Origin of the sequence: Massilia phyllosphaerae (assembly GCF_034659755.1) — a bacterium.
Lineage (GTDB): Bacteria > Pseudomonadota > Gammaproteobacteria > Burkholderiales > Burkholderiaceae_D > Telluria > Telluria phyllosphaerae.
Map to the genome: position 1 here is coordinate 228,303 of NZ_JAXSQX010000001.1, position 56,123 is coordinate 284,425.

At 65.0% G+C, this 56,123-nt stretch carries 53 protein-coding genes (1 of these 53 only partly in view); 29 read left to right on the plus strand and 24 right to left on the minus strand.

What is annotated here, in order from left to right; genetic code table 11:
• Positions 1–290, minus strand: the 5' end (the start) of a protein-coding gene (locus U1H99_RS00970) for a response regulator (protein ID WP_323139916.1). 430 nt of this gene lie to the left of the window's left edge; the window shows 290 of its 720 coding nt (coding positions 1–290); it begins with the start codon at positions 288–290; its stop codon lies beyond the left edge, outside the window.
• Between the two features lie 190 nt (positions 291–480).
• Between U1H99_RS00970 and recA the strand changes: the two genes are divergently transcribed.
• The gene (recA, locus tag U1H99_RS00975) at positions 481–1,560 is read left to right on the plus strand and encodes a recombinase RecA (RefSeq protein WP_323139917.1); all 1,080 of its coding nucleotides are present in this window, start codon (positions 481–483) and stop codon (positions 1,558–1,560) included.
• A 106-nt stretch (positions 1,561–1,666) separates the two neighbouring features.
• Positions 1,667–2,128, plus strand: a complete 462-nt coding sequence (gene recX / locus U1H99_RS00980) for a recombination regulator RecX (RefSeq protein ID WP_323139918.1) — start codon at positions 1,667–1,669, stop codon at positions 2,126–2,128.
• Positions 2,129–2,174: 46 nt separating this feature from the next.
• On the opposite strand, the gene U1H99_RS00985 is transcribed toward recX, so the two are convergent.
• The gene (locus tag U1H99_RS00985) at positions 2,175–2,321 is read right to left on the minus strand and encodes a hypothetical protein (protein ID WP_323139919.1); all 147 of its coding nucleotides are present in this window, start codon (positions 2,319–2,321) and stop codon (positions 2,175–2,177) included.
• Positions 2,322–2,509: 188 nt separating this feature from the next.
• Here U1H99_RS00985 and U1H99_RS00990 point away from each other — a divergent pair, with 188 nt between their 5' ends.
• From U1H99_RS00990 to U1H99_RS01010, 5 genes are all read left to right on the plus strand, one after another.
• Positions 2,510–3,067 carry a DUF2889 domain-containing protein gene (locus U1H99_RS00990; RefSeq protein WP_323139920.1) on the plus strand — a complete coding sequence of 186 codons (558 nt, stop codon included), beginning with the start codon at positions 2,510–2,512 and terminating at the stop codon, positions 3,065–3,067.
• 70 nt (positions 3,068–3,137) lie between these two features.
• Positions 3,138–4,307 carry an ADP-forming succinate--CoA ligase subunit beta gene (gene sucC / locus U1H99_RS00995; RefSeq protein ID WP_323139921.1) on the plus strand — a complete coding sequence of 390 codons (1,170 nt, stop codon included), beginning with the start codon at positions 3,138–3,140 and terminating at the stop codon, positions 4,305–4,307.
• Between the two features lie 17 nt (positions 4,308–4,324).
• On the plus strand, positions 4,325–5,206 hold the full coding sequence (sucD, locus tag U1H99_RS01000) for a succinate--CoA ligase subunit alpha (protein WP_141831448.1): 882 nt from the start codon (positions 4,325–4,327) through the stop codon (positions 5,204–5,206).
• 353 nt (positions 5,207–5,559) lie between these two features.
• Complete coding sequence (locus U1H99_RS01005; RefSeq protein ID WP_323139922.1) at positions 5,560–6,009, plus strand: pilin; 450 nt, start codon at positions 5,560–5,562, stop codon at positions 6,007–6,009.
• 85 nt (positions 6,010–6,094) lie between these two features.
• Entirely contained in the window at positions 6,095–7,585 is a 1,491-nt protein-coding gene (locus tag U1H99_RS01010) for an O-antigen ligase family protein (protein WP_323139923.1), read from the plus strand.
• A gap of 6 nt (positions 7,586–7,591) precedes the next feature.
• Here U1H99_RS01010 and U1H99_RS01015 read toward each other — a convergent pair whose 3' ends face one another.
• From U1H99_RS01015 to U1H99_RS01030, 4 genes are all read right to left on the minus strand, one after another.
• The gene (locus tag U1H99_RS01015; RefSeq protein ID WP_323139924.1) at positions 7,592–8,308 is read right to left on the minus strand and encodes a flagellar brake protein; all 717 of its coding nucleotides are present in this window, start codon (positions 8,306–8,308) and stop codon (positions 7,592–7,594) included.
• A gap of 140 nt (positions 8,309–8,448) precedes the next feature.
• Positions 8,449–10,518: a S9 family peptidase gene (locus U1H99_RS01020; RefSeq protein WP_323139925.1), complete on the minus strand. Its 2,070-nt coding sequence runs from the start codon at positions 10,516–10,518 to the stop codon at positions 8,449–8,451.
• Positions 10,519–10,677: 159 nt separating this feature from the next.
• Positions 10,678–12,435: a methyl-accepting chemotaxis protein gene (locus U1H99_RS01025; RefSeq protein ID WP_323139926.1), complete on the minus strand. Its 1,758-nt coding sequence runs from the start codon at positions 12,433–12,435 to the stop codon at positions 10,678–10,680.
• Positions 12,436–12,639: 204 nt separating this feature from the next.
• Positions 12,640–13,194: a hypothetical protein gene (locus tag U1H99_RS01030; RefSeq protein WP_323139927.1), complete on the minus strand. Its 555-nt coding sequence runs from the start codon at positions 13,192–13,194 to the stop codon at positions 12,640–12,642.
• Between the two features lie 147 nt (positions 13,195–13,341).
• Between U1H99_RS01030 and U1H99_RS01035 the strand changes: the two genes are divergently transcribed.
• Positions 13,342–13,683 carry a hypothetical protein gene (locus U1H99_RS01035; RefSeq protein ID WP_323139928.1) on the plus strand — a complete coding sequence of 114 codons (342 nt, stop codon included), beginning with the start codon at positions 13,342–13,344 and terminating at the stop codon, positions 13,681–13,683.
• Between the two features lie 72 nt (positions 13,684–13,755).
• On the opposite strand, the gene U1H99_RS01040 is transcribed toward U1H99_RS01035, so the two are convergent.
• Positions 13,756–13,974 carry a hypothetical protein gene (locus tag U1H99_RS01040; protein ID WP_323139929.1) on the minus strand — a complete coding sequence of 73 codons (219 nt, stop codon included), beginning with the start codon at positions 13,972–13,974 and terminating at the stop codon, positions 13,756–13,758.
• A gap of 121 nt (positions 13,975–14,095) precedes the next feature.
• On the opposite strand from U1H99_RS01040, the gene U1H99_RS01045 reads away from it, so the two are divergent.
• Complete coding sequence (locus U1H99_RS01045; RefSeq protein WP_323139930.1) at positions 14,096–15,181, plus strand: fumarylacetoacetate hydrolase family protein; 1,086 nt, start codon at positions 14,096–14,098, stop codon at positions 15,179–15,181.
• A 66-nt stretch (positions 15,182–15,247) separates the two neighbouring features.
• On the opposite strand, the gene moaC is transcribed toward U1H99_RS01045, so the two are convergent.
• A complete protein-coding gene (gene moaC / locus U1H99_RS01050; RefSeq protein ID WP_323139931.1) occupies positions 15,248–15,739 on the minus strand; it encodes a cyclic pyranopterin monophosphate synthase MoaC in 492 nt (163 codons plus the stop codon).
• Between the two features lie 104 nt (positions 15,740–15,843).
• Between moaC and U1H99_RS01055 the strand changes: the two genes are divergently transcribed.
• Positions 15,844–17,631 (plus strand): M48 family metalloprotease, encoded by a 1,788-nt coding sequence (locus U1H99_RS01055; RefSeq protein ID WP_323139932.1) that lies wholly within the window; start codon positions 15,844–15,846, stop codon positions 17,629–17,631.
• Positions 17,632–17,665: 34 nt separating this feature from the next.
• Here the strand turns inward: U1H99_RS01055 and U1H99_RS01060 are convergent, their stop codons facing one another.
• From U1H99_RS01060 to U1H99_RS01070, 3 genes are read right to left on the minus strand one after another with little or no spacing between them, the layout of a single operon-like run.
• A complete protein-coding gene (locus U1H99_RS01060) occupies positions 17,666–18,274 on the minus strand; it encodes a DUF2946 family protein (protein ID WP_323139933.1) in 609 nt (202 codons plus the stop codon).
• Positions 18,267–19,313: a YheT family hydrolase gene (locus U1H99_RS01065; RefSeq protein ID WP_323139934.1), complete on the minus strand. Its 1,047-nt coding sequence runs from the start codon at positions 19,311–19,313 to the stop codon at positions 18,267–18,269. Before U1H99_RS01065 ends, U1H99_RS01060 begins: the two co-directional genes overlap by 8 nt.
• 12 nt (positions 19,314–19,325) lie before the next feature.
• On the minus strand, positions 19,326–19,520 hold the full coding sequence (locus tag U1H99_RS01070) for a zinc-finger domain-containing protein (protein WP_323139935.1): 195 nt from the start codon (positions 19,518–19,520) through the stop codon (positions 19,326–19,328).
• Between the two features lie 193 nt (positions 19,521–19,713).
• On the opposite strand from U1H99_RS01070, the gene U1H99_RS01075 reads away from it, so the two are divergent.
• The 12 genes from U1H99_RS01075 to U1H99_RS01130 all read left to right on the plus strand — a co-directional run bounded on the left by U1H99_RS01075 (position 19,714) and on the right by U1H99_RS01130 (position 32,761).
• Positions 19,714–20,466, plus strand: coding sequence for an AzlC family ABC transporter permease (locus U1H99_RS01075; RefSeq protein WP_323139936.1), 753 nt, complete (start codon positions 19,714–19,716; stop codon positions 20,464–20,466).
• Positions 20,459–20,803 (plus strand): branched-chain amino acid transport AzlD family protein, encoded by a 345-nt coding sequence (locus U1H99_RS01080; protein WP_323139937.1) that lies wholly within the window; start codon positions 20,459–20,461, stop codon positions 20,801–20,803. The genes U1H99_RS01075 and U1H99_RS01080 overlap by 8 nt, the downstream gene beginning before the upstream one ends.
• Before the next feature lie 41 nt (positions 20,804–20,844).
• A complete protein-coding gene (locus tag U1H99_RS01085; RefSeq protein WP_323139938.1) occupies positions 20,845–22,047 on the plus strand; it encodes a phosphoglycerate kinase in 1,203 nt (400 codons plus the stop codon).
• 56 nt (positions 22,048–22,103) lie between these two features.
• Complete coding sequence (gene pyk / locus U1H99_RS01090; protein WP_323139939.1) at positions 22,104–23,573, plus strand: pyruvate kinase; 1,470 nt, start codon at positions 22,104–22,106, stop codon at positions 23,571–23,573.
• Positions 23,574–23,788: 215 nt separating this feature from the next.
• Positions 23,789–24,853: a class II fructose-bisphosphate aldolase gene (fba, locus tag U1H99_RS01095; protein WP_323139940.1), complete on the plus strand. Its 1,065-nt coding sequence runs from the start codon at positions 23,789–23,791 to the stop codon at positions 24,851–24,853.
• A gap of 193 nt (positions 24,854–25,046) precedes the next feature.
• Positions 25,047–25,943 (plus strand): phosphoribosylaminoimidazolesuccinocarboxamide synthase, encoded by an 897-nt coding sequence (locus U1H99_RS01100; protein ID WP_323139941.1) that lies wholly within the window; start codon positions 25,047–25,049, stop codon positions 25,941–25,943.
• A 3-nt stretch (positions 25,944–25,946) separates the two neighbouring features.
• The gene (gene purE, locus U1H99_RS01105) at positions 25,947–26,447 is read left to right on the plus strand and encodes a 5-(carboxyamino)imidazole ribonucleotide mutase (RefSeq protein ID WP_323139942.1); all 501 of its coding nucleotides are present in this window, start codon (positions 25,947–25,949) and stop codon (positions 26,445–26,447) included.
• Positions 26,447–27,634: a 5-(carboxyamino)imidazole ribonucleotide synthase gene (locus U1H99_RS01110; RefSeq protein ID WP_323141190.1), complete on the plus strand. Its 1,188-nt coding sequence runs from the start codon at positions 26,447–26,449 to the stop codon at positions 27,632–27,634. The genes purE and U1H99_RS01110 overlap by 1 nt, the downstream gene beginning before the upstream one ends.
• Before the next feature lie 17 nt (positions 27,635–27,651).
• Positions 27,652–28,668: an L-threonylcarbamoyladenylate synthase gene (locus U1H99_RS01115; RefSeq protein ID WP_323139943.1), complete on the plus strand. Its 1,017-nt coding sequence runs from the start codon at positions 27,652–27,654 to the stop codon at positions 28,666–28,668.
• A gap of 260 nt (positions 28,669–28,928) precedes the next feature.
• The gene (locus U1H99_RS01120) at positions 28,929–30,440 is read left to right on the plus strand and encodes an alpha/beta hydrolase family protein (protein WP_323139944.1); all 1,512 of its coding nucleotides are present in this window, start codon (positions 28,929–28,931) and stop codon (positions 30,438–30,440) included.
• Positions 30,441–30,653: 213 nt separating this feature from the next.
• Entirely contained in the window at positions 30,654–32,024 is a 1,371-nt protein-coding gene (locus U1H99_RS01125) for an SGNH/GDSL hydrolase family protein (RefSeq protein WP_323139945.1), read from the plus strand.
• Between the two features lie 56 nt (positions 32,025–32,080).
• Positions 32,081–32,761, plus strand: a complete 681-nt coding sequence (locus U1H99_RS01130; RefSeq protein ID WP_323139946.1) for an OmpW/AlkL family protein — start codon at positions 32,081–32,083, stop codon at positions 32,759–32,761.
• Between the two features lie 78 nt (positions 32,762–32,839).
• On the opposite strand, the gene U1H99_RS01135 is transcribed toward U1H99_RS01130, so the two are convergent.
• Both U1H99_RS01135 and U1H99_RS01140 read right to left on the minus strand, forming a co-directional pair.
• Positions 32,840–34,033, minus strand: coding sequence for an acyl-CoA dehydrogenase (locus U1H99_RS01135; RefSeq protein WP_323139947.1), 1,194 nt, complete (start codon positions 34,031–34,033; stop codon positions 32,840–32,842).
• A 186-nt stretch (positions 34,034–34,219) separates the two neighbouring features.
• Positions 34,220–34,720: a flavin reductase family protein gene (locus tag U1H99_RS01140; protein WP_323139948.1), complete on the minus strand. Its 501-nt coding sequence runs from the start codon at positions 34,718–34,720 to the stop codon at positions 34,220–34,222.
• Between the two features lie 129 nt (positions 34,721–34,849).
• Between U1H99_RS01140 and msrA the strand changes: the two genes are divergently transcribed.
• Positions 34,850–35,389, plus strand: coding sequence for a peptide-methionine (S)-S-oxide reductase MsrA (gene msrA, locus U1H99_RS01145; RefSeq protein ID WP_323139949.1), 540 nt, complete (start codon positions 34,850–34,852; stop codon positions 35,387–35,389).
• A gap of 69 nt (positions 35,390–35,458) precedes the next feature.
• Here msrA and U1H99_RS01150 read toward each other — a convergent pair whose 3' ends face one another.
• Both U1H99_RS01150 and pdxH read right to left on the minus strand, forming a co-directional pair.
• The gene (locus tag U1H99_RS01150; RefSeq protein WP_375341573.1) at positions 35,459–36,691 is read right to left on the minus strand and encodes a class I SAM-dependent methyltransferase; all 1,233 of its coding nucleotides are present in this window, start codon (positions 36,689–36,691) and stop codon (positions 35,459–35,461) included.
• A gap of 47 nt (positions 36,692–36,738) precedes the next feature.
• On the minus strand, positions 36,739–37,995 hold the full coding sequence (pdxH, locus tag U1H99_RS01155; RefSeq protein ID WP_323139950.1) for a pyridoxamine 5'-phosphate oxidase: 1,257 nt from the start codon (positions 37,993–37,995) through the stop codon (positions 36,739–36,741).
• Between the two features lie 99 nt (positions 37,996–38,094).
• On the opposite strand from pdxH, the gene tcdA reads away from it, so the two are divergent.
• Genes tcdA through cysK form a run of 3 tightly spaced genes read left to right on the plus strand, consistent with a single transcriptional unit; the run spans position 38,095 to position 40,541 of the window.
• Positions 38,095–39,021, plus strand: coding sequence for a tRNA cyclic N6-threonylcarbamoyladenosine(37) synthase TcdA (gene tcdA, locus U1H99_RS01160; RefSeq protein WP_323139951.1), 927 nt, complete (start codon positions 38,095–38,097; stop codon positions 39,019–39,021).
• Positions 39,022–39,055: 34 nt separating this feature from the next.
• Positions 39,056–39,565, plus strand: a complete 510-nt coding sequence (locus U1H99_RS01165; protein WP_323139952.1) for an FKBP-type peptidyl-prolyl cis-trans isomerase — start codon at positions 39,056–39,058, stop codon at positions 39,563–39,565.
• Between the two features lie 31 nt (positions 39,566–39,596).
• A complete protein-coding gene (gene cysK / locus U1H99_RS01170) occupies positions 39,597–40,541 on the plus strand; it encodes a cysteine synthase A (RefSeq protein ID WP_323139953.1) in 945 nt (314 codons plus the stop codon).
• 153 nt (positions 40,542–40,694) lie between these two features.
• On the opposite strand, the gene U1H99_RS01175 is transcribed toward cysK, so the two are convergent.
• From U1H99_RS01175 to U1H99_RS01200, 6 genes are all read right to left on the minus strand, one after another.
• A complete protein-coding gene (locus tag U1H99_RS01175; RefSeq protein WP_323139954.1) occupies positions 40,695–41,702 on the minus strand; it encodes a cation diffusion facilitator family transporter in 1,008 nt (335 codons plus the stop codon).
• Positions 41,699–42,013, minus strand: coding sequence for an ArsR/SmtB family transcription factor (locus tag U1H99_RS01180; protein WP_323139955.1), 315 nt, complete (start codon positions 42,011–42,013; stop codon positions 41,699–41,701). Before U1H99_RS01180 ends, U1H99_RS01175 begins: the two co-directional genes overlap by 4 nt.
• Positions 42,014–42,111: 98 nt before the next feature.
• Positions 42,112–42,645 carry a hypothetical protein gene (locus tag U1H99_RS01185; RefSeq protein ID WP_323139956.1) on the minus strand — a complete coding sequence of 178 codons (534 nt, stop codon included), beginning with the start codon at positions 42,643–42,645 and terminating at the stop codon, positions 42,112–42,114.
• Positions 42,646–42,665: 20 nt separating this feature from the next.
• Positions 42,666–45,485 (minus strand): M16 family metallopeptidase, encoded by a 2,820-nt coding sequence (locus tag U1H99_RS01190; protein ID WP_323139957.1) that lies wholly within the window; start codon positions 45,483–45,485, stop codon positions 42,666–42,668.
• Between the two features lie 45 nt (positions 45,486–45,530).
• Positions 45,531–46,385: a metallophosphoesterase family protein gene (locus tag U1H99_RS01195; protein ID WP_323139958.1), complete on the minus strand. Its 855-nt coding sequence runs from the start codon at positions 46,383–46,385 to the stop codon at positions 45,531–45,533.
• 3 nt (positions 46,386–46,388) lie between these two features.
• Entirely contained in the window at positions 46,389–46,871 is a 483-nt protein-coding gene (locus U1H99_RS01200; protein ID WP_255517423.1) for a CinA family protein, read from the minus strand.
• Between the two features lie 215 nt (positions 46,872–47,086).
• Between U1H99_RS01200 and U1H99_RS01205 the strand changes: the two genes are divergently transcribed.
• Both U1H99_RS01205 and U1H99_RS01210 read left to right on the plus strand, forming a co-directional pair.
• Positions 47,087–49,132 (plus strand): sensor histidine kinase, YfiR-like protein-associated, encoded by a 2,046-nt coding sequence (locus U1H99_RS01205; RefSeq protein ID WP_323139959.1) that lies wholly within the window; start codon positions 47,087–47,089, stop codon positions 49,130–49,132.
• Positions 49,129–51,705: an EAL domain-containing protein gene (locus tag U1H99_RS01210; RefSeq protein WP_323139960.1), complete on the plus strand. Its 2,577-nt coding sequence runs from the start codon at positions 49,129–49,131 to the stop codon at positions 51,703–51,705. Before U1H99_RS01205 ends, U1H99_RS01210 begins: the two co-directional genes overlap by 4 nt.
• A 40-nt stretch (positions 51,706–51,745) precedes the next feature.
• Here U1H99_RS01210 and thiL read toward each other — a convergent pair whose 3' ends face one another.
• The 3 genes from thiL to U1H99_RS01225 are packed head-to-tail and all read right to left on the minus strand — an operon-like array spanning position 51,746 to position 54,575.
• Entirely contained in the window at positions 51,746–52,720 is a 975-nt protein-coding gene (thiL, locus tag U1H99_RS01215; protein ID WP_323139961.1) for a thiamine-phosphate kinase, read from the minus strand.
• Positions 52,721–52,747: 27 nt separating this feature from the next.
• Positions 52,748–54,277: a mannitol dehydrogenase family protein gene (locus U1H99_RS01220; RefSeq protein WP_323139962.1), complete on the minus strand. Its 1,530-nt coding sequence runs from the start codon at positions 54,275–54,277 to the stop codon at positions 52,748–52,750.
• A complete protein-coding gene (locus U1H99_RS01225) occupies positions 54,270–54,575 on the minus strand; it encodes an SWEET family sugar transporter (protein ID WP_323139963.1) in 306 nt (101 codons plus the stop codon). The genes U1H99_RS01220 and U1H99_RS01225 overlap by 8 nt, the downstream gene beginning before the upstream one ends.
• Positions 54,576–54,839: 264 nt before the next feature.
• On the opposite strand from U1H99_RS01225, the gene U1H99_RS01230 reads away from it, so the two are divergent.
• Positions 54,840–56,000, plus strand: coding sequence for an ROK family transcriptional regulator (locus U1H99_RS01230; RefSeq protein ID WP_323139964.1), 1,161 nt, complete (start codon positions 54,840–54,842; stop codon positions 55,998–56,000).
• The last annotated feature ends 123 nt before the right edge of the window (positions 56,001–56,123 follow it).

Consider the following 56,123-nt stretch of genomic DNA (forward strand, 5'->3'; position numbering starts at 1 on the left):
TCGTCGGCGCCGGCGTCGAGCCCGCCCACGCGCTGCTCGATCGAATCGGCCGCGGTGAGGATCAGCACGGGCAGCAGCGAGCCACGCGCGCGCAGGCGCCGCAGCACGTCCATGCCGGACAGGCGCGGCAGGCCCAGGTCGAGGATCAGGAGGTCGAATTCCTGCGTCGACAGCGCGGTATCGGCGTCCTGGCCGTTCTTGACGCAGTCGATCGCGTAGCCGGACTGGCGCAGCGAACGCGTCAGCCCGTCCGCGAGCACGCTGTCATCTTCCGCTAGTAGAATACGCATGTCACACCCCCTGATTTCATCGTTAGACCCATCTCACGCACATATTGTGTGTGAAGTTTCGCAACATGTCGAATCGGTCAAGGCGAGGTAAATATCGCTTGCCAAAACCACTGGGATTTTATACAGTACTCGCTATTGAAAACGCGCGAGCGGCCCCTATCTTGGTTCACTCAAGGACAGAAAGAAAGTTATGGACGACAAAAAATCCGCAGTAAACGCAGCCGAGAAGGGCAAAGCACTGGCTGCTGCCCTCGCGCAGATTGAAAAGCAATTCGGCAAAGGCTCGGTCATGCGCATGGATGCCAATGCGCCGGTCGAGGAAGTGCAAACCGTGTCCACCGGCTCGCTGGGCCTGGACATCGCGCTCGGCGTCGGCGGACTGCCACGCGGCCGTATCGTCGAAATCTATGGTCCGGAATCGTCGGGTAAGACCACGCTGACCCTGCAAACCATCGCCCAGATGCAAAAACTGGGTGGTACCTGCGCCTTCATCGACGCCGAGCACGCGCTTGACGTCGGGTATGCGCAAAAGCTGGGCATCAAGCTGGACGAACTGCTGATCTCGCAGCCGGATACCGGCGAGCAAGCCCTGGAAATCACCGATGCGCTGGTGCGTTCGGGCAGCGTCGACCTGGTGGTCATCGACTCGGTGGCGGCACTGACCCCGCGCGCCGAGATCGAAGGCGACATGGGCGACTCGCTGCCGGGCCTGCAAGCCCGTCTGATGTCGCAGGCACTGCGCAAGCTGACCGGCTCGATCAACCGTACCAATACCCTGGTGATCTTCATTAACCAGATCCGTATGAAGATCGGCGTCATGTTCGGCAGCCCGGAAACCACGACCGGCGGTAACGCGCTGAAGTTCTACGCCTCGGTGCGCATGGACATCCGCCGTACCGGTTCGATCAAGTCGGGCGACGAGGTGATCGGTAACGAAACCAAGGTCAAGGTCGTCAAGAACAAGATCGCGCCGCCGTTCAAGGAAGCCCACTTCGACATCCTGTATGGCGAAGGCACGTCGCGCGAAGGCGAGATCATCGACCTGGGCGTGGACAACAAGATCGTCGAGAAGTCGGGTTCGTGGTACAGCTACGGCGGCGAACGTATCGGCCAGGGCAAGGACAATGCTCGTCAGTTCCTGAAGGATCGTCCGCAACTGGCACGCGAGATCGAAAACAAGGTCCGCGCTGCGCTGGGCGTGCGTGAACTGCCGCCTGCTGCCCCGGGCGATGCCGCCCCGGCGGTGGCTGCCGTCGGCGGCGACGAGTAATCGTCTAGATGGTGCGTCAACAGCCTGAAGATTGGTTCAAACCGGACGTGGCTAGGCGCGGCGACGAAGGCAGTGCATATGCACGACGAGGAGCTGCAACAACGCCATGGCCGGTTTGAAACAATCTTTAAGCCTGAAGGGCCGCGCATTGAAGTATCTTTCGATGCGCGAGCATAGCCGGCTCGAGCTGGGACGCAAGCTGGCCCGCTATGCCGAGGAAGGCGACGACGTCGAGGCGTTGCTCGACTTCCTCGAAAAGAACAATTGGCTGTCGCAGGAACGCTTTGCCGAATCGCTGGTGAACCGGCGTGCCGGCCGCTACGGCAACAGCCGGGTGATCTCCGAACTGCAGCAACATGGTGTCAAAGGAGACGACTTGGCTGAACTGAAATCCGAACTGGCGTCGACCGAACTGGCGCGCGCCAGAGAAGTGTGGCGCCGCAAATTCGGCACCGTCGCCGAAGATGCGGCCGCGCGCAGCAAGCAGATGCGTTTTCTGCTGCAGCGCGGTTTTTCCCAGAATGCCGTGCGCGCCGCCATGCAGGGTGGGGCGGACGAGGACGAGTAACTACAGTTCGCAGCCGGTATCGGCCATCCCATGCTCGGTTGTGCTGTTATTCTTCCAGCATATTACGATCATATCCTTCATGCATGACCGAGGCGCCAGCGTACAGCGCCATCCGTCGGCGTCCCGCCAGCAGGGGGAACGCCTCCTCAACGGCGGAATGACGCTGCACGCTGGCGCTTCCGTGCATCTGCATGCCTTCCTCTCTTATCTCCACTAAATTCCTTGCCCGCCTGTCAATCCAGTGCACATGCTGGCGCGCTGTGCTAAACTTTCATGGTTTAAGCAGCGCCGCAAGAGCGGTTGTTGCCGTAGAAGCTGCGGCAACGTGCATCAGGCACACCGGCTGCATACTTTTTATCGCCGCATTCCGGCATTGGTTTTATGCCCCTGTCTTCACCCGCTCCGCGTAAGCTCCGGCACACGCGCGCCATCACTGTCGAAGCGTTTGCGCGCGACGATGGCTTGTGGGACCTCGACGCCTGCATCCGCGACATCAAGGCGCACGACATCGTCTTGCCGTCCGGCGTCCGTCCGGGTGGCCTGCCTGTGCATGACCTCAAATTGCGCGTGACCATCGACCGCGACATGAATGTGATCGACGCCGAAGCCGCGTCCGACGCCGTTCCCTACCCCGGTTTTTGCGACACCATCGCTCCCGCCTACAAGAAGCTGATCGGCTTATCGCTGCTGAAACATTTTCGTTTGCATCTGAAGGATCGCCTGTCCGGGGTTCTCGGCTGTACCCACCTGACCGAACTCGCGCAAGTCCTGCCCACCGCGGCAATCCAGGCCTTCGCTGACGACGCGATGGCAAGCCGCACGGAAGGCGATGCCTCCGAACGGCCGTATGAACTGGACCGCTGCCATGCCCTGCGCCTCGACGGCCCTGCCGTCGAACAGTATTATCCGCGCTGGGTCCTGAAGGCGGTGCCGGGTTAGTATTCAAGGTGTTTGCCGTTTTTATTTGTTCAACCGCATCTAAATCAGTAACAGAAGAAGGGAAGCCAGCATGAAAATCCATGAGTATCAGGGCAAAGAGATCCTCCGAAAGTTCGGAGTGACCGTTCCGCGCGGCATTCCGTGCGACTCGGTCGACGGCGCTGTCAAGGCAGCTGAAGAGCTGGGCGGTCCGGTTTGGGTGGTCAAGGCCCAGATCCATGCTGGCGGTCGCGGCAAGGGCGGCGGCGTGAAAGTTGCCAAGTCGCTGGACCAGGTGCGCGAATACGCGAACCAGATCCTGGGCATGCAGCTGATCACCCACCAGACCGGTGCGGAAGGCCAGAAAGTGCGTCGCCTGCTGATCGAAGAAGGCGCCGACATCAAGAAAGAACTGTACGTGTCGCTGGTCACCGACCGCGTCACCCAGAAAGTCGTGCTGATGGCCTCGTCGGAAGGCGGCATGGACATCGAAGAAGTCGCCCACAGCAATCCGGAAAAAATCCACAGCATCGCGATCGATCCGAAAGCCGGCCTGCAAGACGCAGACGCTGACGACATCGCACGCAAGATCGGCGTGCCGGAAGGCTCGATCGAAGCCGCCCGCGCCAACCTGAAAGGCCTGTACCAGGCTTACTGGGACACCGACGCTTCGCTGGCCGAAATCAACCCGCTGATCCTGACCGGCGACGGCAAGGTCATCGCCCTGGACGCCAAGTTCAACTTCGACTCGAACGCCCTGTTCCGCCACCCGGAAATCGTCGCCTACCGCGACATCGACGAAGAAGATCCGGCCGAAGTCGAAGCATCGAAATTCGACCTGGCTTACATCTCGCTGGACGGCAACATCGGCTGCCTGGTGAACGGTGCCGGCCTGGCCATGGCCACCATGGACACCATCAAGCTGTTCGGCGGCGAGCCGGCCAACTTCCTGGACGTGGGCGGCGGTGCGACGGCTGAGAAAGTTACCGAAGCATTCAAGATCATGCTGAAGAACCCGGGCCTGAAGGCAATCCTGGTCAACATCTTCGGCGGCATCATGCGCTGCGACGTGATCGCCGAAGGCGTGATCACCGCATCGAAGGCCGTGTCGCTGCAAGTGCCGCTGGTCGTCCGCATGAAGGGCACCAACGAAGACCTGGGCAAGAAGATGCTGGCCGACTCCGGCCTGCCGATCATCTCGGCCGACACCATGGAAGACGCAGCGAAGCAAGTCGTCGCCGCTGCCGCTGGCCAAGCTTAATTCGCGAAGGAAACAAAATGTCGATTCTGATCAACAAAGACACCAAAGTAGTCACCCAGGGCATTACCGGCAAGACGGGCCAGTTCCACACCCGTATGTGCCGCGATTACGCGAACGGCCGCGAAGCCTTCGTCGCCGGCGTGAACCCGAAGAAAGCCGGCGAAGACTTCGAAGGCATCCCGATTTTCGCCAACGTCTCTGAAGCCAAGAAAGAAACTGGCGCCAACGTGTCGGTGATCTACGTGCCGCCGGCAGGTGCTGCCGCCGCGATCTGGGAAGCTGTCGAAGCCGAGCTGGACCTGGCAATCTGCATCACCGAAGGCATCCCGGTCCGTGACATGATGGAAGTCAAGGATCGCATGGCCAAGGCCGGTTCGAAGACCCTGCTGCTGGGCCCGAACTGCCCGGGTCTGATTACCCCGGACGAAATCAAGATCGGCATCATGCCGGGTCACATCCACAAGAAGGGCCGCATCGGCGTCGTCTCGCGTTCGGGCACCCTGACCTATGAAGCAGTCGGTCAGCTGACCGCCCTGGGCCTGGGCCAATCGTCGGCAGTCGGCATCGGCGGCGACCCGATCAACGGTCTGAAGCACATCGACATCATGAAGATGTTCAACGACGATCCGGATACCGATGCCGTCATCATGATCGGCGAGATCGGCGGTCCGGACGAGGCGAACGCTGCTGAATGGATCAAGGACAACATGAAGAAGCCGGTCGTCGGCTTCATCGCCGGCGTCACCGCGCCGCCGGGCAAGCGCATGGGCCACGCTGGCGCGCTGATCTCGGGCGGTGCCGACACCGCGCAAGCCAAGCTGGAAATCATGGAAGCCTGCGGTATCAAGGTCACCAAGAACCCGTCGGAAATGGCTCGCCTGCTGAAAGCGATGCTGTAATCGACCGTTCATGGTCGGGCCCGGGTAACCGGGCTCATATATAGAAGGGGAGCTGCGGCTCCCCTTTTTATTTGTCATGCCTGGCATGTCGGCCAGTCGGGGAGGGTGACATTTTTTGGCGCATGCCTGCAAATTTCGTCCAGTTGACAAAATTTGTTCAGCCTGAAGTGACAAAAATTGTCATGTGGCAAGGGTTTTTGGCAAAAAACAGGGGTTTTGATATCAGGGTGCTACCGATTCCGTACGGAAACAAGCTGGCACGCCGCTTGCAATATACAGGTCAGAAGCAAGCAGTACCGGATAAGCAGTACCCACCCTTTGAACGCAGTAACCCATCCCTGGAGAAGCAAATCATGAAAGCACCGAAAATTGTCAAGAAGGCCGAAGGCGGCTTTACCCTGATCGAACTGATGATCGTTGTCGCGATCATCGGTATCCTGGCAGCTGTCGCCATCCCGGCCTATCAGGACTACATCGCCAAGTCGAAAGCCACCGCAGCACTGGCCGACATCACCGGCGGCAAGACCCAGTACGAACTGCTGGCAACCGAAGGCACCACCCAGACCCTGACCAACGTCGGTCTCCCGACTTCGACCGGCAACTGCTCGGCTCTGGCTGTGACCGCGACCGCTGCCACCGGCGCCACCACCAACGCTATCCAATGCACCATCGCCAGCCCAGGCCGTCTGGGTACCGGTACCGTGACGATCCAGTACAACCGCGACGCTACCGGCCTGTACACCTGCACTACCACCGGCTTCGCCGATGCCAAATTCAAACCGAAAGGCTGCGAAGGTAGCTAATCGAAACGATGTGACCGCGTAGCGGTCACCTCACTCGGAATGCCGCTCAGTGCTCTGCCTGAGCGGCATATTTCATTGTGGCAGCATGGCGTTCGATTCAGACGAGGTCAGCATGTTTGCGAGCAGTACGCCTGCAGGTCTTCCCATCGCAGCACGCGCACGCGCCATACGGCAAATGCCGTTCGGAACGCTCTTGTGTCTGGCCCTGCTGAGCAACTTCTTCACGACCGGCGGTCACGACCGCCAGCGCCTGGCAGGCATCGCGGTGCTCGTCGTAGCCGCATTGGCCGTGCTGGCGGCACGGCAGATCCCTCCCTTGTTCCAGTCCCCGGCCGGCAAGCCCTTGGCCCTGTTTTTCTTCCTCGGCATCCTCGGCAGCATCCGTGCATTCTCGCCGGTGTATGCGCTGTTTGAGGTATCCATCTTTTTCTTGCTCTACTTGGTCGCGCTATTGATTGCCGGTGAAATAGCGCGCGGCGGCGTCATGAGCATGCTGGCGCTGGTGCAGGTCATGGCGCTCGCCTGTGCACTGTATTCGCTGCAATTCTGGGTTGCCTACGGCGCCGGGTACGTGCTACACATTCCTCTCGACATCGGCGATTTTGCTCTTCCTTTCGGCAATATCCGGTTCTTTAACCATCTGCAGACGGCAACCCTGCCGCTGCTGATCCTGCTGTGCTGCGTCACGCCCAGGGCGTCGCGTCTGCGCCCGATGTGGTGGTGCCTGAGCGCTTATTGGTGGATGGCCATCCTGGCCACCTCGGGACGCGGTACCTTGGCGGGAATGGCCGCCGGCTGCATCTGCGTCGCTGCTTTGCGCCGCCGCCATGCTTTTCCTTACCTGAAGACCGTGGCATTGACGGTCGCATTCGGGCTGCTGGGCTACGTCCTGTTCCTCGTCGTGATTCCCACGCTGGCCGGCGTTCCGACGCTCGACGCCATCCATTATGCCGTCGACCGCACGGCGGCCGATCCGGCTTCGGGACGCGGCATCCTGTGGCATCGCGCGCTTGACCTGATCCTGCAGCACCCGCTGCTCGGTGCCGGACCAATGCATTTTGCCCACAATGCTAGCGACCTGCATATCGGCGCCCATCCGCATGACTGGATCATGCAGATTGCCAGCGAGTGGGGCATTCCCGCTTTCCTGTGCCTGAGCGCCTGCCTGGCGCATGCCGGTCGCGCGCTTCTGCGTGTCGGCGCCGGGCTGGTGCCGGCTGACCGCCTGAATCAAGCGATCTGCAATGCCTTGGTGGCCGGTGGGGGCGCCATCCTGGTCGATGGCCTCGTGTCGGGCCTGTTTGTCATGCCACAGAGCCAGCTGGCGATCGCGCTTTATCTCGGTTGCGCCATCGGCTGGTGCCGCGCAAATTCGGTCGCGCATATACGAGCGGGGGCGACTTCGCTGCAGCGTGCCTGCGCCGGCATGCTGATTGCCGCGGCTGCCGCCTGCCTGGTGATCGCCGTCTGGCCTGATGCCGTTGCCCGCTACCAGGGCGATCCTTTGAAGCGGGCACAGGAAGCCTTGAACGCAGGCACCAACTGGCCGCGCCTGTGGTACGCCGGCTTTTTCTGAAAACGCCTAGACAATCTTCTGCCGGTCCGCCAGCAGCGCTTCATACGTCAGGTTCTGCAGCAGCATGAAGTGATTCGGATCGAGGTCGATGAATTGCAGCCCGTAGGCGAACACGTCCGCCTCGCCCGGTTCGACCCGCACGGTATTGATGTTACGGATCGCGGCGCGCGCGCGCACGCTGACCGGATGGTGCTCGGGCGGCGGCGCCAGCGTGAATTCGAGCAGCATCTCGCCGATGTCCTGCACCAAGCTGTGGTGTGTCTCGATGCGGGCGCCGCTGACGCTGATGTTCGCCAGGGTGCACGCGAGTGCCGTGGCATCCGCCGTGGCCGCGGTGATCCGGGCCGGCAGGTCGACCTTGACCCGCATTGCCGTGCGCAGCGAGGTGCCCTGGATCGCGGTCGGGAACGACAGGTGCACGTAGAGCAGGGGACGGCCGAAGATGCGCTCGACCGTGCAGGCGAACGAGCACACGTTCACCCCCGAAAACACGCGGATCGTGACGCGCTCGCCTTCGACCAGGCCGATCGGTGCGCCATTTTCCATCGGCATCTTGACGATCAGGTAGTCATCCTTGATGTAGCCGATCAGCGTCGAGAAATACTGCACCGGCTTCAAGCGCCGGTAGGTAATGAACTGCAAGCGTATGCCCACCTGCAGGTTCATCGACTCGAAGACAAATTCCTTGGGATTCATTTCGTGAACAGCGGGATCGCTATGCATGTCGGCTCTTGAAGGCGCTAATCGCAAAGCCTGAAATGATAACAGAGCAAGATTGTCTATTGGAAATTATCATTCTCGCAGCAAAAAAATACCCGCATCGCTGCGGGCATTAGTCTTCAAGCAATATTAGCGTTCAAAAATTATTGCTTCAGATAGTGATCCAGCCAGTCGATCACGGTGTGGTGCCACAGCACCGAGTTGGCCGGCTTGAGCACCCAGTGGTTTTCGTCCGGGAACACCAGCAGCTTGCTGTCGATGCCGCGGCGCTGCAGCGCCGTGAAGGTCGACAGGCCCTGGGCGGTCGGGATGCGGAAGTCGAGATCGCCCTGCACGACCAGCATCGGCGTCTTCCACTTGTTCACATGCAGGACCGGGTTGAAGCGCTCGTGCTTTTCCGGGGCGGTGAAATAGGGACCGCCGTTTTCCCAGTCGGTGAACCATTGTTCCTCGGTGGCGTAGGCCATGCCGCGGGTATCGAACACGCCGTCGTGGTTGACGATGCATTTGAAGCCGTCGGACCAGTTACCCTCGATCCAGTTCATCATGTAGCCGCCGTAGGAAGCGCCCAGCGCGCAGGCGCGCGAACGGTCCAGCCACGGATACTTGGCCACCGCCGCGGCCAGGCCCTTCTGCAGGTCCTCGAGCGGCTTGCCGCCCCAGTCGCCGCTGATGGCGTCGGTGAACTTCTGGCCGTAGCCGGTCGAGCCATGGAAATCGATGAACACCGCGGCATAGCCGGCACCGGCATAGGTTTGCGGATTCCAGCGGTAGCTCCAGCCGTTGCCGAAGCTGCCCTGCGGACCGCCGTGCACCAGGAAGGCGACCGGATATTTTTTACCGGATTCATAGTTCCACGGCTTCATCACGTAGCCATGGACGGTATCGCCGTTCGCGCCCTTGAACGAGAACTGCTCGGCCTCGCCCCAGCGCACGTCGGCCAGGCGCTCGGTGTTCAGTGCGGTCAGCTGGCTTGGCTTGGCGGCGGCGCCGAGCTTCATCGAGAACAATTGTGCACCGGCAGATAGGTTGGCCTGGGTGTAGGCGAGGGTGCCACCGCGCAGGTCGAAGGCGCCGATCGAGCCCTGGCCGGTCAGCGGCGTGACCTTGCCGCTGGCGACGTCGATGTTGAACAGGCGGTGCTGGCCGATGTCCTCGGCGTCCACCACCAGCGATTTGCCGTCCTGTGCCCATTGCAGCGTGCCTGGCGAGCGGTCCCAGTCGGCCGCCAGCTTGCGCTTCTTGCCGCTGGCGACGTCGAGCAGCACGATCTGGTAGCGGTCGGCTTCGAAGCCCGGACGGCTCATCGCCAGGTAGGCCAGGGTGCGCCCGTCCGGCGCGAACACGCCTTTCGTGTCCCAGGCCGGATTGTCGGCGGTGAGGTTGCGCGGCGCCTGGCCGCCGGCGGCCGGGACCGTGTACAGGTCGAAGTTGGTCGACCAGGCTTCGGTCTTGCCGGCGATGCGCACCGAAAACACGACGTTCTTGCCGTCCGGGCTGAAGCGGAATTCCTCGCGGTCGCCAAACGGTTTCGAGGGCACGTCGCCGTCCAGCGAACCGGACAGGGAGACTGCCGTCGCCGCAGCGCCGGCCTTGCCGGATCGATCCAGCGGCACCGAGTACAGCACGGCATTGCGGCCGTCGGCCCAGGTGTCCCAGTGGCGCACGAACAGGCGGTCGTACACTTTCCCGGTCGACTTGTCCTTCTCGCGCGCGTCCATGCGCGCCTTGGTGCAGGCCAGGTCGGCGCAATTGCGGAATACCGCCATGCTCAACGCCAGGCGGTCGCCGCTGGGCGAAACGCGGAAGGCGTCGACGTCGAGCGGCAGGTCGGTCACCTTGGTCGCGGCGCCGGTGTTGGCAGCAACCCGCCACACCTGCGACGAACCGGACCGGCTCGACAGGAAATAGATCGCGTCGCCCGCGGCCGACCATTCTGGATCGGTGCTGCTGGCGGCATCCGCCGTCAGCCGCTGCGGCGCCGCGCCGGGCGTGCGCAGGTCGGCCATGTACAAATCGGTGTGGCTCTTGTTCTTGGCCAGGTCGGTGCTGCGCACCGTGTAGACGATGCGCGAACCGTCCGGCGACACGGCCGGGGCGCCGACGCGCTCCATCGAGACCAGGTCTTCGACCGTGAAGCCGCGCGGGGCGGCGGTGGCGGTGGCTGCAACGGCAAAGCTCGCCGCGACCAGTGCCGGCAAATGGTATTTCATGCCTGCTTCATCCTATCTGCTGATGTGGAAAGGGAGCAATTTACCACGCAGAAAGGGAGGAGGGGCAAGGCTGAAAATGAACAGGCGCGCCGCAAGGGCGCGCCTGGTGTCATGAGGACAAGGTCAGCTACCGGATCGAAGCAGCCGCCGGGAGGTCGATCAGAACTCTTCCCAATCGCCTTCGCCGGCCGGGACGGCGGCTTTCACCGGTTTCGAAGCGGCACGGCCGGCGGCGGGTACCGCCTTTGGCTTGTCCAGCACCGGGCGGCGCAGCGCTGCGGGCGCCGGCTTGGCCAACGCGACCGGGGCCTTCGCAAGCACTGCCGGCGCCGCCACCGGCTCCACCCGGCCTTGCACGCCATCGATACGGAACACACTGACCAGATCGGCCAGCTTGCCGGCCTGTTCCTGCAGCGCCTCGGAAGCGGCCGCCGCTTCCTCGACCAGGCTGGCGTTCTGCTGGGTGACGTTGTCCATCTGGCTGATCGCCTGGTTGATCTGCTCGATGCCGGCGGTCTGTTCCTGGCTGGCGGCGGTGATCTCGGACATGATGTCGGCCACGCGCTGGATGCTGCCGACCACTTCGTGCATGGTGCTGCCGGCCTGGTCGACCAGCTTGCTGCCGCTCTCGACCTTGTCGACGGAATCGTCGATCAGCACCTTGATTTCCTTGGCGGCCGCCGCCGAACGCTGGGCCAGCGTGCGCACTTCGCCGGCGACAACCGCGAAACCGCGGCCCTGTTCGCCGGCACGCGCCGCTTCCACGGCGGCGTTCAACGCCAGGATATTGGTCTGGAAGGCGATGCCGTCGATCACCGAAATGATCTCGACCACCTTCGAAGACGAGGTCTTGATCGAGCCCATGGTCTCGACCACCTGCGCCACCACCTCGCCGCCCTTGCCCGCGACCGACGACGCGGTCATGGCCAGCGCATTCGCCTGGCGGGCGTTGTCAGCGTTCTGCTTCACGGTCGAGGTCAGTTCTTCCATCGACGACGCGGTTTCTTCCAGCGAGCTGGCCTGTTCCTCGGTGCGGGAGGACAGGTCGAGGTTGCCGGATGCGATCTGGCTCGATGCCGAGCCGATCGCATCGGTACCGCCGCGCACCTGGGCCACGATGGTGGCCAGCCTGTCGCGCATGGTCTGCATCGCGAACAGCAGGCTGCCGGTGTCGCCACTGCGCAGGTCGACCGGCGTCGAGAGATCGCCGGCGGCGATGCGGCTGGCCACTTCCGCGGCATAGGCAGGTTCGCCGCCCAGCTGGCGCGTAAGGCTGCGGGTGATCAGGATGCCGAGGGCGACGCCGGCGCCGAGCGAGAGCAGCACCAGCACCAGCATCGTGCTGCGGCCGCGTACATAGGCCTCCTTGTTTTCCTGGTTCGCCTGGCGTGCCAGGTCTTCCTTGGCCTTGGTCAGTTCGTCCATCTTGCTATCGATGACGCCCGAGCGCGGCATGAAGGTGCCGAACATGTAGGCGACGGAATCGCGCTGTTCCTGCAGCGGTTCGGCCTTGGTCTTCTTGATCTGCTCGTCGATCACGCTGTCATAGTTGCGCAGCTCGTCGTCGACTTGCGCGAACAGGCGCTTGCCGTCTTCGGTCGTGAACAGCGGACGGGCCTTGTCGAGGTTGTCCAGCACGGCCTTCTTGAATACGGCAACGTTCGCCAGCGAGGTGTCGCGGCGCTCCTGGGTGGCAGCCAGCATGCCCCCGCGCACGGCACGATTGATATAAACCAGGTTGATGTTAGCTTCTTTCACGTACGACAGACCGAGCAGCTCGTTCTGATACAGGCGGCGAGCGCGGTCGTTCATCTGGTCCATGTTATGGATCCCGATGCCGGCGACGATGGCGCCCAGCAGGGCGACGGCGAGGAAACAGAGGATCAGTCGTGTACCAACCTTCAGGTTGCGGAACATGGGGGCATTCTCCAAGCAGGGTATTGAACTGGACGGGCACAGCGGAAGCGCGGCTGGCAATCGTCAATATTGTTGATTCCGTCGAATATTAATTGATTTGCGGAAATATTCTAAGGTGCACACAGCTTGGATGAAGGGATGCGACGGTTTTTTACAACAATTTACTTATTAATTGTCAAAAAGTATTTAACAGTCAAATAAGTGTCAGAGCGCAAGGCTGAGCCATACCTCAACCAGCCGTCGTTGCACGTCGTAGCGTAGGCGCATGAAGCCGTTCAGGGCCGGGTCGCGGTACTCCACGACGCGCGCATTGCTTTCGCGGGTCTCATGCGGCGTTTTCCAGTCGATGGCCATCCCGCTTTCATCCGCATCGTGGCGGAAGATGGATTCGACGTCATCGGCGTGTGCCAGCCCGTGCCGATTGATGTATTCCACGATGAAGGTTTCTGGCTGCAGCCAGGCATACTTCAGGCGCGACTTGTCGGCCCAGACGAATTCGAGCCGGCGCGCGTTGTCGTTTGCAGGTTCGGTGACGCTGCCGGTACAGTTTACGGGTTCACCTTGGCGAGCTGTCAACGCGCGAAGCAGGCCATCGTTTGCACGTAGATCTTTCTCCAGCTTGGCGAGCTGGAGCGGCGAACTGCCTGGCGCAGGCTTGCAAAGCGGGGCCTTGTCCATGGCCGCACGCGCTGGAAAGCTGGCAAACGGCCCCAGAACAAGGCAGGCAATTGCCAGCCAGCCGCGGATCGATGAAGGCACGGCGGCTCCTGTCGAGTTGAGTTTGGCTATCCTACAACACAAAACTGCGCGGGAAATCAAACCAAGCGCCTACTCGGGCGTACACTGGGATGGTGCGCTGCACAAATCCGCTGTTTCATTCGATCGCTGACCTTGAAGGAGCATGACATGATGATGCTGACGACAAAAATGAACCCGGCCATGGCCTTTACGCCTTCCATGCCCGCGCCGCTCTTCGACGCCTGGACCGGCGCCGCCAACGTCTACCGCGACGCCATGCAGGCCAGCGCCCAGCAATGGGTACTCAGTTCGGCCAACATCATCCAGGAACACACGCTGCGCGCGATCATCAATGCCTCGCAATCGTGTGCCGATGCGCTGGCGAAGAATGCGATGACGATGCAGCAGAAATCGATGGAGCGCCTGATGGACGCGAACCAGAAGGCGGCCGGCATGATGGGACAGGCGTTCACCGACATGTGGATGGGGGGCAAGCGGAGCACGCGTTAAGGCCGGCACTGCTTCGACGCCATGCTTGCGCGCTGGCGTCGATGTCTTTTCATGCTGTGCCTGACGTGCCGCTCAAACGCAGCGGCAGCTGTATTGGCTGGGCGAGTATTTTGGCGTATAGGGCGCCGGTTCCTTTTCGAGATTGCCCAGCATATTGAATTTTCTGCATTTGCGGGTGCAGTCGCGTGCCAGATCCTGGATAGAAGGCAGGGGGAACAAGTAAGGCCAGCCGATGACCACGGCGCTAAAGGCAAGCGCAAGCAACAGGGGGGATGTGACGAGACGTTTCATCTGCAAATTGGCATCTGTCGCCATTGGTTGGATTTTTTGTAACGGCCTGCGCTAGGCAGGAAACTTGGTCGCTAGAATGGTTATGCATGTGCTTCTCTCATAATAATCAGGAGACCGAGTCATGGATAGCCACCGCCGTCAGCTGTTGAAAGCCAGCGCCGCCTCTGCCGTAGGCGGCCTTCTCGCCACCGCCCAGCCTGCATCACAAGCCCAGTCCTCCTCATCGTCCACGACATCCAAGGTCGTCGTACCGCCCCTGTCCGGCAAGATCGGCATGCGTCTCGCCACTTGCACCCCGCCATCCGGCGGCGCGCCGATCCTGGTCGTGGTGCTCGACAACGGCAAGATGATCGATCTGCAGGCGGAAGCGCGCCGCCAGAAGCGGGCGCTGCCCTTCGATCCGGCGTCGATGCTGGCGCTGATCAAGAGCGGCAACGCCGGCCTCGAGCAGGTGCGCGCGGTGGCGGACGCGGCGATGAAAACGCCGTCCGCGCTGCTGCCGGTCGAGGGCGCCCGTTTCATGTCGCCGATTCCACGGCCCGACCGCAACATCTATTGCGTCGGCTGGAATTACCTCGACCATTTCGAAGAAGGCAAGGCCGCCCGCTTCGACAAATCGACCGAAAAACTCCCGGAGCACCCGGTGTTCTTCACCAAGGGCACGCACACGATGAACGGGCCGTTCGACCCGATACCGCACGACCCCGGCTATTCGAATACCACCGACTGGGAAGCGGAGCTGGCCGTGATCATCGGCCAGACCGGCCGCAATATCAGCGAAGCGCAGGCGATGGATTACGTGTTCGGCTACGCGCCCTACAACGACACCACGGTGCGCGAGGCACAGCAGAAGCTGCATGGCGGGCAGTGGTTCAAGGGCAAGAGCCTGGATGGGCACGGGCCGATGGGGCCCTGGATCGTGACCTCGGCCGGGGTGAAACTCGACGATATCCGGGTGATCTGCCGCATCAACGGCGTCGAGAAGCAGAATGCGAGCTACAAGCAGATGTATTTCAAGATTCCGCGGATTATTGCGGAGCTGTCGCGCGGGCTGACGCTGGAAGCCGGGGACATCATTGCAACCGGAACGCCGTCGGGCGTCGGGTTTGCGCGCAAGCCACCGGAGTTCCTGAAGCATGGGGATGTGATCGAGACCGAGATCACGGGAGTAGGCATTATGCGGAACACGATCCGCTCCGAAAGCTGATATCGATTTGACAGGGAGCGTCGCCGCAAGCCATGGCGGCGGCGCCATCACTGCGCAAAAAGGGCGCTATACCTCGGCAGTCCAATCCCCGCTCTTGCCACCATGCTTTTCCAGCACCCGCACATTGGTCATCACCATCCCCCGGTCCGCCGCCTTGCACATATCGTAAATCGTTAGCAACCCCACCTGCACGGCAGTCAGCGCCTCCATCTCCACCCCAGTCTTGCCGACGGTCTCCACCTGCGCCCGGCAGTGCACGGAATTCGCGGCAGCATCCACCTCGAAATCCACCGCTACCCGGGTAATCGCCAGCGGATGGCACAAGGGCACCAGGTCGCTGGTGCGCTTCGCACCCATGATCGCCGCGATGCGCGCGACGCCGAGCACGTCGCCCTTCTTGGCCGTGCCCGAGGTCACCAGCGCCAGGGTTTCCGGCTTCATGCGGATGGTGCCGGCGGCGACGGCGATGCGGTGGGTTTCGTTCTTGGCGCCGACGTCGACCATGTGGGCCTGGCCGGTGGCGTCGAAGTGGGTGAGGGGGGAGGTGGAATCGGTCATCGTGGTTGCGGCTGTCTGGATGCGGTAACAAAGTATGGGCTCGGCCGTACAGGGGCCGAAGATGGCGGTATCATAGCATCGTGAAACCGAACCCGAATCCAGCCATGTTGCCGATTTCATCACGGCACCGGCAGCGCAGCGCAGGTGCGTGGCGGCGTCTCCTGACGGCCGCCAGCCTGTGCACGGCCGGCGCCCTTGCCATTGCCTCCGCCTCGGCGGCGCCTACCACGCCGGTGCTGCGCGCCAACGATTCCATCGGCCTGCCGACGCTGGGCGATAGCGCGCGTGCGGACCTGTCGCCGGTGCTCGAGCGGCGCCTGGGCGAGGAGATCATGAACGACATCCGGCGCGACCGCGATTACCTGGATGACGATCCGATCCTCGAGTTCCTCAACAATTTCGGCATGAACCTGGTGCTGACGGCGCCCGGGACGCGCGGCGAGACGAATGCCGATTTCTTCTTCTTTGCCGTGCGCGATCCGATGATCAATGCGTTCGCGCTGCCCGGCGGCTTTATCGCCGTACACTCGCAACTGCTGATCGTGGCGCAGAACGAGTCCGAACTGGCCTCGGTGCTGTCGCACGAGATCGGGCACGTGTCGCAGCGCCACATCGCGCGCATGCTGGGGCAGCAGAAGCAGGATGCGCTGTTGCCGCTGGCGGCGCTGATCCTGGCGGCGCTGGTCGGCAAGGCCGGCGGCGGGGCGGATGCGGCGATGGGCGTCATGATGGGCGGGCAGGGCCTGGCCATCCAGCGCCAGCTGAATTTCAGCCGCGATGCCGAGCGCGAGGCCGACCGCGTCGGCTTCCAGACCATGCGCGCGGCCGGCTACGACACCTCGGGCATGGTGGCATTCTTCAAGCGCCTGCAGGGCACGACGCGGCTGTACGGCGAGGCGCCGGCCTGGCTCAGCAGCCACCCTCTCACCGGCGAGCGCATCGCCGACATCCAGTCGCGCATCCGCGAGGCGCCCAAGCCGGGCCATCTCCGTCCGGACAGCATCGACTTCCACCTGGTGCGGGCGCGCGCGCGCGTACTGCAGGACGAGAGCCAGAGCGGACGCGACGAGGCGCGTAGCACCTTCGAGGCCCAGATGGCCGAGCAGAACACCCAGCACCAGACCGCCGGCATGTACGGCATGGCCTTCCTGGCGCTGAAGCAGGGCGACCTGAAGACGGCCCAGAGCTGGCTCGACAAGGCGAAGGGGTCGATGCGTCCGCGTCCCGGCGTGCTGTCGGCCGAGCGCCCCGGCTCCGACGGTTCGGCGATGTTCACCGGGCTCGACATCGAAATCAAGATGGCGCCCGGCCAGCCGCCCGAGATGCTGGCCGAGGCGATGCGCGAGGCGGAGCAGGCGCACCAGAAGTTCCCGCTGTCGCGTGCGCTGGCGCGCCAGTATGCCGAGACCATGATTGCGGCCGGCAAGCTGGACCAGGCGGCGCAATTCCTGCGCGACCAGGTGCGCGAGTACCGCGAGGAGCCCAAGCTGTACAACCAGCTCGCCAAGACCTATGCGGCGCAGGGCAAGATTGCGCTGCAGCACATGGCGCTGGCCGAATCGTATGTGCTGACCGGTGCGACGCCGGCCGCCGTCGACCAGCTGAACATGGCGCGCAAGGCCAAGGACGTGTCCTTCTATGACCAGGCCGTGATCGACGCGCGCGAACGCGAGCTGCAGCAGAAGCAGAAGGACGAGAAGCAGGAAAAGAAAGACCGCGGCGAAGGCTTTGCCGCCGACGGCAGCGCCCGCGACAAGCTGGATGCCGGCCCGCGTCTGAAGATCGAAACGGGCAATGGGGACGGCAAGAGCAAGGGACTGGGCGACACGGATTTCCCGGGCCGCAAGGAGCCGATGCGGCTGGGCGATCCCTTATGGTTTCAAAAGAAGTGACATAAGATGTGGGTGAGGGTGCCGCTGTGCAGATTTATTTCGCAGTGGTTTCCGCCATCTGGTCTGGCCGCTGCACATAGCCGAAACGCTGCGCTGCTTCCTGCGTCGCCAGCCGCTCGACCGCCACATCGCGATCCTGCCAGCGCAGCGCCAGCTTGCCTTCGGCGCCTTCCAGCCAGCCCAGCAGGGCATCGTCCGCCACCGGGCGGCCATCCAGCGTCATCATTTGCAGCATCTGCGCCACGTCACGGTCGTCGATCTGCGCCAGTACATTGCCAGCGCGCACGATGATTGCGCCGGCGGCGGTCATGAACGCCTGGTCGATCGCGCCGACGGCTTGCCCGGTCTGCAGCACCAGGCCTTGCTCCGGGTCGGTGCGCGCAATGAAGGGTGTCGCTTCGAGGTTTACGTAGACGCGCTGCGGTCCGTTCTGGAAATACCAGCAGCCGCGCTCGTCGGACAGGTAGTTGCGGTTGATGAAGCCGACCAGCGCGCTGTTGGTCAGCTTGTCGCCCGGCGCATCCGCGCGCTGGGCAGCCTCGTCGCGCATGCGCCAGGTGCCGCGGGCATCGAGTGCCAGCCAGCCATAGCAGTGGGGCACGTTTGGCCATTTGGCCATCGCTTGCAGAACAATGTCATCCATGGATGGAGCTTCGCACAGTTGCGGAGGCACCGGCGCGCGCATGGGGGCTCGCCTGCGACCCGTCGAAGAAGTGCAGGATGCGCCGTGCCAGCCAGTCGATGCGACCGGGGAAGGGGCCGGTTGGAAAGCCGACGTGGCCGCCGGTGTCGGTGTACTGGAGCGTGACCGCTTTCGATGCGCTGGTCGGCAGGAACTGTCCCGGCATGAAAGGATCGTTGCGCGCGTTCAGCACCAGCGTCGGGACGGTGATGTCGTGCAAGACGTGTTTGGCACTGGCGCGGTGCCAATAGTCGTCGGTGTCGCGGTAGCCGTGCAGGGGCGCGGTGACGACGTTGTCGAAGCTGTACAGGTCGGTTGCGGCGAGCAGTTTGTCGCGGTCGAATAGGCCGGGATAGCGTTCCAGCTTGGCCAGCGCCTTGGGCTTGAGCGTTTGCAGGAACATGCGCGTGTAGAGGCGGTTGAAGCCGCGCGACAGGGCGGCACCGCCGGCCGCCAGGTCGAGCGGCGCGGACACGCTGACGGCGGCGTCGATGATGCCGGCGTCCTGCTGCTGCTCGCCCAGCCAGCGCAGCAGGGCGTTGCCGCCCAAGGACACGCCGGCAACGTAGAACGGACCGGGGTAGCGTGGACGCAGGCGGCGGATGATCCAGTCGAGCTCCTGGGCGTCGCCCGAATGGTAGAAGCGCGGCGCCAGGTTGGCTTCGCCGGAACAGCCGCGGAAATGCGGGATCGCGCCATGCCAGCCGCGCGCTTTTACCAATGCCATCAGGGCGCGCGCGTAATGGCTGTTCGATGAGCCTTCGAGGCCGTGGAACAACATCACGCAAGGCGCACCCTGCTCGCCGTCGATCAGGTCGACGTCGATGAAATCCTGGCCGCAGGGCGTGTCCCAGCGCTCGCGCCGGAACGCGACCGCGGGTTTACTGATGGCAGTGGCCGGGTAGATCGTCTGCAGGTGCCCGCCGGGCAGCCATGCAGGTGCGCGGTAATGGAGGAGCTCGCTGCACTCCTCGCAATAAGCGGGGTCACCCCGGGCCACGATGTACTTATATTAGTGGTGACCCAGCACAGTGCCCGGCGCCAGGCGGTACTGGGTACCGCAGTACGGGCACTTGGCGTCGCCATGGTGGTCGAAATCCAGGAAGACGCGCGGGTGGGACGACCACAGCGGCATGGCCGGGTTCGGGCAGTAGGCCGGCAGGTCCTTGGCTTCCAATTGAACCGCAGCGATGGTTTTATCGTTCATTTTCTCTCCGGGAGCATGATCATTACGCGCGATGCGCGAAGACCACGATTCTAACGGATTCATAGTGCATGCAGGAATGCTTCTGTAGAATGGCAAGCCGATAATATTGTCGCGCCGACTTCCCGCACCGTTTGATGCCCTGTCCCGATTCGCCCGCCCAGCTTCACCCCCATCCACGTTGCAGCTGCGCGACATGAACGAGGCGCATCCACACCCCGCCCAGCAGCTCGACGCCTGGGACCGACATGATCCCGACAGCTGGCGCGACGGTGTCCGTACCGGCCTGCCGACCCTGCTCGGCATCGCCGCCTGGGGCATGGTGGTCGGTGTGGCGATGGTAAAGAGCGGCTTGACCGTGTGGCAGGCGAGCGCGATGACGCTGGTGGCCTTTGCCGGCTCGGCCCAGCTGGCCTCGCTGCCGCTGATCGCCGCCGCCGCCCCGGTCTGGGTCATCTTTGCCACCGCGCTAGTGGTCAACCTGCGCTTCGTGATCTTTTCCGCCTTGCTCGGCCCCCATTTCGCGCACCTGCCGCTGCGCCAGCGCGTGTTCTACGGCTATATTTCGGGCGACGTGTCGATTGCCCTGTTCCTGCAGCGCTACCAGGATCCGGCACGCGCGCCCGGCAAACTCTCCTTTTTGAAAGGCCTGCTGCTGCCGAACTGGTGTTCCTGGCAGACGGGTTCGCTGATCGGTATCTTTCTGGGCAGCGCCATCCCGGCCGAGTGGCAGCTCGGCTTTGCCGGCACCCTGGCCATCCTGTGCGTGATGATCCCGCTGGTCATCAACAGCGCGGCACTGTGCGGTGTGCTGGTGGCCGCTACGGTGGGCGTGCTGACATATGGCTTCCCGTACAAGCTGGGTTTGTTGGCGGCGGTAGTTGCCGGCATGGCCAGCGCGATGGCCTTCGAAGCTGCCACGAGCCGCCGCGGGAGCCAGCATGGCTGACTGGGAAATCTGGATCGTCATCGGCGTGCTGGGCGTGGCCACGGCCCTGACCCGCAGCGCCTTCTGGGTGGTCGGCCACCGCGTGACGATTCCGCCGCGGGTGCAGGCGATGCTGCGCTACGCGCCGACCTGCGCGCTGGCGGCCGTCATCGGCCCCGACTTGTTGCTGGGGCCGGGCGGCGAGGTGCTGCTCACGCCAGCCAATCCAAAACTGCTGGCCGGCATCGCCGCGCTTGGCTTTTATCTGTGGCGGCGTAATATGTTGCAGACAATTGTATTTGGGATGCTGGTGTTCACCCTGTTGCGTGTTTCTCATGTTTTTGAAAACACCCTCTAATGTAGAATAACGTTTTTTCATCCATCTCAATACGACTCACCATGGCCGTTCTGAATTTCACCCGCTTGCAAGACCTGATCGATCAAGACGCGCTGAAAGGGAAGCGCGTATTCATCCGCGCCGACCTGAACGTGCCGCAGGATGACGCCGGCAACATCACTGAAGACACGCGCGTGCGCGCTTCGGTTCCCGCGATCCGCGCCGCGCTTGACGCCGGTGCGGCCGTGATGGTCACTTCCCACCTGGGCCGTCCGACCGAGGGCGAATTCAAGCCGGAAGACAGCCTGGCGCCGGTCGCCACGCGCCTGTCCGAGCTGCTTGGCCAGCCGGTCGAGCTGAAGCAGAACTGGGTCGATGGCGTGGACGTCGCGCCGGGCCAGGTCGTGCTGCTGGAAAACTGCCGTGTGAACAAGGGTGAGAAGAAGAATGCGGATGAGCTGGCTCAGAAGATGGCCAAGCTGTGCGACATCTACGTCAACGACGCCTTCGGCACCGCGCACCGCGCCGAAGCCACCACCCACGGCATCGCGAAATTCGCGCCCGTGGTGGCGGCCGGTCCGCTGCTGGCGGCCGAACTGGATGCGCTGGGCAAGGCGCTGGGCGCACCGCAGCGTCCGCTGCTGGCGATCGTCGCCGGTTCGAAAGTGTCGAGCAAGCTGACCATCCTGCAGAGCCTGGCCGACAAGGTCGACAACCTGATCGTCGGTGGCGGCATCGCCAATACCTTCATGAAGGCCGTCGGCCTGAACGTCGGCAAGTCGCTGATGGAAGCCGACCTGGTCGGTGAAGCCAAGGCCATCATCGACAAGATGGCGGCGCGCGGCGCCACCGTGCCGATCCCGGTCGACGTCGTGTGCGCCAAGGAATTCTCGCCGACCGCCGCCGCCACCGTCAAAGACGTGGCCGACGTCGCGGACGACGACATGATCCTGGACATCGGTCCGAAAACCGCAGCCCAGCTCGCCGAACAGATCGGCCAGGCCGGCACCATCGTCTGGAACGGCCCGGTCGGCGTGTTCGAGTTCGACCAGTTCGCCGAAGGCACCAAGACGCTGGCCAAGGCGATCGCCTCGTCGAAGGGCTTCTCGATCGCCGGCGGCGGCGATACCCTGGCTGCCATCGCAAAATATAAGATTGCCGACAAAATCGGCTATATCTCGACCGGCGGCGGCGCCTTCCTCGAGTTCCTCGAAGGTAAGACGCTTCCGGCAGTCGAGATCCTGCTGCAACGCAGCAAACAATAAAAGAGACCCCAGCGCAGCCCAACAGGCTGCGCTTTTACTTAGTTCAAGGACAATCCATGTACCGTGGCACCAAGATCGTAGCAACCATCGGCCCTGCTTCGACCGACTTCGATATTCTCGTCAAAATGATCCGGGCAGGCGTCGACGTCGTGCGCCTGAATTTCTCGCACGGAAAAGCGCAGGACCATATCGACCGGGCTGCCCTGGTACGCCGTGCCGCCGCCGAATGCGGCCGCGAAGTGGCCATCATGGCCGACATGCAGGGTCCGAAGATCCGCGTCGGCAAGTTCGAAAACGGCAAGATCAACCTGAACAACGGGGATGCATTCATCCTGGACGCCAAGTGGGGCGATAACGGCGAGCTGGGCAACCAGGAACGCGTCGGCCTCGACTACAAGGCGCTGCCGCGCGACGTCAAGCCGGGCGACCGCCTGCTGCTGAACGACGGCCTGATCGTGCTGGTCGTCGACCGCGTGGTCGGCAGCGAGATCTACACCACGACCAAGGTTGGTGGCGAACTGTCCAACAATAAAGGTATCAACCGCCAGGGCGGCGGCCTGACCGCGCCGGCGCTGACCTCGAAGGACATGGAAGACATCAAGACCGCGATGAGCTTCCAGGCCGACTACCTGGCCATTTCCTTCCCGAAGAGCGCGACCGACATGGAGATGGCGCGCCAGCTGGCCAACATCGCCGGCGAGCCGTTCAGCCACAAGCCGATGATGATCGCCAAGATCGAGCGCGCCGAAGCGATTCCTGTGCTGCAGGAAATCCTGGACGCCTCCGACGGCATCATGGTCGCCCGCGGCGACCTGGCGGTCGAAGTCGGCAACGCCGCCGTGCCGGCGCTGCAGAAGCGCATGATCCGCATGGCACGCGAATCGAACAAGCTGGCCATCACCGCGACCCAGATGATGGAGTCGATGATCGTCAACGCGGTCCCGACCCGCGCCGAAGTGTCGGACGTGGCCAACGCCGTGCTGGACGGCACCGACGCCGTCATGACCTCGGCCGAGACCGCATCGGGCAAGTACCCGATCGAGACCGTCGAGATGATGTCGGCGATCTGCGTCGAAGCCGAGCGCTCCGAGTACAACAAGCTGGAAGCCGACTTCCTGAACGTGCAATTCACCCGCATCGACCAGTCGATCGCCTACGGCACCCTGTTCACCGCGCACCACCTGCGCGTGAAGGCGATCGTGGCGCTGACCGAGTCGGGCTCGACCGCGCTGTGGATGAGCCGCCATTCGATCGACACCCCGATCTACGCCCTGACGCCGTCGCAGACGACGCAGCGCAAGGCGTCGCTGTACCGTAATGTGCAAGCATTCCACCTGTTGCAGGAAGGCGGCAGCCACGCCGTGCTGAGCAAGGCCGAGGAACTGCTGATGCGCGAAGGTGTCGTACGCAAGGGCGACCTGATCGTTGTGACCTGGGGCTCGCCGATGGGGCAGGCCGGCGGTACCAACGCACTCAAGATCGTGCGCGTGGGCGATGCAGAGAATTTTTTGAAGGAATCCTCGTAAGTCTGTGACGTCATTCCCGCGAAAGCGCGAAAAATGCCCCTGGCATTTTTCGCCCCAAGTTTAGCTCGAGCTGACGATACGCCAGCAACTTGGAGCGGAACATGCCGGGGGCATGTTCCGCGCCTGCGTGGGAAGTCCTCCTCGGCAGTGCCGGGGAGGACGGCAGACGCTAAACGAGGTTCCGTACCGGTTTTTTTATTGTATGGAGCTAAACAATGGCACTCGTATCAATGCGTCAACTGCTGGACCACGCTGCCGAACACGGCTATGCGTTGCCGGCATTCAACGTCAACAACCTGGAACAGGTGCAGGCCATCATGGCTGCCGCCGACCAGACCGGTAGCCCGGTCATCATGCAGGCTTCGGCCGGCGCCCGCAAATATGCCGGCGAAGCCTTCCTGCGCCACCTGATCGACGCCGCCGTCGAAGCCTATCCGCACATCCCGGTCGTGATGCACCAGGACCACGGCCAGTCGCCGGCGGTCTGCATGGCGGCGATCCGTTCGGGCTTCTCGTCGGTCATGATGGACGGCTCGCTGGAAGCCGACGGCAAGTCGGTCGCTTCGTACGAATACAACGTCGAGGTGTCGAAAGAGGTCGTGAAGTTCGCGCACTCGATCGGCGTGACCGTCGAAGCCGAACTGGGCGTGCTCGGTTCGCTGGAAACCATGAAGGGCGACAAGGAAGACGGCCACGGCGCGGACCGCACCATGACCCGCGAAGAGCTGCTGACCGACGTCGCGCAAGCCGCCGACTTCGTGGCGCGCACCCAGTGCGACGCGCTGGCGATCGCCATCGGCACCTCGCACGGCGCCTACAAGTTCACCCGCAAGCCGACCGGCGACATCCTGGCTATCGACCGCATCAAGGAAATCCACGCGCGCATCCCGAACACCCACCTGGTGATGCACGGTTCGTCGTCGGTGCCGCAGGACCTGCTGGCGATCATCCGCGAATTCGGCGGCGACATGAAGGAAACCTATGGCGTCCCGGTCGAAGAGATCCAGGAAGGCATCAAGTACGGCGTGCGCAAGGTCAACATCGACACCGACATCCGCCTGGCGATGACGGCCGCGATCCGCCAGTACCTGTTCCAGAACCCGTCGAAGTTCGACCCGCGCGACTACCTGAAACCGGCCCGCGAAGCGGCAACCCAGATCTGCAAGGCACGCTACATTTCCTTCGGCTGCGAGGGCATGGCGGCGAAGATCAAGCCGATTCCGCTGGATAAGATGGCCGAGCGTTACAAGGCTGGTGAGCTGGCGCAGATTGTTCAGTAACTAGCGCAATAACGGTACAGAGTTATAACCGTTAGCCGTAAAACCGTCGCCCCTGCCTTCGCAGGGGCGACGGCGCTTAATGCAGCGGCAATAGCAGAATGACGTAAAATATCGCTTTGGCACCGGCTGAACCCAGCCATTGCCCACTCTACCGGCACTGTTGCCGGTTTCGCTTTATCAAGACACTCCCTCTATGAAAAGCCTTTACCAGTCCACGATTTCCTCCCTGCCATTGCTCGGCCACGGCAAGGTCCGCGACAACTATGCTGTCGGCGACGACAAGATCCTGATTGTCACCACCGACCGCCTGTCGGCCTTCGACGTCGTCATGAACGAACCGATCCCAGGCAAGGGCATGGTGCTGAACCAGATGAGCGACTTCTGGTTCGAGAAGCTCGGCCACATCGTGCCGAACCACCTGACCGGCGTGGCGCCGGAATCGGTGGTGGCGCCCGAGGAAGTGGACCAGGTGAAAGGCCGCGCCGTGGTCGCCAAGCGCCTGAAGCCGATCCTGGTGGAAGCCGTGGTGCGCGGCTACATCATCGGTTCGGGCTGGAAGGATTACCAGGCCACCGGCAGCGTCTGCGGCATCGAATTGCCGAAGGGCCTGCGCCAGGCCGACAAGCTGCCCGAGCCGCTGTTCACGCCGGCCGCCAAGGCCGACCTCGGCGAGCACGACGAAAACATCAGCTTCGCCGAGATGGAGCAACGCATCGGCGCCGAACTGGCCGCCAAGATGCGCGACATCAGCATCCAGCTGTACAAGACCGCGGCCGAGTACGCGGCCACGCGCGGCATCATCATCGCCGACACCAAGTTCGAATTCGGTCTCGACGAGAACGGCGTGATGCACCTGATGGACGAAGTGCTGACAGCGGATTCGTCGCGCTTCTGGCCTGCCGATTCGTACGCACCGGACATGTCGCCGCCGTCCTTCGACAAGCAGTTCGTGCGCGACTACCTGGAAACCCTGACCGAGTGGAAGAAGACCCCGCCGGCCCCGGCGCTGCCGCAGGACGTCATCGAAAAAACCCAGGCCAAGTACTTCGAAGCCATCGAACGCCTGACCGGCGACAAGCTGAAGGCGTAAGGCATGAGCGATCAAACCAAGCCCCTGGTCGGCGTGATCATGGGTTCCAGCTCCGACTGGGACGTGATGCAGCACGCGGTCAACATGCTCAAGCAGTTCGGCGTGCCGTATGAAGCGCAGGTGATCTCGGCGCACCGCATGCCGGACGAGATGTTCGCGTATGCCGAAAGCGCGCGTGCGCGCGGCTTGCGCGCCATCATCGCCGGTGCCGGCGGCGCCGCCCACTTGCCGGGCATGGTGGCCGCCAAGACCATCGTGCCGGTGCTCGGCGTGCCGGTGCCGTCGAAATACCTGCGCGGCGAGGATTCGCTGCTGTCGATCGTGCAGATGCCGAAGGGCGTGCCGGTGTCGACCTTCGCCATCGGCGAAGCCGGCGCCGCGAATGCCGCGCTGACCGCGATCGCCATCATCGCCACCGTCGACGATACCCTGGCCGGCAAGCTGGACGAATTCCGCGCCCAGCAGACCGCCGCCGCCAAGGCCATGATTCTTCCTGCCGCATGATGAGTGATCCTGTTTTCCTGCCCACCGCCAACCCGCCGACCTGGCTGGGCGTGATGGGTGGCGGCCAGCTCGGCCGCATGTTCGCCCAGGCGGCACAAGCCATGGGTTACCGCGTCGCCGTGCTGGAACCGTCGGCGGATTGTCCGGCGGGGCAGGTCGCCGAACGCCTGGTCGAGGCCGGCTATGAAGATGCGGCCGGCCTGGACGCGCTGGCGGCGCAATGCCTGGCCGTCACCACCGAATTCGAAAACGTGCCGGCCGGCAGCCTGTCGCGCCTGGCCGGCAGCGTGTTCGTGGCGCCGAACGCCCATGGCGTGTCGGTGGCCCAAGACCGCATCGCCGAAAAGACCTTCTTTGTCGATTGCGCGCCGAAGTCGGGCGTGATGCCGGCGCCGCACAAGGTGATCGCCTCCCTGGAGGACATCGACGCCATCGGCGACGAGCTGCTGCCCGGCATCCTGAAAACCGTGCGCATGGGCTACGACGGCAAGGGCCAGGTGCGGGTGCGCTCGCGCGAAGACGTGCGCGCCGCCTTCGAATCGATGGGGCAGGTGACTTGCCTGCTCGAGAAGATGCTGCCGCTGGCCTATGAAATCTCGGTGCTGACGGCACGCGGCGCCGACGGCCTGTCGGTCGTCTACCCGATCGCCGAGAACGTGCACCGCGACGGCATCCTGTTCACCACCACCGTGCCGGGGCCGAACGTGGCCGACGACTGCGCGCGCAAGGCGCAGGCGGCGGCGCGCGCCATCGTGGCCGAACTCGGTTACGTCGGTGTGCTGTGCATCGAGTTCTTCGTGCTGAACGACGGTTCGCTGGTCGTCAACGAGATGGCGCCGCGTCCGCACAACAGCGGCCACTACACGATGGACGCCTGCGTGACGAGCCAGTTCGCGCAGCAGGTGCGGGCGATGGCGCGCTTGCCGCTGGGCGATTGTCGCCAGCATTCGCCGGCGGTGATGCTGAACATCCTGGGCGACGTCTGGTTCAACGGCGATACCGACACGCCGCGCCAGCCGGCCTGGGACCAGGTGCTGGCGCTGCCCGGTGCCAACCTGCACCTGTACGGCAAGGACGATCCGCGCCGCGGCCGCAAGATGGGCCACGTGACCTTCGTCGCACCGACGCTGGCCGAAGCGCAGGCGCAACTGGAAGCCGCCTGCGCCATCCTGGACATTCCGCTGTGACCCGCGCTGTGACCGATATGCACGACCCCGTCATCATGCAAGCCGCGGCCGCGCTCGACGCCGGCCAACTGGTCGCGTTTCCGACCGAAACCGTGTACGGCCTCGGCGCCGATGCCGAGAACCCGGCCGCGGTCGCCTCGATCTACGCGGCCAAGGGCCGGCCCCAGGATCACCCGGTGATCGTGCACGTGGCGCCGGGCGCTTCCCTCGACTACTGGACCACCGGCGTGCCGCCCGAAGCACGCCAGTTGGCCGACGCCTTCTGGCCCGGCCCGCTGACCATGATCCTGAAGCGCGCGCCAAACATCCCGGACGCCGTCTCCGGCGGCCAGGACACGGTCGGCATCCGCTGCCCGTCGCACCCGGTCGCCATCGCGCTGCTGCAAGCATTTAAAAATGGCAAGGGCGGGGTGGCGGCGCCGTCGGCCAACAAATTCGGCCATGTCAGCCCGACCACGGCCCAGCACGTGCGCGACGAGTTCGGCGACGATCCCCGCCTGGCAGCCGTGCTGGACGGCGGCCAGAGCGAAGTCGGCATCGAATCGACGATCGTCGACCTGTCGCGCCTGGCCACCCACGGCCCGGTGCTGCTGCGTCCCGGCCACATCAGCGCCGAGGCCATCGCCGCCGTGATCGACCAGATGCCGGCGCGTCCGGACACGGCGGCACCGCGCGCCTCCGGCACCCTCGAATCGCATTACGCCCCGCACACGCCGGTGGCGATGCAGGACACCGCCACGCTGGCCGATACGCTGGCACGCCTGGCCGGCGCCGGCCGCAAGGTCGCGCTCATTCATTATTCGGCGATGCCGGCGGTACATGCTGCCGTGCACTTGCCGGCCACCCCGGAAGGCTTCGCCCACGCCCTATACGCGGCGCTGCGCGCGATGGACGGGACCGGTGCCGACCTGATCCTGGTCGAAGCACCGCCGCAAGAAGGCGCCTGGCTCGGCGTCAACGACCGCCTGCGCCGCGCGGCGCACGGGTCGAGCGGGATCGTGCACGGGCTGATTAACAACACTCCCGCCTTTTAATCCAGAGCAACACTGTTCAAAAATCGATGCACGGTGCATGCTTGGCGTACTGCTGAGTATCCACCGTGCAATTTTTTTGCGGCGTCAGATATCTCGTCCTTCTTTATCTCGTTAGCTCCTGAACGTCGCCCCTGCGAAGGCAGGGGTCCAAGTTCGTTGGTCCGCCACTAACTTGGGTCCCTGCCTGCGCAGGGACGACGGTAACTCTATGGGCGAGCGTTATCGCTGCTCATCGCTTTCACCGTTTATCCGAAAAATCCATGCGTTCCTTGACTACCCTGGGCCTCACCCTCGGCCTGGGCATCCTGCTTGCCGCCTGCAGCGGCGGCACCACCACCGGCGGCACTCCCACCGGCGTCCCGAATCCCGATCCGCTGCCCGGCGCCACCCGCGGCAGCCTGGTGGCCCAGGCCGCCGCGGTCCCGGTCTCCGCCGCCGGCAATGCGCTGACCACGCTGTCGCCCGGCGTGATGGCCGGTTTCCTCGAATCCGAACAGACCGGCACCTTGGCCGTGGCCGGCCAGCCGCAGTGTTCGGTGTCGATCTACCGGCTGCGCTACAACACCGTCGGCGGCGCCGGCGAGGCGACCGATGCCGGCGCGGCCATCTTCGTGCCGTCCGGCGGCGGCCCATCGTGCAGCAATTCGCGGCCAGTGCTGCTGTATGCGCACGGCACCTCGCTGCAAAAGTCCTACGACATGGCGGACATCGCCAACAATACCGAGGCGCGCCTGGTCGCGGCCGTGTTCGCCGCCCAGGGCTTCATCGTGGTGGCGCCCAACTACAGCGGCTACGGCGGCTCCTCGCTCGGCTATCACCCCTACCTCGACCGGGTGGCGCAGTCGGCCGACATGATCGATGCCCTGCGCGCGGCGCGCGGCAGTTTCAATGCGATCGGCGTGCGCGATTCGGGCAAGCTGCTGGTGAGCGGTTACTCGCAGGGCGGCTACGTGGCGCTGGCGACCCAGCGCGCGATGCAGGAGCAGGGCGGCGGCGAATTCACGCTGACGGCGGCGTCCGGCATGTCCGGCCCGTATGCGCTCAGCCGCTTCGGCGACGAGCTGTTCGGCGGTGCGCCGCGCAACGGCGCCACCGTGATCGTGCCGATGATCATCAACGCCGGCCAGCATGCCAGCGCCGCACTGTACCGCACGCCGGCCGACATCTACGAATCGCAATATGCCGGCACGATTACCGACCTGGTGCCGGGCACGCTCGGTAGCAGCGACCTGGTCAGCCAGGGCAAGCTGCCGGCCAGCGCGCTGTTCGCCGCCGACTCGCTGCCGCAGGCCGCCGGCTACACCGGGTATTTCGGCGCGAACAACCTGATCCGCAGCGACTACCGCGCCGGCTACCTGGCCGACCTCGCCGCCCATCCGTGCGAGAGCGGCAGCGCCACGCCGCTGGCCTGCGCGCCGCAGCACCTGCTGCGCAAATGGCTGGTACGGAACGACCTGCGCAGCTACACGCCGGCGGCGCCGACGTTGTTGTGCGGCGGCCACGGCGACCCAACCGTTCCTTACTTCAACACGACGAGTGCGAGTGCCTACTTCCAGGCCCGCGGCAGCAAGGTTACCGAGCTCGACATCGACGACACGCCAGGCCTGAACGACCCCTTCCGCACGGCGAAAGCCGGCTTCGTCGCAGCCAAGGCCATCCTGCGCGCGGCGTCCGGCAGCAGTTCGGTCGATTCGAGCTACCACGCCGGGCTGGTGGCGCCGTTCTGCATGGCCGCCACCCGCGATTATTTCCAGGCGCAACTCGCGCGATGACACAAAGCAAGATTCGATATCGCAAGCCCAGCCGCGTTGATATAATCGCCGGCGCTGCCGGAGTGATCGCTAACGGCCTGCGGTTTGTTGTTGTATCTCATGTACGACCGGGAAACCATTTTTCTATACAACCGGTCTGAACACTGGCATAGTTATTGAAATACGAATAGCACGGGCGTTCGTTTTAGAGAAAAAATCAACTTAGGAGACAAAATGCGTAAGACCTCATTTGCGCTCGCGCTGCTGACCGCAGCCGCCCTCACCGCCTGTGGCGGCACCGATCCGCGCGCCGGCGACCAGACACCGAAGACCAAGTTCAGCCAGCAGGTCGCGTTCGGCGACAGCCTGTCCGACGTCGGCTCTTATGCTGTCGGCGGTGTCGCGGCACAGGGTGGCGGGCAGTACACCATCAATGGCGATATCAAGTCGGTCAATCCGGAGCTGACTGGCAAGAACTTCACCGCCGTGATCGCTGCCCAGCTCGGCTTGCCGGCGCCGTGCGCCGCCCAGACTGGCCTGCAGGGCACGTCGTCGACCAATCCGGCGCTGAATTTCTCGGTGCCGATCGTGATGAACGCAAATTGCTTCAACTACGCCCAAGGCGGCGCCCGCGTGACCAATCCGATCGGCCCGGGCAACCGCGCGCTCGCGGCGGCTAACGCGTCCGTGGTGCTGGGCGCTACGACCGTGCCTGTCGTGACCCAGATCGCCAATCACCTGGCCAAGGCCGGTGGCAAGTTCAGCGGCACCGAACTGGTCATCGTGACGGCCGGCGGTAACGATGTGCTGGAACAGCTTGGCGAGCTGTCGGCGGGTGCTACCACCGCCGGCGGCACCGCGCTGATTACCAGCCTGGTCACGCAACTGGCCCCGAACACGCCTTCGGCCAATGGCGCAACCGCCATCACGGCTGCGGCACGCGCCGAAGCTGCCAAGAGCACCAGTACCGCACAGACCATCATCACCGCTGCGATCACGGCCGCCGCGCAACTGGGCAATACCACTGCCGTCGCCAATGCGGCCACCATCGGCGCGACCGCCGGCGCTGCCGCCACCGCTGCCGGACTGAAATACTCGTCCGACCACAGCGCGGAAGTGGTCACGGCCCTGGGCACTGCCGGCGCCGAACTGGCTGTCCTGGTCAAGAACCAGATCGTCGCCAAGGGCGCCAACTACGTGGTCGTGAACAACCTGCCGGACGTCTCGATCGCGCCATCGGTGCTGGTACAGTCGGCCGACACCCAGAAGCTGGTCGCCACCATGGTCTCGACCTTCAATGCCCAGCTGAAGGCCGGCCTCGGCGACGACGCCAAGATCCTGTACGTCGACCTGGCCACCGTCAGCCATGACCAGGCCGTCAACCCAGCCCCGTACGGCCTGACCAACACCAAGGATACGGCTTGCGTCGTGAACGACCTCACCAAGAATCCGCTGAGTTCTTCGCTGGTCTGCACCAAGAACAACCTGATCAGTGGCGACGTCAGCCACTACATGTTCGCCGACGGCGTGCACCCGACCCCGTTCGAGTACGCCCTGATCGCGCGCTACATCCTGCTGCAGATGAGCGGCAAGGGCTGGATCTGATTCACGACAGGCCCGTCCGGTGGGCGGGCCGTACTTCATAAGAAACAGGAGATTCCATGAAAATTCGTACCAACGTCGTGAAACTGCTGGTCGCTGCGGGCGCCCTGGCCCTGGCCGGTAGCGCCGCGGCGCAATCGAAGGGCCAGTTTACCGTGTCGCTCGGCGCCAACCAGATCAAGCCGGATGTCACAAGCGGTGCCATCTCGGCACCGGCCTTGCCGAATTCGATCGGCGACGTCGGCAAGGACACCCAGCCGGTCGCCGTCATCACCTACGGCCTGACCGACAACATCTCGATCGAGACCGCCGTCGGTACCCCGTACAAGCACAAGATCTATGGTGCCGGCGCAATTGCTGCAGGCGGCGAGCTGGGTTCGGTCGAGGCACTGCCGGCTGTCGCCCTGCTGCAATACCGCTTCTTCGAGCCGAACGCGCGTTTCCGTCCGTACGTCGGCCTGGGTGTCACCTACGCCATGTTCCAGAAGGAAACCGGTTCCTTCCGCATGACCGCACTGACCAATCCGGGCGGCGGCGTGGCGACCACCTTCAAGATCGACGACAAGTTGACCGTGTCGGGCCAGATCGGCGCCCAGTTCAACGTCAACGAGAAGTGGTTCCTGAACGCGTCGTACATCAAGACCAAGCTGCGTACCGACGTGCATTTCTCGACCAACCAGACCCAGCACATGAAGCTGGATCCGGACTCGTTCATCCTGTCGGTGGGCTACAAGTTCTGAGGTCGCTCTTGCGCCTCTAAGGTAGTCATGAAAAAACCCGCTTCGGCGGGTTTTTTCATGGGCTGAAGAAGACCGCAATCAGAACGCCGCGATCCCCGTCTGCGCCCGGCCCAGGATCAGCGCGTGGATGTCGTGCGTGCCTTCATAGGTATTCACCACTTCCAGGTTGACCATGTGGCGGATGATGCCGAACTCGTCCGAGATGCCGTTCCCGCCCAGCATGTCGCGCGCCAGGCGTGCCACGTCCAGCGCCTTGCCGCAAGAGTTGCGCTTCATGATCGACGTGATTTCCACGGCCGCCGTGCCTTCGTCCTTCATGCGGCCCAGGCGCAGGCAGCCCTGCAGGCCGAGCGTGATTTCGGTCTGCATGTCGGCCAGCTTCTTCTGTACCAGCTGGTTGGCGGCGAGCGGCTTGCCGAACTGCTGGCGGTCGATGACGTACTGGCGCGCGGTGTGCCAGCAGGCTTCCGCGGCGCCGAGCGCGCCCCAGGCGATGCCGTAGCGGGCCGAGTTCAGGCAGGTAAATGGACCCTTGAGGCCACGTACGTCCGGGAAGGCATTTTCCTCGGGGCAGAACACCTCGTCCATGACGATTTCGCCGGTGATGGAAGCGCGCAGGCCGAACTTGCCGTGGATGGCCGGCGCCGACAAGCCCTTGAAACCTTTCTCGAGCACGAAGCCGCGGATCGCGCCCTCGTCGTCCTTGGCCCAGACCACGAACACGTCGGCCACCGGGGAGTTGGTGATCCACATCTTGGAACCGCTCAGCGAATAGCCGCCCTCGACCTTGCGCGCGCGCGTGACCATCGAACCCGGATCGGAACCGTGGTTCGGCTCGGTCAGGCCAAAGCAGCCGATCCATTCGCCGGTGGCCAGTTTCGGCAGGTATTTCTGCTTGGTCGCTTCGTTGCCGAATTCGTAGATCGGCACCATCACCAGCGAGGATTGCACACTCATCATCGAGCGGTAGCCGGAATCGACGCGCTCGACTTCGCGCGCGATCAGGCCGTAGCTGACGTAATCCAGGCCGGGGCCGCCGTACTGCTCGGGGATGGTCGGGCCGAGCAGGCCCAGCTCTCCCATCTCGCGGAAGATCGACGTGTCCATGGCTTCGTGGCGGAAGGCTTCCAGGATGCGCGGCTGCAGCTTGTCCTGGCAGTAGGCCGCGGCGGCGTCGCGCACCATGCGTTCCTCGTCGTTCAGCTGTTGGTTCAGCAGCAGCGGGTCATCCCAGTGGAACTGGGCCTTGCGGGGCGAATCGGAACGGGTCATGACTATCCTGTCTCAGAAGATGCTTGAATGATCGGTGGGCGGTCTGCGCCGCCGCGGTGCCTGGTCATTATAGAAATCTGGACGGGAGGGTGCTTGTCAAACTGCGACAGGCATTTTCGTTTTTCAGCACAGGGGTCAGAGCCCGGTTTTCGGGCTTGGGCTCTGACCCCGATTCTCAGTGTGAACTTAAGTACTGCCGAATTTTCCGCCATGGAAGATCAGCGCCGGCTGCGGCTGCACCGCGCAATCCTCGACTTCGCCGACGAAGATCACGTGGTCGCCTTCCGGGTAGCGGCTGCGGTTGTGGCATTCGAACCAGGCGCTGACACCTTTTAATATCGGCTGGCCGGTGCGCGACAGTTCGAACTCGGCGCTGTCGAAGGGATCGGTGCCGCGGCGGGAAAACAGGCGCGCCAGCTCTTCCTGGCCGGCCGACAGCACGTTGATCACGTAGTGCGAGTTGCCGCTGAAGATGGGCAGGCTGTTGGCCCCATTCGACAGGCTCCACAGCACCAGCGGCGGCTCCAGCGACACCGAATTGAAGGAACTGGCGGTCAGGCCGCGGTAGCTGCCGTCGGCCAGGCGCGTCGTGATCACGGTGACGCCCGTGGCGAACTGGGACAGGGCCTGGCGAAACTGCGCGGAATCGAAGCCGCGCTCGGCGGCGCGGGGGGAGCTGGTGTTCATTTGTGCATTATGCCACCAATAGCACTCTGACACGCTTCTCTCGGGGCCGGCTTCATGGACAGCCTCCACGGGGTTATAGTTTCGATTACAGTGAGACCCTGAAAACCCCATCGTTGTCGAGGAGTTTGTATGAGCCAAGAGTCAGCCCCTGAAGTGGCCATCCTGGGCGGCGGCTGTTTCTGGTGCACCGAAGCGGTGTACCTGGAAGCGCGCGGCGTGACGCGTGTCGAGTCCGGCTACATGGGCGGCGACGTCCCGCATCCCACGTATGAACAGGTGTGCGCCGGCACCACCGGCCATGCGGAAGTGATTCGCCTGGAATTCGATCCGAGCGTGATCAGCTACCGTGACATCCTGCAAATCTTCTTCACGATCCACGACCCGACCACACTGAACCGCCAGGGCAACGACGTCGGGCCCCAGTACCGCTCGGTGATCTTCACGACCTCACCGGAGCAGGAAGCGACGGCGCGCCAGGTGATGGCCGAGATGGCGGCGGTGTGGGACGCGCCGCTCGTGACCCAGCTGTTGCCGCAGCAGCAGTGGTACAAGGCCGAGGACTACCACCAGAATTATTTTGCCCAGCATCCGCTGCAGGGCTATTGCGCGTTCGTGGTGGCGCCGAAGGTGGCGAAGTTCCGGACGATGTTCACGGCGCGGTTGAAATAAGAAGGTAGCCACGTCGTCCCGCCTGTTGGGGGACGACGTTTAACGCTTGCGGGTTTCAGCAACCGCGGTTTATTGGTACATGTAACGCCGCGACCACGGCATCTGCGCCGGATCCTGTCCCGCCTTGCCGCACACGATCTGGTACAAGCTGATCCAGTCGTGCGCAAACGCATACGCGCAGCCGGCCAGGTAGACGTGCCAGATGCGGAAGGTCTTCGGTTCCGCGGTCTGGCGGATGCGTTCGGCGTTGCGCTCGAAATTCTCGGCCCACAGCGCGCAGGTGCGGGCGTAGTGGCGGCGCAGGTTTTCCACGTCGCGCACTTCGAGGCCGCCTTCCTGCATGGTGCGGATCACGGTCGAGAGGTGGGCCAGTTCGCCGTGCGGGAACACGTATTTGTCGATGAAGTCGCCACCGCCGTAGGGACTGGAGCGCTGTTCGATGTCGCTGGTCGTGATGCCGTGGTTCATCACCACACCGCCCGGCGCCAGCAGCTTGTTGACGTGGCCGAAGTAGTCCGCCAGGTGCTGCACGCCGACGTGCTCGAACATGCCGACGCTGGTGATGCGGTCGAACTCGCCACCGACGTCGCGGTAATCCTGCAACCGGATCTCGATGCGGTCCTGCAGCCCCGCCTGCGCCACCCGTTCGCGCGCCAGTTCGAACTGTTTTTCCGACAGCGTGACGCCGACGCAGCGGGCGCCGAACTTCTGCGCCGCGCGGATCACCAGGGCGCCCCAGCCGCAGCCGATGTCGAGCAGGGTATGGCCAGGCTGCACGCCGATCTTGGTGAGGATGTGGTCGATCTTCTTGACCTGGGCCGTGGCCAGGTCCTCGTCGCCGTTTTCGAAGTAGGCGCAGGAATACACCATGGCCGGATCGAGGAACTGGCTGTAGAACTCGTTGGAAACGTCGTAGTGGTAGCGGATCGCTTGCGCATCGTTTTCACGCGTATGCGGCGAAGCAAAAGATGACATCCGGCGCAGCGCGGCGCTGGCCACGCGGTTGGACGCGCGCGCCGGCTTGCCGGTCGATTCGGCCAGTGCGTTGCCGACCTGGATCATGTCGGCCGCACGCCCTTCGATCTCGAGCGCACCCTCGACGTAGGCTTCGCCCAGGCGGTCGAGCGAGGGCGAGAGCAGGTAGCGCAGCCCGCCCGGGCTGGGGACGCGGATCTTTACGCGCGGCGGGTTGTCGGGCGAGAGGTCGATATGGTCCCCATTCCATAACTCCACGCGCAAGGGCAGGTTGAACTTTTCACGGACGCCTCGGGTCCAGGCGGATAACTTGATCTGGTCGAACACGCACATTCCTCCGGCTGCGCCGGCCATGTGCTTGGGTCAGGGCCGGCTTACGGTTGCAATCGTTGCCGCGTCCAGCTGCCATCTTCCTGCCGCGTGTACACGATGCGGTCGTGGAAGCGTGAACGCCGCCCCTGCCAGAACTCGATCCGTTCCGGCACCAATCGAAACCCGCCCCAGTTGGATGGCCGTGGCGGCGCTTCGCCATACTGGCGCGCCGTCTCCTCGTAGTTGTGCTCGAGTGCGGCGCGGCTGGCAATTGGCGCGCTTTGTTCCGACGCAATCGCCGACAACCGGCTCTTCAATGGCCGGCTATTGAAATATTTGTCGCTTTCCTCGGCAGTGGTGTGCTCGACAGTTCCTTCGATCCGTACCTGCCGTTCAAGTTCACTCCAAAAGAATAACAGACATGCAAAAGGTTTGCCGGCCAGCTCCCTGCCTTTCTGGCTGTCGTAGTTCGTGTACCAGGTGAACCCGCGCGCGTCGAACTGCTTGACCAGCACGATGCGCGAACTCGGCCGCCCATCGGCACCGACGGTCGCCACGCTCATCGCGTTCGGCTCGTTCACTTCGGCCTTCAGCGCTTCCTCGAACCAGCGCGTGAATTGCAGGATGGGATCGGCATCCACGCCGTTCTCGTCGAGGCTGGCCTGGCCGTAATCCTTGCGCAGGTCGGCCACGCGCTCGCCGATGGCTTTCGCTGCCGGTTCGCAGGCCGAGGCGGTGGCCGCATTGGCGCCGGCGGATTCACTGCCGCTCGGTTCGATGTTGCGGCGCCGGCGCATGGCCTGGCCCAGCTGCGCCATCTGTTCCGGGCTGAACAGGCGCACGGCCATCGGCGCCATCGTGCTTTCCTCGCGCTCCATGTGGCTCAGGTAGCGCTGGCTGAAGCGCTGCACGGTGCTGGCCGACAGCTGCGTGCCGCTGCCGTCGGCGATCGCGGTGAGTTGTTCGTGCAGGTCCTGCCACATGGCGTCCATGTCCTTGTGGTCCTGCAGGATGGTCGGCGCCAGCGCCTGCAGCGTGGCGGCGTCCTCGCCCTGCGCCACCGCGCGCAGCATCGGGATCAGGTCCTGTTCCTCGTCGTCGTGGTGCAGGTGGGCGGCCTTTTCGAAGTACTTCAGCACCGCCTGCGCGGCTTGGCGTGCCTGTTGGTCGGCGCCACCGGTTTCAGCTTGAGACAGCGGCAGATGCGTGAGCAGTTTTTCCAGGGTCGACAGCTGCTTGCGGATGCGTCCGTGGCAATGCTTGAGGACGGCAACCGGCTGGTCGAAATCGGGAGCGGGGTCGGGATGGAGCTGGGTCATGGTGGCCGTTGCGGACACGAGAATATGTCGCGGAAATTTGATTGACTGAAAGTTATTTTAGAGCAAGGAGCGCGCTCTCGTCCGGTAAAATGGCGGGCTATGACATCCACTACCACTTCCTTCATCGAATCGACTTTCGAAGACGAGGTCGACTTTGGTCGCCGCTTCGGCGGCATTGCCCGTCTGTATGGCGAGCGTGCACTGGAACGCTTCCGTGCGGCGCACGTTTGCGTGGTCGGCGTCGGCGGCGTCGGCTCCTGGATCGTCGAGGCGCTGGCGCGCAGCGCGGTCGGCCGCCTGACCCTGATCGACCTCGACAACGTGGCCGAATCGAACATCAACCGCCAGATCCAGGCGCTGTCGACCACGGTCGGTATGCCCAAGATCGAGGCGCTGAAGCAGCGTATCGCCCTGATCAATCCGTATTGCGAAGTCGAGCTGGTCGAGGATTTCATCGATCCGGACAACATTCCGCAGATGATCGGCAGTACGCGCGCCGATACGTCGCGTTTCGACTACGTGGTCGACGCGATCGACAGCGTCAAGGCCAAGGCCGCGCTGATCGCGTATTGCAGCGAACACGCGATTCCGCTGGTCGTGATCGGCGGCGCCGGCGGCCAGATCGATCCGACCAAGATCGAGGTACGCGACCTGGCCCGTACCGAGCAGGAACCGCTGCTGAAAAAAGTGAAGAAGGTTTTGCGTGCGCGCTACGGTTTCGCCAAGGGCGAAAAGAACAAGTACCACATCGACGCCGTGTTCTCGATGGAACCGCTGCGCTACCCGGAAGCGGGCGATGCCTGTGCGATCGATCCGAACAGCATCACCGGCCTGAACTGCGCCGGCTTCGGTTCGAGCATGGTCGTGACCGCGACCTTCGGCATGGTGGCGGCCGGCCACATGCTGCGCAAGATGGCTGAAGAGGCGAACGCGGCCGCGCCGACGCCTGTCGCCGCGCCGGCACCGGCGCCTGCCGTTGTCGAGACGGGCGATGCTGGGCAACTCGAAGAGGCCTTGTTATCATAGGATCGGTTTTTCACTGATCCATGAAAGAGGCACCATGATCCGCCGTATCACGCATCGTATCGCTTTCCTGAGCCTGTTCCTGGCGGCCGCGGCCGCCAGCGCCCAGGACTCGACCGCATCCGCCGCCGGCCAGGCGGCTGCCGCCACCCCGGGCAGCACCCAGCAGACCACCGACACGCCGGCCGAGCAGGGCCCGCAAATCCAGAGCACCGACGTCAAGGTCGGTACCGGCAAGGAACTCGTGGCCGGCAACACCGCGGTGGTCAACTACACCGGCTGGTTCTACCGTCCGCTGGCCGCCAAGCAGCGCGGCCGCAAGTTCGACTCCTCGCTCAATCCGGGCCGTACCCCGCTGGAATTCCAGGTCGGCGCGCGCCAGGTCATCAAGGGCTGGGACCAGGGCGTGGTCGGCATGAAGGTCGGTGGCAAGCGCACCCTGATCATCCCGAGCGACCTGGCCTACGGCAAGCGTGGCGCGCCGGGCGGCTCGATTCCGCCGGATACCGACCTGATCTTCGACGTGGAACTGCTCGACGTCAAATAAGTCTAATCATTACTGGTGGGGAGGTAGGTGTATGCGCATTGCAAATGACGTCACTGAATTGATCGGCAATACCCCGCTGGTAAGGATTCGGCGCCTCGGCCGGGGGGCCGGCGCTGATGCAGTTGCCGATATATTGGCCAAGCTCGAGTTCTACAATCCGGCGCACAGCGTCAAGGACCGGATCGGCTGGGCCATGATCGAGGCGGCCGAGCAGGCCGGCAAGATCGGCCCGGACACCATCATCGTCGAACCGACCAGCGGCAATACCGGCATCGCCCTGGCCATGGTGTGCGCGGCGCGCGGCTACCGCTGTCGCCTCGTCATGCCGGAAACCATGAGCAAGGAGCGGCGCATGCTGCTGCGTGCCTATGGTGCCGAACTGGTGCTGACGCCCGGTCCCGAAGGCATGCTGGGCGCGATCCGCCGCGCCGAGGAAATCGTGGCGGCCGATCCCGACTGCTTCATGCCGCAGCAGTTCAACAATCCCGCTAACCCCGAGGTGCACCGCCGCACCACCGCCGAGGAAATCTGGCGCGACACCGACGGCAAGGTCGATATCCTGGTGGCCGGCGTCGGCACCGGCGGCACCATCACCGGCGTGGCCGACGTGATCAAGGCGCGCAAGCCCGGCTTCCGCGTCGTTGCGGTCGAGCCGGAAGCGTCGCCGATGCTGTCCAAGGGTACCAAGGGCCCGCACCCGATCCAGGGTATCGGCGCCGGTTTCGTACCGCAGGTCCTGAACACCCACGCCTACGACGAAGTCATCGCGGTGAGCAACGACGCCGCCTTCGAGACCGCGCGCGCGGCGGCACGCGAGGAGGGGCTGCTGGTCGGCATCTCGTCCGGCGCGGCGCTGTGGGCGGCCGTCGAGGTGGCCAAACGGCCGGAAAATGCGGGCAAGGTGATCGTCACGATCATTCCGTCGTTCGGGGAGCGCTACCTGAGTACCGCCTTGTTTGCCCACCTGGCAGGCTAACACGCGACGTTTGCGTTAGGGTAGGGTGGACGGCTGTGCCGTCCACGCGTTCAACAGGCATCGAACAGCCTCGTTACGATAGTCATACGTTGCCTGAACGCGTGGACGGGAAACCCGTCCACCCTACCCGTAACGCGGCATTTACCGTATTAATTAGTGGGCGTGAGCATGATCGTGATCATGGTCATGGTCATGATCGTCATGCGTCCCGCGCAGCGCACACCCTGCATGCCTGGTCGTCCCCTGCTCGATCTGCAGCGTGCAGTGATGGATCGAAAAGTCCTCGCGCAGATGCGCGACGATGCCGTCGATCGTCGCGTCGCCCGGATACCCGCCCGGCATCACCAGGTGCGCCGTCAGCGCCGTCTCGGTGGTGCTCATCGCCCAGATGTGGACGTCGTGCACCTCGGTCACGCCCGGTTGCGCCGCCAGGAAGGCGTTGACCTTGCCGGCATCGACGTTGGCCGGCACGCCCGCCAGCGCCAACTGCACCGATTCCTTCATCAGCGACCAGGTGCCGGCCACGATGATGACCACGATCACCAGGCTGACCGCCGGGTCGAGCCAGGCCCAGCCGGTGTACATCACCACCAGGCCCGCCACCACCACGCCCAGCGACAGCGCGGCATCGGCCGCCATGTGCAGGTAGGCGCCGCGCACGTTGATGTCGTCCTTGCTGCCGGACATGAACAGCCAGGCCGAAAAGCCGTTGACCAGCACGCCGATGCCGGCCACGATCGACACCGTGGTGCCGGCCACCGGTTCGGGGTGGGCGAAGCGCAGCACGGCTTCCCAGGCGATCGCGCCGCAGGCCACCATCAGCAGCAGGGCGTTGAGCAGGGCCGCCAAAATCGAGCTGCCGCGCAGGCCGTAGGTGAAGCGGTGCGTCGGCGCGCTCTTGGTCAGCAGCGCGGCGCCCCAGGCCAGCACCAGTCCGAGCACGTCGGACAGGTTGTGGCCGGCGTCGGCCATCAGGGCGGTCGAGTTGGCGATGAAGCCGTAGAAGAATTCGATCGCGACGAAGGCGGCGTTCAGGCCGATCGCCAGCACGAAGGCGCGGCCGGCGTCGGCCGGGGGCGTGTGGTTGTGGTGGTGGCCAAGACTAAGGCCATGCGCGTGGCCATGATCGTGGTGATGGCTGTGATTGTGGTGTTGGCTCATGCGTCGGGTCCTGTGGGTTCTGCGATGTGTTCGAACATGTTGGCGAGCAGGCCGCTAATGTGGGCATCGGCGGCCGCATAAAAGACCTGCTTGCCCTGGCGCTCGGCCTTGACGATGCGGGCGGCGCGCAACAGGCGCAAATGGTGGCTGACCAGCGAGCTGGACAGGTTCAGAGTGCCGGCGATGTCGCCCACGGCGGTCGGCTGCGCCAGGCAGGCGAGCACGATACGCAGGCGGGTCGGGTCGCCCAGCAGGTGGAACAGGTCGGCGAGTTCGTCGACCGCGTTGTCGGTGTCGTGTGGAAGGCTCATGCTTAACGTTTGAAGAAGTGTTCACATGTTAAGCGTGACGGGCGGCATCGTGCAAGCCTTATCTGGCAGCCTTACTGGAATGTAATGCGGGACGCGCGTCAGTGGACCGGATTCGCCTTGCAGGCATCGCTGTTCGAAACGACGCCGTGGGCAAAGCGCTTGCACTGGTAGACCCGGCGATCGTCCTGGAACCTGCCGGTGAACACCTCGAAAAGGGCGCTGTCGTCGTCCAGCCGCGTAATCGACGAGGGCGCCGCCTGCAGATCGACCAACTGCCGCATGGCGGGGAGTCGATTGGCATCCCGGCTGATCTCCAAGACGGCACCCCGGTTGATGCCCATGTGGGAGAGGCCGGTAAATACGAACACGCGTTGTTCGAGCCTGAGGATGCCCCGGATATTATGGTCGGACATTTGGGTGATGCCGCCGCCCTGGTCCAGGAAGATCAGCCCGCCGCCCCATTCGCCGCCGTCGAATCCCAGCAGCATGCCGTCGAATGCCGGTAACACGTGCTGGAGTTTCACTTTCGGGTTGTAGCCAAGGGTGATATGAACGTCAGGCGATGCTCGTGTGCCGGCCGAGGCGCACACGCAGAAAGCCAGTACGGAAAACAGGCACGACACCAGCGCCATGGGTCGCATGGGTATCCTCATCAAGGCAGCTGCCCATCCGCATTGCGCAATTCGGGTTCGCCCAGGCCCAGCGGCTGCAGCTGCGGCAGGATCTTGTTCCGGTCACCCACCCCGATCACTTTCATCTGGTCGAGACGCAGGTATTTATCGGCCACCGCCTGCACCTGCGCCGCCGTCACCCCACGGAACTGGTCGGGCAGGCTGCGCCAGTAGTCGGCCGGCAGGTCGAACACATAGGTTTCGGCCAGGCTGGCGCCGATGCCGCTGTTGGTTTCGAACTGGCCCGGCAGCGAATACACCTGCGCGTCGCGCGCACCGGCCAGTTCGGCGGCCGGCAGCGGCTGTTCGCGCACGCCGCGCACTTCCTTGAAGATTTCCGCTACCGAGGCGCCGGTGACGTCGGTGCGCACGCTGCCGGCGATCGTGAGCGGGCCCGGGGTGCGGCTGTAGCGCAAGCCCGAGAACACGCCGTAGCTGTAGCCCTTGTCTTCGCGCAGGTTGAGGTTGATGCGGCTCGAAAACAGGCCACCCAGCGCCGCGTTCATGACCTGCAGGGCCGGATAGTCCGGCGTTTTGCGGCTGGCGGCAAGCAGGGTGACGCGCAGCGCGGTCTGCGGCGCGCCCGGCTTGTCGACGATGACCAGGCGCACCTTGCTGCCGCCAGGCTGGCCGGTATCGGGCGGCGTGGCGGCGGCGCGCGGCCAGGCGCCGAAGCGGGCGGACGCCAGGGCCTGCAGCTCCTCGCGCGTGACCGCGCCCGAGACGATCAGCGCCGCGTTGGAGGGCACGTAATGGCGGCGCCAGAAGCCGGCCAGGTCGTCGCGGGTGGTGGCGCGGATCGCCGCTTCGGTGCCGAGCTGGCCGTAGCCGTAGGGGTGGCGCGGGCCGTACAGCGCGCCCGCTGCCGCCACCGCCGCCACCCGCGCCGGGTCGTCGCGCTGGCGCGTCAGTTCGCCCAGGCGCGCCGCGCGCTGGCGTTCCACTTCGGCGGTCGGAAAGGCCGGGTGCTGGACCACGTCGGCCATCACGTCGAGGGCCGCACCAAACGTCGAGCGCAGCGACAGCAGCGACACCGTCGATGCGTCCGCCGTGCTGTCGCTGCCGAGGAAGGCGCCCAGCTGCGCGATCTCGTCGGCGATGCGCGGCGCGCTGCGGGTCGCGGTGCCTTCCTGCAGCAGCTGGGCGGTAAAGCCGGCCAGGCCCGGGTGGCCGTCCGGATTGGCGTCCGAGCCGCTCTTGACCACCAGCTCGGCCGCGACCAGCGGCAGTGCCGGGTTGTAGTGGTGGATGACGGTCAAGCCGTTGGCCAGCTTGAACGATTCGCTGCCCGGCAGCGTGAAGGCGGGCGCCGGGCCGGCCTTGGGCGGCGTGCGGCGCCAGGCTTCGTCCTTGTTGATGCCGGCGACGGCTTTCGCCTTCGCGGCTTTTGCGGCGGGCTTGGGCGTCGGGACGTCGGGCCCGAAGTCCGGCGTACCCGGCACGCCCGTCACCACCACGCGCGCATTCGGCTGCAGCCAGGCCTGGGCCACGCGCCGCACGTCGGCCGCGCTGACGCGGCGCAGGCGTGCCAGGTCGCGCGTCAGGTAGCCGGGGTCGCCGGTGTACTGGTTGTACTGGTTCAGCTGGTTGGCGAGGCCGGCGCCGCCCAGTTTTTCGATCGAGGTCAGCATCGCCGTCTCGATGGTGTTGCGGGCGCGCTCGACTTCGGCGTCGGACGGCCCGACATCGCGCAGCGCCTTCAGTTCGGCATCGATCGCGCCTTCCAGCTGGGCGCCGTCGATGCCGGGGCGCGCGGTGGCGTCGATCAGGAAGGTCGAGGTGAGCGCATACGAATTCTGCGAAGCCGCCACGTCCTGCGCGATCTGGCGTTCGTAGACCAGGCTTTTATACAGGCGTCCCGCCTTGCCGCCGGCCAGGATCTGGCCGGCGACCGCCAGCTCGGCGTCGCCCGGCTGGTAGGCCGGCGGCGTCAGCCAGGCCATGTACACGCGCGGCAGTTCGATGCGGTCGGCCACCGTGACGCGGCGTTCGCGCGTGATCGGCGGCGTGGTCACCTTGGGTGCCACTACCGGCGCGCTGCGCTTGAAGCTGCCGAAGTATTTGGCCACCAGCGCATGCGCCCTGGCCTTGTCGATGTCGCCGGCAATCACGATGCCGGCGTTGTTGGGGCCATAGTAGCGCTTGAAGAAATCGCGCACATCCTTCAGTTTCGCGCTCTGGATGTCCGCGTGCGAGCCGATCACCGAGGCGTAGTACGGGTGGGTCTGCGGGAACAGCGCATGGTTCATCGCTTCCTCGACGATACCGTAGGGGCGGTTCTCGACGCTCTGGCGGCGCTCGTTGCGCACCACGTCCTGCTGGTTCGACAGCGCGCTCTGGTCCAGCACGTCGAGCAGGTAGCCCATGCGGTCGGCATGCACCCACAGCGCCAGCTCGAGCTGGTTCGAGGGCACGGTGTCGAAGTAATTGGTGCGGTCGTAGTCGGTGCTGCCGTTGCTGTCGGTGGCGCCGGCGCCTTCCAGCAGGCGGTCGGCCTCGGCGCGCGGGATGTGGCGGGTGGCGGCGAACATCATGTGCTCGAACAGGTGGGCGAAGCCGGTCAGGCCGGGTGCCTCGTTGGCCGGGCCGACGTGGTACCAGATGTTGACGGCGACGACGGGCAGGCGGTGGTCCTCGACCAGGATCACTTCGAGACCGTTGGGCAGCACGGTCTTGTCGAAGGCGATGCGCGGCAGGGTGGCATCGGTGGGCGTGGGCGCTGCCTGGGGCGCCTGCGCTGCCGCCGGCAGGGCGGCCAGGGCCAGCAGGAGTGGGATGAGGCAAGGCAGGCGCGGTTTCATGGCGGCTCCGGTCGGTGGCAACTCATTGACAAATCAGTGACACGCTCAGTGACAGGATGCGCTGCCGCGGTCCGGCGGCGGCACGCCGAGCGTGGTGACCCGGGCCGATTCGACGAATTCCCAGTCGTAGCCGTCAGGCCGCAGGCGCAGGCGCAGCACGCCGGTGCGGCTGGCGTCGCGCACCTCGCTGTTCTTGACGGTCAGCAGGAAAGGCGTCGGGTAGGCGCCGCCGGTGCCGACCACGAACTGGCGCATGCCGCGCGCATCCTTGCGGCCCTGCGCGTCCTGCGGCGCGAAGCGTTCGTAATCGTGGTCGTGGCCGGACAGCACCAGCTCGGCGCCGGCCTGCTGCAGCAGCTCCCAGGCGTCGCGCATGACCGGGACGTTGCCGTGGCCGCCGGAGCTGTACAGCGGATGGTGCCAGAAGGCCAGCGTGCAGCGCGCCGGGTGCGCGGCCAGGTCGGCGCGCAGCCAGGCCAGCTGGGCCGCGTGCTCGGGCGCCTGCTTGACCGGATCGAGGTTGCTGTCGAGCGAAATCAGGTGCCAGCCGCCGAGGTCGAGGCTGTAGTAGCCGCGTCCCGCACGCGCGCCGAAATAGGCGAAGTAGGGCGCCGCCTTGGGCGTGTAGTACTCGTGGTTGCCGGGCGCCGGCCAGGTGCGGTCCTTGAAGCGGCCCCAGGTCGGCGCGTAGCAGTCGCGGAATTCCTTGGCGGCGCCGACCGGGTAGGTATGGTCGCCCAGCGTCAGCACCACCGATTGCGGATCGGCGGCCAGCCCGGCGGCGACGGTGGCGGCGGTGTCGGCCGCGGCCGAGTACTTCGGGTCGGGGTAGGCGCAGCGGGCGATGTCGCCGACCGCATAGATTGTTAGCGCAGCAGCCGCAGCCGATAAAACCGGCATCCCTTACTCGATGAACTTGAGCAGCCCCGCCAGCGCGTGCGCCACGGTCTGTTCGCGCACCGCCTGGCGGTCGCCCTGGAACACCAGGCGTTCGGTATGGGTGGTGTCGCCCTTCGACCAGCCGAAGCAGACCGTGCCGACCGGCTTGCCGGGCACCGCGCCGGTGGGGCCGGCGATGCCGGTGGTCGAGACGGCGATGTCGGCATTGCTGTTGGCGACCGCGCCCTGGGCCATGGCGCCGGCGACTTCCTCGCTGACCGAGCCGACCTGCGCGATCAGGGCGCCGGGCACGTCCAGCATCTCGCTCTTGGAGGCATTCGAATAGGTCACGAAGCCGCGTTCGAACCAGCCGGTCGAGCCGGGGATCTCGGTGATCGCCTGGGCCACGCCGCCGCCGGTGCAGGACTCGGCGGTTGCCAGCAGGAGGCCCTTGGCTTCGAGGGCGCGGCCGACGCGTGCGGCCAGGTCAAGAATATCGTTCGTCACGTCATTTCTCCATCGCTGCATTCGTGGTTCATTCTAGCGCGCTTGGCCGGCGCACGGCGCTAAAATATTAACCGCAAGCCATGCCTTGCCCGATCTGCATGGCATGCCGTGCGACATTATCGCGGGCCGGGCTGCTATCCTGCTCGTCGGCCGGCCTCGTCCGCGCTACCATTGTTCCACATTCACCACTCATTGGTTCCGCATTGACATCCCCCATGCTCCGGCGCCGCTCGATCCGCGAAAAGCTGGTCACGATCGTGATGTCGACCACGCTTGCCGCACTGGTGGTGTCGGTCGGCACCGTGGTGGCCTACGACCTGCGCAGCTACCAGCGTGCGCTGCAGAACGACATGGCGACCCAGGCCGAGCTGGTCGGTCACATGACCTCGGCCGCGCTGGCCTTCGACGACCCGCGCCTGGCCCGCGAAAACCTGGCGCTGCTGCGCACCCGGCCTTCGCTGCGCGCCGCCGCGCTGTACGACGAGCAGGGCAGCCTGTTCGCCTGGTACGTGGCGCCGGGCGAGCGTGCCGTGTTCCCGCCGGCGCCGCGCAAGGAAGGCCGCGGCAAGGAGGGCGGCGACCTGGTGCTGTACACGCCGATCCGGGAACACGGTGAAGTCCTCGGCACCGTCTACCTGCGTTCCGAAAACCTGCTGGTCGAGCGCATGCGCGACTATCTGTTGATCGCGGCCCTGGTCACCCTGCTGGCGCTGCTGACCGCGTGGCTGCTGGTGCGCCGCCTCGGCCACACCATCACCACCCCGATCGACGCCATCACCAGCATCGCGCGCGAGGTGGTGGCGACGCGCGACTATTCGCGGCGCGCGCCGCGCATCAGCGAGGACGAGGCGGCCGACTTGGTCGATTCCTTCAATGCGATGCTGGCCGAGATCGAGCTGCGTACCCGCGCGCTGGAAAGTTCGAACCGCGAAATCGCGCGCGAAGCCCAGGAACGCGCCCGCGCGCGCCAGGAAGTGATGCGCCTGAACGAGGAGCTCGAGGGGCGCGTGCACGAGCGCACCATGCAGCTGGAATTGGCCAATTCCGAACTCGAGCTGGCGATCGAGGAAGCGCGCGCCGCCAACCAGGCCAAGTCGGCGTTTTTGTCGGCGATGAGCCATGAATTGCGCACGCCGCTGAACGCCATCCTCGGCTTTGCCCAGATCCTGTCCTCGAACGCGATGCCGACCACGCCGGAGCAGAAGCTGGAGTTCTCGAACCATATCCTGAAGTCCGGGCGCCATCTGCTCACCCTGATCAACGAGATTCTCGACCTGGCCAAGGTCGAGGCGGGCGCGCTGACGCTGTCGATGGAAGCGGTCGGGCTGGGCGAGATGCTGGCCGAATGCCGCACCATGATCGAGCCGCTGGCATCGAAGCGCGGCATCCGCGTGCTGTTCCCGGACGGCTGCCTCGACGTCCAGCTGCGCGCCGACCGTACCCGCCTCAAGCAGGTACTATTGAACCTGTTGTCCAACGCAGTCAAGTACAATCGGGACGGCGGGGCGGTGGTGCTCGACTGTCTCGAGGCCGGGCCGCAGCGCCTGCGCCTGTCGGTGCGCGATACCGGCATGGGCCTGGAGCCGGGCCAGGTGGCTGCGCTGTTCCAGCCCTTCAACCGGCTGGGCCAGGAAGGCGGTACCCAGGAAGGCACCGGCATCGGCCTGGTCGTCACGCGCCGCCTGGTCGAGCTGATGGGCGGCGAGATCGGCGTCACCAGCAGCCCGGGCGTGGGCAGCGTGTTCTGGATCGAGCTGGGCCTGCAGCCGGCGGCCGCGCCGGCGCCGGCGCAGCCCGAGGAAGGCTTGCAGCGGGGCGCGGAGGCCGGGGCCGCGGTGCCGCAGGCGGACGGCGCGCCCCACCTGCTGCTGTATATCGAGGATAATCCGGCCAACCTGAAGCTGGTGCAGGAGATCGTGCGCTTCCGCCCCGACCTGCGCCTGCTGTCGGCGCCGGACGGCCATGTCGGCCTGTCGCTGGCGCGCAGCCAGCCTCCGGAGGTGATCCTGATGGACCTGAACCTGCCCGGCATGAGCGGTTTCGAGGTGCTGGCACAGCTGCGGCGCGACCCGGCCACGCGCGCCATTCCGGCGATCGCGCTGACCGCCAACGCCATGCCGCACGACGTCGAGCGCGGCCTGGCCGCCGGGTTTGACCGTTATCTGACCAAACCGATCGAGATCGGCAAATTCAACGAGGCCATCGACGGCGTGCTGGCCCAGCGCCGCGCCCGCATCGATGTGACGAGGACCGTTTCATGATTTCGCAATCCGACATACGCCGCGCGCGCATCCTGATCGTCGACGATGAGCCGGTCAACGTGCAACTGCTCGAATTCCTGCTCAAGACCACCGGCTACGAGCAGGTGTCGAGCACCACCGACCCGCGCCAGGTGGCGACCCTGCACCTGCAGCACGGCTACGACCTGATCATCCTCGACCTGCAGATGCCGCACATGGACGGCTTCCAGGTGATGGAAGCGCTGAAGCCGATGGAGCTCGAGTCGTGGCTGCCGGTGCTGGTGGTGACGGCCGAACCCGACAAGAAGCTGGCGGCACTGGAAGCCGGCGCGCGCGACTTCATCGGCAAGCCCTTCGACACGGTCGAGGTCATGACGCGCATCCGCAACCTGCTTGAAGTGCGCCTGCTGCACCGCGAATCGCGCGAGCACGGCGCGCGGCTGGAACGCAAGGTACGCGAACGCACCGGCGAGCTGCAGCGTTTCCGCGGCGCGATGGACGCCACCGCCGACGCCATCTTCCTGGTCGATGCCCACCACATGTCGATGATCGACGTCAGCGACGGCGCCTGCCGCATGCTCGGCTTTTCGCGCGAGGCGCTGCTGCGCATCGAACCGGTGGCGCTGGGCCTGGCCGAACGGGCCCAGCTGGAGCGCTATGCCGACCCGGCCTCGGCGCCGCGCGAGCACGACATCGTCGAGACCGAATTGCTGCGCTCGGACGGGCAGGGCGCGGTGCCGGTCGAGATCAGCTGGAAGCTGCAGCAGCTGGACGGCATGCGCATGCTGATCGCGGTGGCACGCGACATCAGCGAGCGCATCCACGCCGCCCAGCGCCTGAAGCACATGTCGAACTACGACAGCCTGACCGGCCTGCCCAACCGCACGCTGTTCTTCCAGACCCTGCGCGACGCGATCGAGCTGGCGCAGGACAAGAGCTGGCGCATCGCGGTGCTGTTCATCACGCTCGACCGCTTCAAGATCATCAACGATTCATTGGGGCCGGCGCTGGGCGACGAATTGCTGCGCCAGTTCAGCACCCGCCTGGTGCGCAGCATCCGCCTGCGCGACAGCGTCGGCCGCCTCGGCGGCGACGAGTTTGCCCTCATCCTCACCATGACGCGCGAGCAGAACGGCGAAGAAGCGGTGGCGGTGGCCAACGACGTGCGCGAGGTGCTGCGCACGCCCTTCGACCTGCACGGCAAGCAGGCCCTGCTCACCGCCAGCATCGGCATCGCGATGTACCCGGACGACGCCGTCGATCCGGGCACCCTGCTGAAGTATGCCGACGTCGCCATGGTGCGCGCCAAGGAAGCGGGCCGCGACGGCTTCCGCTTCTTTACGTCCGGCATGAACGTGCAGGTGCTGGCGCGGCTCGATCTCGAACTGGCTCTGCGCGGCGCGCTGGACGGCGCGCAGTTCGAGCTGCATTACCAGCCCAAGCTCGACCTCAACACCGGCCGCATCAGCGGGGTCGAGGCGCTGCTGCGCTGGCGCCGTCCCGGCTTCGGCCTTGTCTACCCGGCCGAATTCGTGCCGGTCATGGAAGACACCGGCATGGTGGTGCGGGTCGGCGCCTGGATCATCGACGAGGCCTGCCGCCAGATCGCGGCCTGGAATGCGCAGGGCGTGCGCGACGTGCGGGTGGCGGTCAACGTCTCTAGCCGCCAGTTCGTCGAGGGCGACCTGGAAGGCGACATCCGCGACGCCCTGGCGCGCCACGACGTCGATCCGGGCTTCCTCGAACTGGAGCTGACCGAAAGCGCGCTGATGAGCAACGCCGAGCATACGATCCAGGTGCTGGGCAGCCTGAAGGCGCTGGGCATCCGTATCGCGATCGATGATTTCGGCACCGGCTACTCGAGCCTGGCCTACCTGAAGCGCTTCCCGATCGACAAGCTGAAGATCGACATCGCCTTCGTGCGCGACATCACGACCAACCCGGACGATGCAGCGATCGCGCTGGCCATCATCAGCATGGCGCACAGCCTGCACATGCAGGTGATCGCGGAAGGGGTGGAGTCGCGCGCCCAGATGGCGCTGCTGCGGCGCCACCGCTGCGACGAGATCCAGGGTTTCCACTTTGCGCGCGCGCTGCCGCCTGCCGAGCTGGCGCAACTGGTGCTGGACAACCGCGCCCAGCCGAGCCGTCCGGCGGCGGACGACCGCAACATGCAGACGCTGCTGGTGGTGGACGACGACGTCAACGTGCTGCAGTCGCTGCACCGCTTGTTCCGGCGCGATAACTACCGGGTGCTGACGGCGGCTTCTCCGGCCGAGGCATTCGACCTGCTGGCGATGCATCCGGTGCAGGTGATCCTGTGCGACCAGCGCATGCCGGTGATGAACGGCACCGAGTTCCTGAGCAAGGTGAAGGAGATGTACCCGGACACGATCCGCATCATCCTGTCGGGGGACACCGGCGTCGAGACCGTGCTCGACTCGATCAACCGCGGCGCGATCTACCGCTTTTATACCAAGCCGTGGCACGATGCCGAGCTGCGCGACAATGTGCGGCTGGCGTTCCGCGAATACTGGCTGACGCACGGTCCGTACGACGACCGCAAGACGCCGCGCGACAACGAGGCGGCGTAGGGTGGACGCGGACGGCTAGTCGGCTTTGCCGTCCACGCGTTCAACGATCGCTGAAATGGTCCCAGCCCTGCAACTGCATGCGCAGGGGCGCGCCATCGCCATCGGCCAGGCGCAAGCCGGGCCCGGCCTCGATCCGGCCGACCCGCGTCACCGCCGTCGCGCACTGCGCGCCCGCGGCCATGATCGCCTCCCGGTTGGCCGCCGGCGCCGTGAAGCACAGCTCGTAATCGTCGCCCCCGGCCGCGGTGAAGCGCCGCCGCAAGCCGGGCGCCTGGCGTGCCAGCACCGGCCCCGCCGGCAGCGCATCCACGTCCAGCAGCGCGCCCACCTTCGAGGCCGCCAGGATATGCCCGAGGTCGCCCACCAATCCGTCCGAGATGTCGAGCGCGGCATGCGCCAGCCGGCCTTCGGCCAGCAGCCGGCCCAGCGCCACCCGCGGCGTCGGCGCGTGCAGGCGGGTCGCCGCCAGCGCCTGGGCATCGGCATCCAGCGCGATCTCGCCGAGGCAGCCGGCCAGCGCCAGCCGCGCATCGCCCAGCGTGCCGGAAATCCAGATGTCGTCGCCGATGCGGGCGGCATCGCGCCGCAGCGCCTGGCCGGGCGCCAGTTCGCCGAAGATGGTGATGCAGATGTTGAGCGGCCCCTTGGTGGTGTCGCCGCCGACCAGCTCGCAGCCGTGGGCGTCGGCCAGCGCGAACAGCCCGCGCGAAAAGCCGTCGAGCCAGGCCGGGTCGGCCGCCGGCAGCGCCAGCGCCAGCGTGAAGCCGAGCGGCACGGCGCCCATCGCCGCCAGGTCGGACAGGTTCACCGCCAGCGATTTGTGACCGAGCTGGAACGGGTCGGCGCCGGCAAAGAAGTGGCGGTCCTCGACCAGCATGTCGGACGAGACGGCCAGCAGCCTGCCGGGGGAGGGAGCCAGCAGGGCGCAGTCGTCGCCGATGCCGAGGACGGTCCGGTCCGATGCCGGCCGGGCGCGCTGGAAGTACCGCTTGATGAGATCGAATTCGGAGAGCATGCCCCGATTGTAATCGGGCCGGCTCCCTTACGCCGCCGTGCGGAAGCCGGACGGCAGCACGCCCGCCAGCGCGATGCGGATGCCGGCGCTGTCGATCATGTCCGTGATGCGCAGGTAGGCATCGACAAACCCGGGATGGTCGCCCAGCGCCAGCGCCGCGAACGGACTGGTGTCGAGCAGCGTCAGGGGATCGTTCGGATCGAGCAATGCACGGTCGGCCTCGCCGAAGTGGGGTTCGTTCACCACCAGCGGAGCGCCATTGCCGTCGCGTCCCATCAGGTACAGCCGGAAGCAGGCCAGCAGCAGGGCCGCGCGCGACACGTCCGCGCCCTGTGCCAGCAGGTTCGCGATCGTCTGCGAATGGAACACCGGGATCTTGGCGGCGCCGTCGTGGGCGATGCGCAGCAGCTGGTCGGCCACGGCCGGGTTGGCGAAGCGCTTCAGCAGGGTTTCCTTGTAGGCGTGGGCCGAAACGCCGCGCGGCAGCGACAGGTAGGGGATCACGTCGCGTTCCATGAAACTGCCGAGCAGGCGCCGCAACAGCGGGTCGTGCATCGCTTCGGACACCGTGCGGTAGCCGCACTGCAGGGCCGGATAGGCCAGCAGCATGTGCGACGCATTCAGCATGCGTCCTTTTACGGCTTCGTGGGCATGGACTTCGTCGCTGAACACGGCGCCGGCGGCCGCCAGGTCGGGCCGGCCGGCGCTGAAGCGGTCTTCCAGCACCCATTGGGTAAAGGGTTCGGCCACCGCCGGTTGCGCATCCTCGGCCTGCAGGATGGCGGCGACGCGCTTGCGCTGCTGGTCCGAGACGCCCGGCGCGATGCGGTCGACCATGCTGTTCGGGAAGGCGGCGTGGGTGTCGATCCAGGCCGCCAGCGCGGTGTCGAGCGTGTAGGCGTACGACAGCACGGCATGGCGCGCGGTGTCGCCGTTGCTGCGTAAATTGTCGCAGGACAGGACGGTGAACGCGGGCAGGCCGGCCGCGCGGCGCAGTGCCAGGGCAGCCACGATCAGGCCGAATGCCGTGCGCGGCAGCGCGCCGGTCCGCGCGCCGGCGAGGTCGGCGGCGACGTCGGGATCGTCGAGACGGAACGCACCGCTGGTCTCGTCGATGTTGTAGCCGCCTTCGGTGATGGTCAGTGACACGATGCGGATCGCCGGGCTGGCCAGCAGGTCGAGCACGGCGCCGGGATCGCGCGGGGCATGCAGGTAATCGACCATGGCGCCGACCACGCGCGTCGCGGCAGTGCCGTCGGCGGCGAATTCGGTGACCGAATACAGGCCGTCCTGGCGCGCGTAGGCATCCGCCTTGGCGCGGGCCGAGGCACTGTCGCCCAGGCCGATGCCGACGATGCCCCAGTCTTCATGGCCGGGCAGGTGCAGGCAGCGCTCGATGTAGAGCGCCTGGTGCACGCGGTGGAAATTCCCGACGCCGATATGGGCGATGCCGGCCTTGATCCGGCTGCGGTCGTAGCGCGGCAGCGTGGCACGCGTATCGCGCGGCGGCCGGCGCAGGAAGGCGTCGGACAGGGCTGTATCGGCGGTATCACGCATGGACATTCCTTGTTTGCTCACGCTTGCTTACGGAAGGCACGCGGTCGAAGCGCCATTTCATGACCAGCACGCTGGAAGCGAGTGCAAGCGTGATGCCATTGTTGATGGCCAGCGGCCAGGCCTGGATGATGATGCCGTAGCACAGCCACAGGAAAACACCGAAGCAGAAGGACAGGTACATCGCCAGGGAAATGCCCTTGGCGGAACGCTGGCGCCATACCAGCAGTACTTGCGGAATGAAGGCGGCGGTGGTGCAGAACGCGGCCACGTAGCCCATCAGGTCTATCGAGAATTGCATGTCGGCCCCTTTCTCATTACATGCTTTTGGACAAGCGGCACGGTGCGGTCAGAGCGGTGGTTCTTGCCTCGCCGGCGCCGGGGAAGGGTAAATAATAAATCAAATTGATTTATTTAGTCAAGTTCGCGTACAGTAGCCCGTTGCGATCTTCGTTCAACCTTCTTTCAAATTCGTGCAATGTCGTACTACTTTCAAATTCCAGGCAACAGTGGCAGGGATGCGGACAGCGACGGTCCGCGTACGCTCGGATCGAACCAGGTCGGCATGCGCGAACACAACGAGCGCGTGCTACTGCAGGCGCTGCGCCTGCATGGGCCGCTTCCCAAGGCCGAGCTGGCACGCCTGACCCATCTGAGCACGCAAACGGTGTCGGTGATCGTCGACCGCCTGCTCAAGGAAGAGATGGTGATGCGCCTGGAGTCGCTGCGCGGCAAGGTCGGCCAGCCCTCGCGTCCGATCGCCCTGCGTCCGGATGCCGCGTTTTTCGTGGGCGTGCGGCTGGGACGGCGCAGCCTGGACATGCTGCTGCTCGACTTCGTCGGGGCGCAGCGCTGGCATGCCAGCACGCCGTATGCGGCGCCGGACGTGGAGGCGGTGTTTGCCCTGATCGCGCGCCAGCTCGAGGACATCCATGCCTTCCTGGGCGAGGAGGGCGCGCGCCGCCTGGCCGGCATCGGCCTGGCCGCGCCGCTCACGCTCGAAGGCTGGCAGGAGCTGCTGGGCGCGGTGCCCGGCAGCGCCGATGCCTGGGCGCACGTCGACATGCGCGCGCGCCTGCAGGCCATGACGCCCTTGCCGGTGGAATTTGCCAAGGACACCGCGGCGGCCTGCGTCGCCGAACTGGTGGCCGGACGCGGACGCGCCCTGGAAAACTACCTGTACATCTTCATCGACGTGCTGGTCGGCGGCGGCCTGGTGATCGACGGCCAGCCGCATGGCGGACGCCACGGCAATGCGGGCGCGGTGGGATCGATGCCGCTCCGACTGGCCGGGCGCCGCGCCGGGGCCGGCCAGCTGCTGGAGGAGGCGTCGCTGGTCACGCTCGAAAAGATGTGCGCGCAGGCCGGCCTGGCGCCGGTGGCGCTGGCCGACCCCTGCATGCTGCAGGCCCCCAGGGAGGCGCTCACGCGCGCCTGGATCGCGCGCGCCGCGAACGCGATCGCGTTCGCCATCGGCGGCGCGGCCTGCGTGCTCGACCTGGAAGGCGTCATCATCGATGGCGTCGTGGCGCGCCCGGTGCTGGACGCGCTGCTGCGCGAAGTCGATGCGGCGCTGCGGCGCTACGACTGGCGCGGGGTGCAGCCGCCGCAGGTGCTGGCGGGTGAAACCGGACCCGACGCCAAGGTGTGGGGGGCGGCCTACCTGGCCCTGCACAGCGGCTTCGCACCGGCGCACGACCTGTTCCTGAAGGCCGCGCGCAGCTGAAAAGATGGCGCCGGCAAGGCCACGCATGCACGGCGCATGGCTGTCGGTAAAAATACGTAGACGGCACCCCGAACCACTCTGCTAAAATCGTAAGCCCCCAGTCAGCAAAGAAGGCCAGCGAAG

Bases quoted from the DNA above. Each gene is read 5' to 3' on its own strand.
- U1H99_RS01115 (WP_323139943.1), top strand. From the start codon at position 27,652: ATGCACGACCCCGTCATCATGCAAGCCGCGGCCGCGCTCGACGCCGGC.
- U1H99_RS01230 (WP_323139964.1), top strand. From the start codon at position 54,840: ATGCGCGAACACAACGAGCGCGTGCTACTGCAGGCGCTGCGCCTGCAT.
- U1H99_RS01140 (WP_323139948.1), bottom strand. From the start codon at position 34,720: ATGAACACCAGCTCCCCCCGCGCCGCCGAGCGCGGCTTCGATTCCGCG.
- U1H99_RS01060 (WP_323139933.1), bottom strand. From the start codon at position 18,274: ATGGATGACATTGTTCTGCAAGCGATGGCCAAATGGCCAAACGTGCCC.
- thiL (WP_323139961.1), bottom strand. From the start codon at position 52,720: ATGCTCTCCGAATTCGATCTCATCAAGCGGTACTTCCAGCGCGCCCGG.
- U1H99_RS01080 (WP_323139937.1), top strand. From the start codon at position 20,459: ATGGCTGACTGGGAAATCTGGATCGTCATCGGCGTGCTGGGCGTGGCC.
- cysK (WP_323139953.1), top strand. From the start codon at position 39,597: ATGCGCATTGCAAATGACGTCACTGAATTGATCGGCAATACCCCGCTG.
- pdxH (WP_323139950.1), bottom strand. From the start codon at position 37,995: ATGACCCAGCTCCATCCCGACCCCGCTCCCGATTTCGACCAGCCGGTT.
- U1H99_RS01010 (WP_323139923.1), top strand. From the start codon at position 6,095: ATGGCGTTCGATTCAGACGAGGTCAGCATGTTTGCGAGCAGTACGCCT.
- U1H99_RS01085 (WP_323139938.1), top strand. From the start codon at position 20,845: ATGGCCGTTCTGAATTTCACCCGCTTGCAAGACCTGATCGATCAAGAC.
- purE (WP_323139942.1), top strand. From the start codon at position 25,947: ATGAGCGATCAAACCAAGCCCCTGGTCGGCGTGATCATGGGTTCCAGC.
- U1H99_RS01020 (WP_323139925.1), bottom strand. From the start codon at position 10,518: ATGAAATACCATTTGCCGGCACTGGTCGCGGCGAGCTTTGCCGTTGCA.
- msrA (WP_323139949.1), top strand. From the start codon at position 34,850: ATGAGCCAAGAGTCAGCCCCTGAAGTGGCCATCCTGGGCGGCGGCTGT.
- U1H99_RS00985 (WP_323139919.1), bottom strand. From the start codon at position 2,321: ATGCAGATGCACGGAAGCGCCAGCGTGCAGCGTCATTCCGCCGTTGAG.
- U1H99_RS01055 (WP_323139932.1), top strand. From the start codon at position 15,844: ATGTTGCCGATTTCATCACGGCACCGGCAGCGCAGCGCAGGTGCGTGG.
- U1H99_RS01005 (WP_323139922.1), top strand. From the start codon at position 5,560: ATGAAAGCACCGAAAATTGTCAAGAAGGCCGAAGGCGGCTTTACCCTG.
- U1H99_RS01210 (WP_323139960.1), top strand. From the start codon at position 49,129: ATGATTTCGCAATCCGACATACGCCGCGCGCGCATCCTGATCGTCGAC.
- sucD (WP_141831448.1), top strand. From the start codon at position 4,325: ATGTCGATTCTGATCAACAAAGACACCAAAGTAGTCACCCAGGGCATT.
- sucC (WP_323139921.1), top strand. From the start codon at position 3,138: ATGAAAATCCATGAGTATCAGGGCAAAGAGATCCTCCGAAAGTTCGGA.
- U1H99_RS00990 (WP_323139920.1), top strand. From the start codon at position 2,510: ATGCCCCTGTCTTCACCCGCTCCGCGTAAGCTCCGGCACACGCGCGCC.
- U1H99_RS01190 (WP_323139957.1), bottom strand. From the start codon at position 45,485: ATGAAACCGCGCCTGCCTTGCCTCATCCCACTCCTGCTGGCCCTGGCC.
- U1H99_RS01135 (WP_323139947.1), bottom strand. From the start codon at position 34,033: ATGACCCGTTCCGATTCGCCCCGCAAGGCCCAGTTCCACTGGGATGAC.
- recA (WP_323139917.1), top strand. From the start codon at position 481: ATGGACGACAAAAAATCCGCAGTAAACGCAGCCGAGAAGGGCAAAGCA.
- U1H99_RS01075 (WP_323139936.1), top strand. From the start codon at position 19,714: ATGAACGAGGCGCATCCACACCCCGCCCAGCAGCTCGACGCCTGGGAC.
- U1H99_RS01035 (WP_323139928.1), top strand. From the start codon at position 13,342: ATGATGATGCTGACGACAAAAATGAACCCGGCCATGGCCTTTACGCCT.
- U1H99_RS01225 (WP_323139963.1), bottom strand. From the start codon at position 54,575: ATGCAATTCTCGATAGACCTGATGGGCTACGTGGCCGCGTTCTGCACC.
- moaC (WP_323139931.1), bottom strand. From the start codon at position 15,739: ATGACCGATTCCACCTCCCCCCTCACCCACTTCGACGCCACCGGCCAG.
- tcdA (WP_323139951.1), top strand. From the start codon at position 38,095: ATGACATCCACTACCACTTCCTTCATCGAATCGACTTTCGAAGACGAG.
- recX (WP_323139918.1), top strand. From the start codon at position 1,667: ATGGCCGGTTTGAAACAATCTTTAAGCCTGAAGGGCCGCGCATTGAAG.
- U1H99_RS01040 (WP_323139929.1), bottom strand. From the start codon at position 13,974: ATGAAACGTCTCGTCACATCCCCCCTGTTGCTTGCGCTTGCCTTTAGC.
- U1H99_RS01205 (WP_323139959.1), top strand. From the start codon at position 47,087: ATGCTCCGGCGCCGCTCGATCCGCGAAAAGCTGGTCACGATCGTGATG.
- pyk (WP_323139939.1), top strand. From the start codon at position 22,104: ATGTACCGTGGCACCAAGATCGTAGCAACCATCGGCCCTGCTTCGACC.
- U1H99_RS01070 (WP_323139935.1), bottom strand. From the start codon at position 19,520: ATGAACGATAAAACCATCGCTGCGGTTCAATTGGAAGCCAAGGACCTG.
- U1H99_RS01220 (WP_323139962.1), bottom strand. From the start codon at position 54,277: ATGCGTGATACCGCCGATACAGCCCTGTCCGACGCCTTCCTGCGCCGG.
- U1H99_RS01165 (WP_323139952.1), top strand. From the start codon at position 39,056: ATGATCCGCCGTATCACGCATCGTATCGCTTTCCTGAGCCTGTTCCTG.
- U1H99_RS01045 (WP_323139930.1), top strand. From the start codon at position 14,096: ATGGATAGCCACCGCCGTCAGCTGTTGAAAGCCAGCGCCGCCTCTGCC.
- U1H99_RS01110 (WP_323141190.1), top strand. From the start codon at position 26,447: ATGAGTGATCCTGTTTTCCTGCCCACCGCCAACCCGCCGACCTGGCTG.
- U1H99_RS01015 (WP_323139924.1), bottom strand. From the start codon at position 8,308: ATGCATAGCGATCCCGCTGTTCACGAAATGAATCCCAAGGAATTTGTC.
- U1H99_RS01100 (WP_323139941.1), top strand. From the start codon at position 25,047: ATGAAAAGCCTTTACCAGTCCACGATTTCCTCCCTGCCATTGCTCGGC.
- fba (WP_323139940.1), top strand. From the start codon at position 23,789: ATGGCACTCGTATCAATGCGTCAACTGCTGGACCACGCTGCCGAACAC.
- U1H99_RS01175 (WP_323139954.1), bottom strand. From the start codon at position 41,702: ATGAGCCAACACCACAATCACAGCCATCACCACGATCATGGCCACGCG.
- U1H99_RS01120 (WP_323139944.1), top strand. From the start codon at position 28,929: ATGCGTTCCTTGACTACCCTGGGCCTCACCCTCGGCCTGGGCATCCTG.
- U1H99_RS01180 (WP_323139955.1), bottom strand. From the start codon at position 42,013: ATGAGCCTTCCACACGACACCGACAACGCGGTCGACGAACTCGCCGAC.
- U1H99_RS01025 (WP_323139926.1), bottom strand. From the start codon at position 12,435: ATGTTCCGCAACCTGAAGGTTGGTACACGACTGATCCTCTGTTTCCTC.
- U1H99_RS01185 (WP_323139956.1), bottom strand. From the start codon at position 42,645: ATGGCGCTGGTGTCGTGCCTGTTTTCCGTACTGGCTTTCTGCGTGTGC.
- U1H99_RS01130 (WP_323139946.1), top strand. From the start codon at position 32,081: ATGAAAATTCGTACCAACGTCGTGAAACTGCTGGTCGCTGCGGGCGCC.
- U1H99_RS01195 (WP_323139958.1), bottom strand. From the start codon at position 46,385: ATGCCGGTTTTATCGGCTGCGGCTGCTGCGCTAACAATCTATGCGGTC.
- U1H99_RS01125 (WP_323139945.1), top strand. From the start codon at position 30,654: ATGCGTAAGACCTCATTTGCGCTCGCGCTGCTGACCGCAGCCGCCCTC.